Annotated in this window: 55 protein-coding genes and 1 riboswitch (1 of these 56 running past the window's edge); of the genes, 14 read left to right on the forward strand and 41 right to left on the reverse strand. The window is 67.4% G+C overall.

The window, feature by feature from the left end; genetic code table 11:
- Positions 1-439 precede the first annotated feature (439 nt).
- Positions 440-739 carry a nucleotidyltransferase domain-containing protein gene (locus H609_RS0100005; protein ID WP_018877441.1) on the forward strand — a complete coding sequence of 100 codons (300 nt, stop codon included), beginning with the start codon at positions 440-442 and terminating at the stop codon, positions 737-739.
- Positions 740-1,009: 270 nt separating this feature from the next.
- On the opposite strand, the gene H609_RS0100010 is transcribed toward H609_RS0100005, so the two are convergent.
- Complete coding sequence (locus H609_RS0100010) at positions 1,010-1,636, reverse strand: YIP1 family protein (protein ID WP_028483981.1); 627 nt, start codon at positions 1,634-1,636, stop codon at positions 1,010-1,012.
- Positions 1,637-1,751: 115 nt separating this feature from the next.
- Between H609_RS0100010 and H609_RS0100015 the strand changes: the two genes are divergently transcribed.
- Complete coding sequence (locus H609_RS0100015; RefSeq protein WP_018866950.1) at positions 1,752-1,961, forward strand: hypothetical protein; 210 nt, start codon at positions 1,752-1,754, stop codon at positions 1,959-1,961.
- 3 nt (positions 1,962-1,964) lie between these two features.
- On the opposite strand, the gene cobS is transcribed toward H609_RS0100015, so the two are convergent.
- The 8 genes from cobS to bluB all read right to left on the reverse strand — a co-directional run bounded on the left by cobS (position 1,965) and on the right by bluB (position 9,525).
- Entirely contained in the window at positions 1,965-2,738 is a 774-nt protein-coding gene (cobS, locus tag H609_RS0100020) for an adenosylcobinamide-GDP ribazoletransferase (protein ID WP_028483982.1), read from the reverse strand.
- Between the two features lie 348 nt (positions 2,739-3,086).
- The gene (locus H609_RS0100025; RefSeq protein ID WP_028483983.1) at positions 3,087-3,650 is read right to left on the reverse strand and encodes a histidine phosphatase family protein; all 564 of its coding nucleotides are present in this window, start codon (positions 3,648-3,650) and stop codon (positions 3,087-3,089) included.
- A complete protein-coding gene (gene cobT, locus H609_RS0100030) occupies positions 3,647-4,708 on the reverse strand; it encodes a nicotinate-nucleotide--dimethylbenzimidazole phosphoribosyltransferase (protein WP_028483984.1) in 1,062 nt (353 codons plus the stop codon). Before cobT ends, H609_RS0100025 begins: the two co-directional genes overlap by 4 nt.
- A gap of 145 nt (positions 4,709-4,853) precedes the next feature.
- Entirely contained in the window at positions 4,854-5,375 is a 522-nt protein-coding gene (gene cobU / locus H609_RS0100035; RefSeq protein WP_019583911.1) for a bifunctional adenosylcobinamide kinase/adenosylcobinamide-phosphate guanylyltransferase, read from the reverse strand.
- Positions 5,372-6,859, reverse strand: coding sequence for a cobyric acid synthase (locus tag H609_RS0100040; protein ID WP_028483985.1), 1,488 nt, complete (start codon positions 6,857-6,859; stop codon positions 5,372-5,374). The genes cobU and H609_RS0100040 overlap by 4 nt, the downstream gene beginning before the upstream one ends.
- Positions 6,856-7,857, reverse strand: a complete 1,002-nt coding sequence (gene cobD, locus H609_RS0100045) for a threonine-phosphate decarboxylase CobD (protein WP_038035962.1) — start codon at positions 7,855-7,857, stop codon at positions 6,856-6,858. The genes H609_RS0100040 and cobD overlap by 4 nt, the downstream gene beginning before the upstream one ends.
- A 16-nt stretch (positions 7,858-7,873) precedes the next feature.
- Positions 7,874-8,776 carry an adenosylcobinamide-phosphate synthase CbiB gene (cbiB, locus tag H609_RS0100050; RefSeq protein ID WP_028483987.1) on the reverse strand — a complete coding sequence of 301 codons (903 nt, stop codon included), beginning with the start codon at positions 8,774-8,776 and terminating at the stop codon, positions 7,874-7,876.
- The gene (gene bluB, locus H609_RS0100055; protein WP_028483988.1) at positions 8,773-9,525 is read right to left on the reverse strand and encodes a 5,6-dimethylbenzimidazole synthase; all 753 of its coding nucleotides are present in this window, start codon (positions 9,523-9,525) and stop codon (positions 8,773-8,775) included. The genes cbiB and bluB overlap by 4 nt, the downstream gene beginning before the upstream one ends.
- A gap of 94 nt (positions 9,526-9,619) precedes the next feature.
- A riboswitch (cobalamin riboswitch) is annotated at positions 9,620-9,828 on the reverse strand.
- Positions 9,829-9,974: 146 nt separating this feature from the next.
- On the opposite strand from bluB, the gene H609_RS0100060 reads away from it, so the two are divergent.
- From H609_RS0100060 to H609_RS0100080, 5 genes are all read left to right on the forward strand, one after another.
- Positions 9,975-10,877: a cobalamin-binding protein gene (locus tag H609_RS0100060; RefSeq protein ID WP_028483989.1), complete on the forward strand. Its 903-nt coding sequence runs from the start codon at positions 9,975-9,977 to the stop codon at positions 10,875-10,877.
- Positions 10,878-10,883: 6 nt separating this feature from the next.
- On the forward strand, positions 10,884-11,855 hold the full coding sequence (locus H609_RS0100065; RefSeq protein ID WP_018866960.1) for an iron ABC transporter permease: 972 nt from the start codon (positions 10,884-10,886) through the stop codon (positions 11,853-11,855).
- Positions 11,855-12,721 (forward strand): ABC transporter ATP-binding protein, encoded by an 867-nt coding sequence (locus H609_RS0100070; protein ID WP_028483990.1) that lies wholly within the window; start codon positions 11,855-11,857, stop codon positions 12,719-12,721. Before H609_RS0100065 ends, H609_RS0100070 begins: the two co-directional genes overlap by 1 nt.
- Positions 12,722-12,726: 5 nt before the next feature.
- Entirely contained in the window at positions 12,727-13,092 is a 366-nt protein-coding gene (locus tag H609_RS0100075; protein ID WP_018875541.1) for a hypothetical protein, read from the forward strand.
- An 85-nt stretch (positions 13,093-13,177) separates the two neighbouring features.
- Complete coding sequence (locus H609_RS0100080) at positions 13,178-14,026, forward strand: pirin family protein (protein ID WP_018866963.1); 849 nt, start codon at positions 13,178-13,180, stop codon at positions 14,024-14,026.
- A 169-nt stretch (positions 14,027-14,195) separates the two neighbouring features.
- On the opposite strand, the gene glpK is transcribed toward H609_RS0100080, so the two are convergent.
- The 17 genes from glpK to rnhB all read right to left on the reverse strand — a co-directional run bounded on the left by glpK (position 14,196) and on the right by rnhB (position 32,751).
- Positions 14,196-15,716: a glycerol kinase GlpK gene (glpK, locus tag H609_RS0100085; RefSeq protein ID WP_028483991.1), complete on the reverse strand. Its 1,521-nt coding sequence runs from the start codon at positions 15,714-15,716 to the stop codon at positions 14,196-14,198.
- A gap of 22 nt (positions 15,717-15,738) precedes the next feature.
- Positions 15,739-16,134, reverse strand: a complete 396-nt coding sequence (locus H609_RS0100090) for a VOC family protein (protein ID WP_018866965.1) — start codon at positions 16,132-16,134, stop codon at positions 15,739-15,741.
- Positions 16,131-16,631: a 2-C-methyl-D-erythritol 2,4-cyclodiphosphate synthase gene (gene ispF, locus H609_RS0100095; protein ID WP_018866966.1), complete on the reverse strand. Its 501-nt coding sequence runs from the start codon at positions 16,629-16,631 to the stop codon at positions 16,131-16,133. The genes H609_RS0100090 and ispF overlap by 4 nt, the downstream gene beginning before the upstream one ends.
- Positions 16,628-17,374: a 2-C-methyl-D-erythritol 4-phosphate cytidylyltransferase gene (ispD, locus tag H609_RS0100100; protein ID WP_018875544.1), complete on the reverse strand. Its 747-nt coding sequence runs from the start codon at positions 17,372-17,374 to the stop codon at positions 16,628-16,630. Before ispD ends, ispF begins: the two co-directional genes overlap by 4 nt.
- On the reverse strand, positions 17,367-17,774 hold the full coding sequence (ftsB, locus tag H609_RS0100105; RefSeq protein ID WP_018866968.1) for a cell division protein FtsB: 408 nt from the start codon (positions 17,772-17,774) through the stop codon (positions 17,367-17,369). Before ftsB ends, ispD begins: the two co-directional genes overlap by 8 nt.
- Before the next feature lie 193 nt (positions 17,775-17,967).
- Positions 17,968-19,245, reverse strand: a complete 1,278-nt coding sequence (gene eno / locus H609_RS0100110; RefSeq protein ID WP_028483992.1) for a phosphopyruvate hydratase — start codon at positions 19,243-19,245, stop codon at positions 17,968-17,970.
- Between the two features lie 66 nt (positions 19,246-19,311).
- The gene (gene kdsA / locus H609_RS0100115) at positions 19,312-20,154 is read right to left on the reverse strand and encodes a 3-deoxy-8-phosphooctulonate synthase (protein WP_018866970.1); all 843 of its coding nucleotides are present in this window, start codon (positions 20,152-20,154) and stop codon (positions 19,312-19,314) included.
- Between the two features lie 64 nt (positions 20,155-20,218).
- Entirely contained in the window at positions 20,219-21,886 is a 1,668-nt protein-coding gene (locus H609_RS0100120) for a CTP synthase (RefSeq protein ID WP_028483993.1), read from the reverse strand.
- A gap of 105 nt (positions 21,887-21,991) precedes the next feature.
- Positions 21,992-23,668, reverse strand: coding sequence for a SpoIIE family protein phosphatase (locus tag H609_RS0100125; protein WP_018875548.1), 1,677 nt, complete (start codon positions 23,666-23,668; stop codon positions 21,992-21,994).
- Positions 23,668-24,513, reverse strand: a complete 846-nt coding sequence (locus H609_RS0100130) for a GGDEF domain-containing protein (protein ID WP_018880579.1) — start codon at positions 24,511-24,513, stop codon at positions 23,668-23,670. The genes H609_RS0100125 and H609_RS0100130 overlap by 1 nt, the downstream gene beginning before the upstream one ends.
- A gap of 23 nt (positions 24,514-24,536) precedes the next feature.
- Positions 24,537-24,929, reverse strand: coding sequence for a DUF1987 domain-containing protein (locus H609_RS0100135; RefSeq protein ID WP_018866974.1), 393 nt, complete (start codon positions 24,927-24,929; stop codon positions 24,537-24,539).
- Entirely contained in the window at positions 24,929-25,519 is a 591-nt protein-coding gene (locus H609_RS0100140) for a SiaB family protein kinase (RefSeq protein ID WP_019583900.1), read from the reverse strand. Before H609_RS0100140 ends, H609_RS0100135 begins: the two co-directional genes overlap by 1 nt.
- Positions 25,512-26,231: an ABC transporter substrate-binding protein gene (locus H609_RS0100145; protein WP_028483994.1), complete on the reverse strand. Its 720-nt coding sequence runs from the start codon at positions 26,229-26,231 to the stop codon at positions 25,512-25,514. The genes H609_RS0100140 and H609_RS0100145 overlap by 8 nt, the downstream gene beginning before the upstream one ends.
- Positions 26,232-26,336: 105 nt before the next feature.
- Positions 26,337-27,542, reverse strand: a complete 1,206-nt coding sequence (gene tilS / locus H609_RS0100150) for a tRNA lysidine(34) synthetase TilS (protein WP_028483995.1) — start codon at positions 27,540-27,542, stop codon at positions 26,337-26,339.
- Between the two features lie 76 nt (positions 27,543-27,618).
- Positions 27,619-28,584 carry an acetyl-CoA carboxylase carboxyltransferase subunit alpha gene (locus tag H609_RS0100155; RefSeq protein WP_018866978.1) on the reverse strand — a complete coding sequence of 322 codons (966 nt, stop codon included), beginning with the start codon at positions 28,582-28,584 and terminating at the stop codon, positions 27,619-27,621.
- Positions 28,585-28,678: 94 nt separating this feature from the next.
- Positions 28,679-32,152, reverse strand: a complete 3,474-nt coding sequence (dnaE, locus tag H609_RS0100160; protein WP_028483996.1) for a DNA polymerase III subunit alpha — start codon at positions 32,150-32,152, stop codon at positions 28,679-28,681.
- Positions 32,149-32,751: a ribonuclease HII gene (gene rnhB / locus H609_RS0100165; protein WP_018866980.1), complete on the reverse strand. Its 603-nt coding sequence runs from the start codon at positions 32,749-32,751 to the stop codon at positions 32,149-32,151. The genes dnaE and rnhB overlap by 4 nt, the downstream gene beginning before the upstream one ends.
- A 119-nt stretch (positions 32,752-32,870) precedes the next feature.
- Here rnhB and H609_RS0100170 point away from each other — a divergent pair, with 119 nt between their 5' ends.
- From H609_RS0100170 to lpxB, 3 genes are read left to right on the forward strand one after another with little or no spacing between them, the layout of a single operon-like run.
- Positions 32,871-33,884, forward strand: coding sequence for a Gfo/Idh/MocA family protein (locus H609_RS0100170; RefSeq protein WP_018866981.1), 1,014 nt, complete (start codon positions 32,871-32,873; stop codon positions 33,882-33,884).
- A complete protein-coding gene (locus H609_RS0100175) occupies positions 33,881-34,978 on the forward strand; it encodes a DegT/DnrJ/EryC1/StrS aminotransferase family protein (RefSeq protein WP_028483997.1) in 1,098 nt (365 codons plus the stop codon). Before H609_RS0100170 ends, H609_RS0100175 begins: the two co-directional genes overlap by 4 nt.
- Before the next feature lie 40 nt (positions 34,979-35,018).
- Positions 35,019-36,191, forward strand: coding sequence for a lipid-A-disaccharide synthase (lpxB, locus tag H609_RS0100180; RefSeq protein WP_028483998.1), 1,173 nt, complete (start codon positions 35,019-35,021; stop codon positions 36,189-36,191).
- 437 nt (positions 36,192-36,628) lie between these two features.
- On the opposite strand, the gene lpxA is transcribed toward lpxB, so the two are convergent.
- From lpxA to rpsB, 13 genes are all read right to left on the reverse strand, one after another.
- The gene (lpxA, locus tag H609_RS0100185) at positions 36,629-37,411 is read right to left on the reverse strand and encodes an acyl-ACP--UDP-N-acetylglucosamine O-acyltransferase (RefSeq protein WP_018866984.1); all 783 of its coding nucleotides are present in this window, start codon (positions 37,409-37,411) and stop codon (positions 36,629-36,631) included.
- Positions 37,408-37,902, reverse strand: coding sequence for a 3-hydroxyacyl-ACP dehydratase FabZ (fabZ, locus tag H609_RS0100190; RefSeq protein ID WP_018866985.1), 495 nt, complete (start codon positions 37,900-37,902; stop codon positions 37,408-37,410). The genes lpxA and fabZ overlap by 4 nt, the downstream gene beginning before the upstream one ends.
- 95 nt (positions 37,903-37,997) lie before the next feature.
- Positions 37,998-39,011, reverse strand: a complete 1,014-nt coding sequence (gene lpxD / locus H609_RS0100195) for a UDP-3-O-(3-hydroxymyristoyl)glucosamine N-acyltransferase (protein WP_028483999.1) — start codon at positions 39,009-39,011, stop codon at positions 37,998-38,000.
- Positions 38,989-39,504 carry an OmpH family outer membrane protein gene (locus tag H609_RS0100200; protein ID WP_018866987.1) on the reverse strand — a complete coding sequence of 172 codons (516 nt, stop codon included), beginning with the start codon at positions 39,502-39,504 and terminating at the stop codon, positions 38,989-38,991. The genes lpxD and H609_RS0100200 overlap by 23 nt, the downstream gene beginning before the upstream one ends.
- A gap of 41 nt (positions 39,505-39,545) precedes the next feature.
- A complete protein-coding gene (gene bamA / locus H609_RS0100205) occupies positions 39,546-41,879 on the reverse strand; it encodes an outer membrane protein assembly factor BamA (protein ID WP_369772453.1) in 2,334 nt (777 codons plus the stop codon).
- A gap of 72 nt (positions 41,880-41,951) precedes the next feature.
- Positions 41,952-43,313, reverse strand: coding sequence for an RIP metalloprotease RseP (gene rseP / locus H609_RS0100210; protein ID WP_028484000.1), 1,362 nt, complete (start codon positions 43,311-43,313; stop codon positions 41,952-41,954).
- Positions 43,310-44,512 carry a 1-deoxy-D-xylulose-5-phosphate reductoisomerase gene (ispC, locus tag H609_RS0100215; RefSeq protein ID WP_018866990.1) on the reverse strand — a complete coding sequence of 401 codons (1,203 nt, stop codon included), beginning with the start codon at positions 44,510-44,512 and terminating at the stop codon, positions 43,310-43,312. The genes rseP and ispC overlap by 4 nt, the downstream gene beginning before the upstream one ends.
- 21 nt (positions 44,513-44,533) lie before the next feature.
- Positions 44,534-45,370, reverse strand: coding sequence for a phosphatidate cytidylyltransferase (locus tag H609_RS0100220; RefSeq protein ID WP_018866991.1), 837 nt, complete (start codon positions 45,368-45,370; stop codon positions 44,534-44,536).
- On the reverse strand, positions 45,363-46,115 hold the full coding sequence (gene uppS / locus H609_RS0100225; protein ID WP_028484001.1) for a polyprenyl diphosphate synthase: 753 nt from the start codon (positions 46,113-46,115) through the stop codon (positions 45,363-45,365). The genes H609_RS0100220 and uppS overlap by 8 nt, the downstream gene beginning before the upstream one ends.
- 12 nt (positions 46,116-46,127) lie before the next feature.
- Positions 46,128-46,685 (reverse strand): ribosome recycling factor, encoded by a 558-nt coding sequence (gene frr / locus H609_RS0100230; RefSeq protein ID WP_018866993.1) that lies wholly within the window; start codon positions 46,683-46,685, stop codon positions 46,128-46,130.
- Positions 46,678-47,415: a UMP kinase gene (pyrH, locus tag H609_RS0100235; RefSeq protein WP_018866994.1), complete on the reverse strand. Its 738-nt coding sequence runs from the start codon at positions 47,413-47,415 to the stop codon at positions 46,678-46,680. Before pyrH ends, frr begins: the two co-directional genes overlap by 8 nt.
- Before the next feature lie 102 nt (positions 47,416-47,517).
- On the reverse strand, positions 47,518-48,387 hold the full coding sequence (tsf, locus tag H609_RS0100245; protein WP_026280226.1) for a translation elongation factor Ts: 870 nt from the start codon (positions 48,385-48,387) through the stop codon (positions 47,518-47,520).
- A gap of 57 nt (positions 48,388-48,444) precedes the next feature.
- Complete coding sequence (gene rpsB, locus H609_RS0100250; protein WP_018866996.1) at positions 48,445-49,218, reverse strand: 30S ribosomal protein S2; 774 nt, start codon at positions 49,216-49,218, stop codon at positions 48,445-48,447.
- A gap of 245 nt (positions 49,219-49,463) precedes the next feature.
- Between rpsB and map the strand changes: the two genes are divergently transcribed.
- Both map and glnD read left to right on the forward strand, forming a co-directional pair.
- Positions 49,464-50,249 (forward strand): type I methionyl aminopeptidase, encoded by a 786-nt coding sequence (gene map, locus H609_RS0100255; protein WP_018866997.1) that lies wholly within the window; start codon positions 49,464-49,466, stop codon positions 50,247-50,249.
- A gap of 58 nt (positions 50,250-50,307) precedes the next feature.
- Positions 50,308-52,983: a [protein-PII] uridylyltransferase gene (glnD, locus tag H609_RS0100260; protein ID WP_018875566.1), complete on the forward strand. Its 2,676-nt coding sequence runs from the start codon at positions 50,308-50,310 to the stop codon at positions 52,981-52,983.
- Positions 52,984-53,020: 37 nt separating this feature from the next.
- Here the strand turns inward: glnD and H609_RS0100265 are convergent, their stop codons facing one another.
- Positions 53,021-53,782 (reverse strand): OmpA family protein, encoded by a 762-nt coding sequence (locus H609_RS0100265; protein WP_028484002.1) that lies wholly within the window; start codon positions 53,780-53,782, stop codon positions 53,021-53,023.
- A complete protein-coding gene (locus H609_RS0100270; protein WP_038035965.1) occupies positions 53,782-54,822 on the reverse strand; it encodes a hypothetical protein in 1,041 nt (346 codons plus the stop codon). The genes H609_RS0100265 and H609_RS0100270 overlap by 1 nt, the downstream gene beginning before the upstream one ends.
- 347 nt (positions 54,823-55,169) lie before the next feature.
- Here H609_RS0100270 and H609_RS0100275 point away from each other — a divergent pair, with 347 nt between their 5' ends.
- Both H609_RS0100275 and H609_RS0100280 read left to right on the forward strand, forming a co-directional pair.
- On the forward strand, positions 55,170-56,036 hold the full coding sequence (locus tag H609_RS0100275) for a PhnD/SsuA/transferrin family substrate-binding protein (protein ID WP_028484004.1): 867 nt from the start codon (positions 55,170-55,172) through the stop codon (positions 56,034-56,036).
- Positions 56,037-56,249: 213 nt separating this feature from the next.
- Positions 56,250-56,753, forward strand: the 5' end (the start) of a protein-coding gene (locus H609_RS0100280; protein WP_028484005.1) for an EAL domain-containing protein. Its footprint extends 2,289 nt past the window's final position; the window shows 504 of its 2,793 coding nt (coding positions 1-504); it begins with the start codon at positions 56,250-56,252; the stop codon falls past the right edge of the window.

The raw sequence follows: 56,753 nt of genomic DNA on the forward strand, positions 1-56,753 counted from the left end.
GGCCCTGATGGCCCATGACCGGACGTTCGACCCCGGCCTGCGCGGCGTCGCCGCGTAAGCCTACAAAAACGGAGAAGCGAACGCGTTATTACGTACCCAACCCTCGATTGCGCAAGCGATTGAGCATGATGGCAACGGGAGCGATCCCGGTGGGGGCCAGTCCGATCATTGCGAAGCACCTCGAGTGCGTGACCTCGCTGGGACCCTCCACCCGCGGAATCCATCCGGGACCGTGGCGAATGAAAGCCGCACACGCAGTCCGAATGTACGGGAGCAATCGTCGCCCCGAAACCATCACTCAAACGCTTGGCAAACCGGGGGCGTCCATGTACGCAATGACAGGGGTGTGGTGGATTCGCGGCGGGTTCGCAGGATGACGGTGGTGGTTGGAGGCGAGACGGTTCGGGTATGTGACCCAGGGCCTTGATATACTTGAGCGATGCGCCTGAGCGACGAACAACAGACGGTTATCCGCGAGGAAGTGGCCCGTGCATTCGGGCCGGATGCAAACGTGAAGCTATTCGGCTCGCGCGTGGACGATACCGCGCGCGGTGGCGACATCGACCTCTACATCGAGGCGGACGGCACCCCGGATGACCTGCTGGACCGGGAACTCAACCTGTACGTCGCACTGCAACGCCAGCTGGGCGAACGCCGTGTGGATATCGTCGTACACCCACGCGGCGCGCCGCACCGCCCCATCGATACGCATGCCGACCGCACGGGTGTCGCCCTGTGACCGTCACTACGCCACCGCAGCGGCTCGCGCGGCTGCTTGATCTGGTGGACCGTGAAGACGAGTACCTGCTCGGCGTTTCAGAGGCTTTGCACACAGGCCCCGGAACTCAACCTTGGCTCCGCACCACCCACGCAACGCGATAGCCCCCACCGCCGGTCCCGCTCCTGTAGGAGCCCAGCCCCCTGGGCGATTTCTTTCATCGATGCCAGATGTCCGACCCGATCGCCCAGAGCGCTGGCCTCCTACAAGTGTTACCCCGACAACGGGGGCTCAGATCAGCCAGGTGGTGCCGATGCGGTGCTCGGGGGTGGCGCCGGGGATCAGATCCATCAGGGCCCAGCCGAAGATGAGGGTGATGAAGGCGCCGCAGAAGACGGTGGCCACGAACAGGCCGATGCGGTTGCCGCGGCGCAGCCCGAGAATGCCGCGCAGCGACCAGTACAGCAGCCACAGCGAATACAGGATCAGCAGCAGGCCGATGCCGTTGCCCCACGGCCAGGGAAAGGCGGCGGCGACCTTGCCGACCCAGGCCGGCAGCAGGCCAATACTGACCGCCAGCATCGCCCGGTCCGGGTCCCCGCGCCCCTGGAAGAGTTCGGCCAGGTAGTGCGCGGACCACGCCAGGCCCAGCACACCGATACTCATGGCGAGCACGCTGTAGACGCCAAACCCCCATACCCCGGGCATCGCCTCGGCCGGCAGTCCGGTGGGAATGATCTGGTACAGGACCTGGCTGATCACCACGCTGAGCAGCAGCACCGGAAAAACAAGCCGCAGGAAGGTGTGCCACCAGGGCGGCGCCAGCTCGATCGCCTGCGCGTCACGCACGACCGCTAGCGGGTTCACGAGCGAGCGCAGCGTCATGCGGGCCGGATAAAATCTCACGGGAACAGTCATCGGCAAATTATGTGGCAGTTACATGACCTTTCGATGACAGGTTCTTGCTGGTTTCCGAGATGTACCATCTACTCCTGGGCTGGGAGACGCATCAGTGGCTTGGTTGACGATTCGTTTGCCTGACGAAAAGTACGAACGCCTGAAGGCGCTGGCACGCGAACGCGGGACCAGCGTGAACCGCCTAGTGGACGAGATGGCCACGTTGATGATTGCTGAACACGATGCGGAAACTCGTTTCCGAGTGCGCGCCCAGCGTGGTCAGGGCCGGGAACAGGAAGGTCTGGCACTGCTGGACAAGGCGATGGGAGGGCCCTCGCCGGATTGAGGGCTAATAAAGCCCGAGCGCCAGCACGAGGATGACCAGCACGGAGGTCTCCACCAGCTCCAGCGTGGCGCCGGCGGTGTCGCCGGTGAAGCCGCCCAGCCAGTGTTTCAGGAGGCGGGTGGCACCCCACAGCAGCGCCCCGGCGGCGAGGACGGCCACGATCACGCCCCACAGCCCCGACACCAGCCCCAGCACCAGTACCAGCAGGGCCGCGACACCGACCGTGCCCTTCGCGGCCCCGCGCGGCAGGTGTTGCGCCATCTCCGCGCCCAGGCCCACCGGGTTCACGTAGGGCGTAGTCAGAAACAGCACCGGCGGCACCAGGCGCGCCAGCACGATGGCGAGCAGGACGGCCATCCACGCGCCGGCTTCCACCACGGCCACCAGTGCCGTGCCCTTCAGCGCCAGCACCAGGATCATTGCCGCGACGGCCATGGGACCGCAGGCCGGGTCCTTCATGATCCCGCGGGCGCGCTCCGGATGGCGTTGCCCCCCGACCCAGGCATCCACCGTGTCCGCCAGCCCGTCCAGGTGCAGCGCGCCCGTCAGGGCCACCCAGAACGTCAGCACCAATGCCGCGACGAGGAGCGTCGGCGCGCCGGGAATGGCAGACAGCCCGATGCCGACGATCACCACGATCAGGCCCAGGATGAGCCCGACCAGCGGATAGGTCAGTACCGAACGCCCCAGATCCTCGGGGCGCGGCTCCAGCGCGGGGGTCGGCAGGCGTGTGAGGAACTGGATGGCCAGCCAGAGGGGCGTCATCACGGGGTTCATGCGACCCCTCCGCCATTCCTGCCGGTAGGCGGCCAGCCCCCTGGCCGATGGGGCGCTGGCATTTTCCCGATCGGCCAGAAGCGAGCCAATACCGAGTTCATACGGCCCCCTCCGTCACCCCTGCCTGTAGGAGGCCAGCCCCTGGCCGATGGGGCGCTGGCACGTTCCCGATCGGCCAGGGGGCTGGCCTCCTACATGTTTCGTACCCGATCACGCGGGCAGCGAAACGTCCGTCAGAGGCAGGCGCGGGCCGGGGCTTCGCGTGCAAGCACGCTCCCACAGAACCGCACGCAAGTGCCCGGGCGCGGGTTGGCTCGGGGTCCTGTTGCAGTGCGGGATGGGTAATCATCAGTAGGCCTGCCATGGCTCGACAATATGCAGGGACGCGAGCGGGACGTCGATACTCAGGAGTTTTTCCAGCGGCCAGACCTCGTGCAGGGCGCGGATCAGGCGGATGACACCGCCGTGGGCGATCACGAGGACCTGCTCCCCTTCGTCAGGCGCCAGGTCATTCCAGCCGGCGACCACACGCTCGCGAAACGCTCGAAGCGACTCGCCATTGGGCGGCGCATGATTCAGCGGATCTTCCCAGAAACGGCCCAGGGCATTAGCCTGCGTCTCCATCAGCGCTGCCGCCGTACGGCCTTCCCAGTCGCCGAAGTCGAGTTCGGCCAGGCGTTCGTCCACGGCGAGTGGCACGCCTGCCTGCCCGGCGAACGCCTCGGCAGGCCCGAGGCATCGCATCAACGGCGAGCAGACGATGCGATCCCAGTCGGCGTCACGCGCGAGTGTCTCGCGCATTGCGTGCCAGCCTGCTGCCGTCAGCGGGACATCGCTGCCACGCCCGCAGAAACCCTGCCCCGTGGTCTCGCCGTGCCGCAGCAGGCCGATGCGTGTGGCGTCCGTGCTCAACTACCCTCTCCGCTCACACCCGCCTCGGCGAAAGTCGCCATCCCCGAATGCAGCTCGCAGGCCAGGCGCAGCAGGGGCACGGCGGTGGCCGCCCCGCTCCCCTCGCCCAGGCGCATCCCGAGATCGAGCAACGGCTCGGCCGCCAAGGCTTCCAGCAGTCGCTGGTGGCCCGGCTCCGCCGAGCTGTGGGCGTAGAAGAACCACTCCGCGGTGCCCGGGCACAGGCGTTCCGCCACCAGCGCCGCCGAGGTGCTGATGAAGCCGTCCACCAGTACCGGCAACCCGATCTGTGCCGCGGCGATATAGGCGCCGGTCAGGCCCGCGATCTCGAAGCCACCCAGACAACGCAGGCTACCCAGTGCATCGCCGCGCACGTCGACGTGAGTGCTCAACGCCTGTTCGATCACCTCGGCCTTGTGGCGCACGCCATTGGCATCCAGACCCGTGCCGGGCCCGGCCAGATCGGCCGGCGGCAGATTCAGCAAGGAGCAGGCAAGTGCGGCGGCCGCCGTCGTATTGCCGATGCCCATCTCGCCACCGATGAACAGTTGCGCCCCGGCTCTTCGGGCGCGCTCGGCACATTGGCGGCCGACGTTCAGCGCGCGTTCCAGCTGCGCCGGCGTCATCGCCGGTTCGCGGGCCAGGTTCGCGGTGCCGGCGCCCAGGTTCAGCTGCTGCACTCCAGTCACGGCCGGAGGATCCGACACGGTGCCGAGGTTGATCACCTCGATGGACGCGCCCAGGTGCCGCGCCAGCACCGAGATCGCCGCACCGCCGTTCGCGAAGTTCGCGACCATCTGCGCCGTCACGGCCTGCGGGAAACGGGAAATACCCTCGGCCACAACGCCGTGGTCACCGGCGAACACGGCGATGTGCACCTGCTCCAGCGTCGGCTGGCCCACCCCCTGCATGGCGGCCAGGCGCTCGGCGATCGCCTCCAGCTGGCCGAGCGAACCCGGCGGCTTGGTCAGCTGGGCCTGCCGCTCGGCCGCTGTCTGGCGCGCCTCGGCGCTCAGGGGCGCCGGCGGCACCTGCAGCCAGTCACAGTCTTCGGTCACATGTTCTCCCTATTCGATCCGTCTTCGCGGGCAAGCCCGCTCCCACAAACAAACTCGCTCCCACAAAGGCATGTGCGGCAGCCCTGTGGGAGCGGGCTTGCCCGCGAATCCCCGCCACCCTGGCCACAGCAAAGCCCGCCCTGGATCACAGAAGTTGACCCTTGAGCACATGCGGGAGACCGGCGACGGTGAGGACCACGCGGTCCATCTCGGGTGCCAGGCGCTGGTGCAGCCAGCCGGCCTCGTCGGCGAAACGGCGGGACAGTTCATCCATGGGGGTAATGCCCATCCCCGTCTCGTTGGAGACGAAGACCAGCGTGCCCGGCAAGCACGGGATCGTCTCGATCAGGGCCTCGCGCTCGCGTTCGATCCAGGCCTCGTCCTCGGTGCACAGGAGCTGGGTCAGCCAAAGTGTCAGGCAATCGACCAGCAGGCACTGGCCCGGACCAGCGGCCTGTTCCAGTGCCCGGGCCAGTCCCGTGTCCGCCTCGACCAGGCCCCAGTCACCGGGGCGGTCGGCGCGGTGGCGTTCGATTCGGCGCGCCATCTCGGCATCGTCGGCCCGTGCCGTGGCGACATAGGTGACCGGCAGGCCGGATTCCGCCGCCAGGCGTTCGGCCAGTCGGCTCTTCCCGGAACGCACGCCGCCCAGGACCAGGGTCTTCATGCCACCGGCTCCGTGGATACAGCCCCCAGCAGGGCCAGTACACGCTTCATGTCCAGGTGTTCCTCCAGGGTATCCGCCAGGCGTGCAAGACCGCGTTCGCGCGCCGCGGCCAGGTCTTCTCCCTGTCCCGCACCGGGGCGCAGACCCGCCCAGTTCAGCAAGGCATCGGCGGCCTCCGAACGGTCGAATACGCCATGCACGTAGGTGCCGGCCACCGTACCGTCCTCGCTGCACGCGCCATCCGGCCCGTGCGCCAGATGCAGCAGCGGCCGCTCCAGTCCGGGCCCGGTCGTGATGCCCGCATGAATCTCGTAGCCTTCCACGCCTGCCTCCCGGCCCAGTACACGATCCCCGTGAACACGCTCCAGACGCTTTTCGGGGGCCAGGCGGGTCTCGATATCGAGCCAGCCAAGCCCCGGCGCGGAACCGGGCCGGCCCTCGACGCCGTCGGGGTCGTGCACGGCGCGCCCCAGCATCTGGAAGCCCCCACAGATGCCCAGCACCTTGCCACCGTAGCGCACATGCCGTTGCAGCGCGGCCTCCCAGCCCTGACCGCGCAGCCAGGCGAGGTCGTCGCGCACCGACTTGGAGCCCGGCAGGATCACCAGATCCGCCGGCTGCAACGACTCGCCGGGCCCGACAAAACGCAGATCCACCGCCGGGTGCAGGCGCAGCGGGTCGAAATCAGTGTGGTTGGAGATGCGCGGCAGGGCCGGCACGACCACCTTCAGCGCATCCGTAGCCTTCTCCGGCACCGCCTCGCGCGGCAGGGCGTCCTCGGCATCGAGATACAACCCCTGCAGGTACGGAATCACGCCGAGCACCGGCTTGCCGGTCTCCTGTTCCAGCCAGTCCAGCCCCGGCTGCAGCAGGCTGATATCGCCGCGAAAACGATTAATGACGAAGCCCTGAACCCGCGCACGCTCGGTCTCGCTCAGAAGCGCCAGCGTGCCCACCAGATGCGCGAACACCCCGCCCCGGTCGATATCCGCGACCAGGATCACCGGGCAGTCCACCGCCTCGGCGAAGCCCATGTTGGCGATATCGCCCGCGCGCAGGTTGATCTCCGCCGGCGAGCCCGCGCCTTCCACCAGCACGTGGTCGTACTGATCGGTCAGGCGCCCGTGCGACGCCAGTACCGCCTCGCGGGCCACCGGCTTGTAGTCGTGATAGGCCCGCGCATCCAGTTCCGCCGCGGGCCGCCCGTGGATGATCACCTGCGCGCCCTGGTCCGAGCTGGGCTTGAGCAGTACGGGATTCATGTCCGTATGCGGTTCCACGCCGCAGGCGGCGGCCTGCAGGGCCTGGGCCCGGCCAATCTCGCCGCCATCGGCGGTCACGGCGCTGTTCAGCGCCATGTTCTGCGGCTTGAACGGCACCACCGACAGTCCAAGGCGGTGCAGCACCCGCGCGAGCCCCGCGACCAGCACGCTCTTGCCGGCATCCGAGGTCGTCCCCTGCACCATCAGCGTCGTACCCGTCATGCCCGCTGCAGCCCCGCTTCGAGGCGCTGCCACTCGGCTGCGTCACCCGGCAGGCCAAACCGAAGACTCCCGGGCGCATCGAATCGACGCACCAGGATGCCCTGCCGGCCCAGATGGTCCTGCCAACCCGCGGGATCATCCACCCGGCACCACTGGAACAGCGCGGTGCCGCCGGTGGGCGCCAGCCCGTGCGCACGCAGCCGTTCCGCCAGGCGCTGACCGCGCGCCTGCAGCTGGCTCCGAGTCTCGGCCTGCCAGGCGCGGTCGGTCAGCGCCCGGGTAGCAATCCAGCGCGAAGGTCCGGCAAGACCCCACGGACCCAGCCGGGCGGCCAGCTGCGCGCGCATCGCGTCGTCGGCGATCACGAACCCGACCCGCGCGCCCGCCAGCCCGAAGAACTTGCCGAGAGAACGCAGCACCACCAGGCCTTCGCGCGGTGCGTCCTGCGCGAGACTGGCCCCCGGCGTCACATCCATGAAGGCCTCGTCCACGATCAGCCAGCCACCACGCGCCGCCAGTTCCGCATGCCAGGCCAGCAGGTCCGCACGCTCGAAGCACTGCCCGGTCGGGTTATTCGGGTGGACCAGCACCAGCACGTCCAGCTCGGGCAGCGCCGCGGCGATCGCCTCGCCGTTTAGCGGGCGTACCGTGTGTCCGGCCTCCCGCCAGGCCCGGGCGTGCTCGTTGTAGCTGGGTTCGAGGATGCCGACGCGCGCCGTACCCGAGCGCAGCGCCGGCAACAACTGGATCGCCGCCTGCGAGCCCGCGACGGGCAGAAGGGCCGCCGTGCCGTAATAGTCAGCGGCCGCGGCCTCGAGCCCGTCGTCCGGTTCCGGCAGCCGCGCCCAGACCCGCTGCGGGACCTCGCCCACGGGATAGCCATGCGGGTTGATGCCGGTGGAGAGATCCAGCCACTCGCTTGCCGGAATGCCGTAGCGCGCAGCTGCCTGGCGCACGCCACCCCCGTGCACCTGCATGAGCGCCCGGGATTCGGGCATGAGGGCCTTCTGCCGATCAGAACAGGACAACGACAATCACCCCCATCACGATGAACGCCATCCAGATCGCCAGCGCCCGGTCCACCAGCGCCACCGCCTGGCGAATGCCCGCGGCATCGGCCAGGCGGCCCATGCCCAGACGCGGACGCCACTCGCGCTGGCCGCCATAGGGCGCCGGGCCGCCCAGCACCACGCCCAGCGCACCGGCCCCAGCGGCCATCACCGGCCCGGCATTCGGGCTCTTCCATCCGGCGGCCTGTTCACGCCAGCACTGCAATGCGTCCCGCCCGCGCCCCGCCAGGGCATAGGCCAGGGCCGTCAGACGCGCCGGGATCAGGTTCATGGCGTCATCCAGCCGCGCGGCCGCCCAGCCGAACGTGGCATACCGCTCGTTACGGTACCCCCACATCGCATCCAGGGTATTGACCAGCCGGTAGGCCACCACGCCCGGTGCCCCGGCGACCAGGAACCAGAAGATCGTGGCAAACAGCGCATCGTTGCCGTTCTCCAGGACCGACTCGATGGTCGCCCCGCTCACCCCGCGCACGTCCAGGGCCTCCGTGTCCCGACTGACCAGCATCCCCACGCCCGTGCGGGCACCGTGCAAATCATCCGTCTCCAGGGCCCGCGCGACCACCTCGGCGTGTTCGTCCAGGCTGCGCCAGCCAATCGCCAGGGTCAGGATCGCCAGCGACAGCAGCCAGCCCCACGCCAGCGACGCCCCCAGAGCGGCCAGCGCCACCCATGGCAGGACCAGCGCCGCGAGCAGCAACGCCCCGCGCAGGCGACTGGGCGCATGCCAGCGCGCCTCGGCCCAGGCCGCCAGCCGACCGAACCCGGCCAGCGGGTGGAATCGCCGCGGATCGCCGAACAAGCGATCGAGGATCAGGGCGCCCATCAGGATCAGGAAGGCGCTCATGCGCTGTCGGATCCGGTCCGTTCGTCCGCCCCGTTTCCGGCGCCTGCCGCATCCGGGTCGGCTGCCAGCTCGCCGGGCACGCCCCAGCGATCCTGAAAGACCAGTTCTTCCAGGGGCCGCCGACGATCCCAGCCCGCGGTCTCCAGCATTGGCCGGTCGTAGAAACGCTCCACATGGCCGAGGCACAGCACCGCGATCGGATAGCCGCCCTCCGGCATGTCCAGCTGCCGCGCCAGCCAGTCCGGATCGAACAGCGAGACCCAGCCCATGCCCAGCCCCTCCGCGCGGGCCGCCAGCCACAGGTTCTGAATCGCGCAGGCCGCCGAGCACAGGTCCATCTCCGGTAGCGTACGGCGCCCCAGCACATAGCGTTCGCGGCCGTCGGTCAGGGCCACGACCAGCAACTCCCCCGCCTCGCGGATCCCTTCCAGCTTCAGGCGGTGCACCTCCACCGCGCGCTCCCCGCAGGCCTCGGCGGTGCGGGCCTGCTCGTCCGCGGCGTGGGCATGCAGGGCCTCGCGCAGCGCCGGATCGGTTACCCGCAGGAAGCGCCAGGGCTGCATGTACCCGACGCTGGGCGCGCGGTGGGCGGCCTCCAGCAGCCGGCGCAGCGTAGCGCCATCCACCGGATCCGGGCGGAAATGGCGCATGTCGCGGCGTTCCCCGATCACGCGATAAACCGCCTCGCGCTCGGCCGAGGCGAACGCGTTCGGATGCCCTTCTTTCGGTTTGGGGTCTGGGTTCGTCATGCGTTTCCGTCGGGGCGACGGCACGGCGAAACCACGAAGGAACGGGCACCGCAGATGGTGCCCGTGCCCTCGATCGTTGCCCGCCGCACGATCGCAGGATGCGTCATCACCAGGCCGGTCTCCGGGCTCGCGAGCGTCGGCGGCTGCCGATGCCACAGACGCCTTCCCGTGACCCGTGGGGGCACAGTGGCCAAGCCTGCGGTGTGGTTCGCCGCTCACTTACCGTTGCGGGGGCAGCGCCGGATTTGCACCGGCTTCCCGTTTCACCTGCGCATTGCAGGCACCTGATTCAAGCCGCCGTATGATACGCGTTCGGCGCGCCCCCGACCAATTTGGGCACCAAACCATCTTGCCCATGCTGCTATGATGAAACGCTTTTGCGGCTTGCGCGCACTACCGCAGACGTCCTCCATTCGACCTCGCAACAGCGCCACAACCACCGGATTTTTATGAATTTCAAGACCCTCGGACGCTCCTCCGCCCTGCTCGTCGCGACGTTGCTTTGCACGGCGCCGGCACTGGCCGACCCGGTCTCGGTGACCGACGATGACGGTCACGAGATCCGGCTGGAACAACCCGCCGAGCGTATCGTCAGCCTCGCCCCGCATATCACGGAGGTCCTGTTCGCCGTCGGGGCTGGCGACAAGCTGGTGGGCGCGACCCAGCACAGTGACTTCCCGCCGGAGGCGGAGATGCTTCCCCGGGTGGGCGGCTACAGCCGCATCGATATGGAGCGCGTCGTGCAGCTCGATCCGGACCTGGTCGTTGCCTGGCGCAGCGGAAACTCGCAATCCCAGATCGAACACCTGCGCGAGCTCGGCTTCCACGTCTACGTGTCGGAGCCCCGCAGCTTCGATGGCGTGTCCGCCAGCATGCGCCGCATGGCCCAGCTCGCCGGCACCGAGACGCAAGGCGACGAGGCCGTGCAGGCCTTCGAGGACACGATCGACACCCTGCGCCAGGACTACGCCGAGCGCGACCCGGTACGCCTGTTCTATCAGGTGTGGGAACAGCCCCTGATGACGGTGAACGACGACCACCTGATCAGCGAGGCCATCCGCCTGTGCGGCGGCGTGAACGTATTCGGCCACCTGGACCGGCTGGTCCCGCGCATGGACCGCGAGGCGGTCATCGAGGCCGATCCGGAGGTTATCATCGGCGGCGGCATGGGCGAGGATCGCCCCGACTGGGTCCTGGCCTGGACGCAATGGGAGGACATGACCGCGGTCCAGCGCGACAACCTGTTCTTCATCCCGCCGTCCCTGCTGCAGCGCCATACCCCGCGCATCGCCGAGGGCACCCGCCTGATGTGCGAGGAGCTCGAGCGGGCGCGCCTGCGCCGGGTGGACTGACCCCTCGTGACCCGCGCCTTCCTCCTTGCCGCCGCGGTCCTGCTGCCGGCGTCGCTGCTGGCGGTGCTGATCGCGCTGGCTTTCGGCAGTGTCGCGATCGCGCCCGGCGACCTGCTGGCGGTGATGCTCGGCGAGGGCAGCCGCCTGCACGACACGCTGGTGCTGGAGCTGCGCCTGCCGCGCGCCCTGGCGGCCTTCGCCGCAGGCGGGTTGCTGGGTCTGGCCGGCGCGCTGATGCAGGTGCTGCTGCGCAACCCGCTGGCCGACCCCTACGTGCTGGGCCTCTCCGGCGGCGCCTCCGTCGGCGCCCTGCTGGCGATGCTCGCGGGCCTGTCGATGTTCTCCGTCTCCCTGGCCGCGTTCGCCGGTGCCCTGCTGTCCACGGTGATCGTGTTCGGCCTGGCGCACGGTACCGGCAGCTGGACCCCCACGCGCCTGCTTCTGACGGGCGTGGTGGTCGCGGCGGGCTGGGGCGCCATGATCAGCTTCCTGCTCGCAGTCAGCCCCACGGCCGAGCTGCCCGGGATGCTCTACTGGCTGATGGGCGATGTGTCCCACGCGCGCAACCCCTATCCCGCCTGGATCCTGCTGGTGCTGGTCGTGTTCCTCGCCCTGCCGCTGGGCCGCACGCTGAACGTGCTCGCGCGCGGCCCGATGCAGGCCGCGGCACTCGGGGTGGCGGTGCGCCCGGTGGAATGGAGCATCTATGTCGCCGCCGCGCTGATCACCGCGACCGCAGTCATGCAGGTCGGCGCGGTCGGCTTTGTCGGGCTGATCGTGCCGCACATGCTGCGCCTGGTCTTCGGCAACGACCAGCGCGTGATCCTGCCGGCCTCCGCGCTGGGCGGCGGCATCCTGCTGACGCTGGCCGACACCCTCGCCCGCACCATGATCGCCCCGGAGCAGTTGCCGGTCGGCGTAATCACCGCGATGCTGGGGGTCCCCGTGTTCCTGTTCCTGCTGTACCGGAGCCGCTGATGGCACCCAGCTCTCCCACCGCACCCGCCCACAGCCGGCCGCATGAAGCCCCGGGCCTGGGCGCGCGCAGCGTCCACCAGAAGCCGGGCCCGGATACGCTACTCGCCACCCACGACCTGGTGATCGACATCCCGGGGCGCGCACCCGGCGCCCCGCTGGAACTGACCGTCGACCCCGGCCAGTGCTGGGGCATCCTCGGCCCCAACGGCGCGGGCAAGAGCACGCTGCTGCAAACGCTCGCCGGCCTGCGGACCGCACGCGCCGGCACCATCGAGGTCCGGGGCCAGGCCATCAACCACCTGCCCCGCGCGGAACTGGCGCGGCGCATCGGCCTGGTCTTCCAGACCCACTACGACGGCTTCCCCGCGACGGTGCTGGAGACCGCGCTGATCGGTCGGCACCCCTACCTGCGCCCCTGGGACATCGAGACCTCCGAGGATTACGCCCGCGCCCGGGCCGCCCTGGCGGAGATGGACCTCGCCGACCTGGAGCACCGCATGGTGGACACGCTCTCCGGGGGCGAGCGGCAGCGTCTGGCCATCGCCACCGTGCTGACCCAGGACCCCAGCCTGCTCCTGCTGGACGAGCCCACCAGTCAGCTGGACCTACATCACCAGGTCGCCGTGCTGAACCGCGTGCAGGGCATCGTTGCCCAGGCGCACCGGGCCGCCGTACTGGTCCTGCACGACGTCAACCTGGCCGCGCGCTACTGCGACCATCTGCTCCTGCTGTTCCCCGACGGCCAGGCATGCTGGGGCCCGACCGCCACCATGCTCGTGCCCAGTGCCCTGGAACGCCTCTACAACCAGCGCCTGAGCGTAGGCGAGGTCGACGGCCTGCCCGTGTTCCTGCCGCGCAACGAGTGACCGCCATGGAATTCTTCCGCAATCTGCCCGCGACCCTGGATGCCGAAACCTTGCAGCGGCGGCTGAACGTCCCCGCCCTGCCCGCTCACAGTGATGCCATCGACACGCTGATCCAGGACGACGGTCCCGATGCCGGCGTGGTCTACTGCCTGTGGGGCGAGTTCCGGGTGCACCGCGAGGTCATCAACGGTGGCGTGCGCCTGTCCCTGCCCGACTGCCCCAACGGCCTGGCCTGGACGCTGACCACCGGGCACCCGCCCGACCCGCAGGCCGTCGTCCTGCACCTGACCATCAACCGTCAGGAACACGATCCCGATTTCATCGAGAGCCTGGAGGCGTTTGCCGATTCCTGGGATCTGTCCACCGCCTGACAAAAGGCCCCATGACGGGAAACGATGCAATTTTCTTTTCGTTTCATGGTCGGTATGGTGCAGACCTGTTGCGAAGGAGAACGCCATGAACCCGACACCGCCGGACAGCGTGAAGACCTCCCATCCCACCCAGGACGGGGCCGGGGTGAAGATTCGGCGCATCCATGACTTTCGTGGCGGGCTGGACCCCTTCCTGATGCTGGACGAGCTCAAGGCAAGCGCGCGCGAGGACTACATCGGCGGCTTTCCCGCCCACCCGCATCGCGGCTTCGAGACCCTGACCTACCTGGTCCATGGCGGCCTGACGCACGAGGACTCCATGGGCAATCAGGGCCGCGTGGAGGCCGGCGAGGCCCAGTGGATGAGCGCCGGCCGCGGCGTGATCCACTCCGAGATGCCCCTGCTCGACAGCGAGGGCCTGCACGGCTTCCAGCTGTGGGTAAACCTGCCCGCCCGGCGCAAGATGGACCCGCCGCGTTATCGCGACGTGCACGCCGACGCAATGCGCCACCTGCCGGAAGACGACGACCCGCTGCGTTTCAAGGCCATTGCCGGGTCCTGGCAGACCAGTGCGGGGGATACCGAGGGCCCGCTGGCGCAGATTGGCGAAGGCGCCGCGATGGCCGACCTGACGCTGCCCGCCGGCTATCGCCTGTCACTTGCCGTGCAGCTCGAGGACCGCGTGCTGGCCTATGTGTTCGACGGCGAGCTCATCGGCCTGCAGACCGGGCAGATGGGTGTGTGGAGCGGCCAGACCCAGATCCACCTGATCGCCCAGCAGGATGCCCGCGTGCTGCTGTTCAAGGGGCGACCGCTGGGCGAACCGATCGCGCATTACGGCCCCTTCGTGATGAACACCTCCGACGAGATCGAACAGGCCATCAGCGACTACCAGTCCGGCCAGCTCGCCGCCGAGCCGGCCAGCATGGACTGAGCCCCGGGCCCAATCCGAGCCTGGCAGGGGCTTCGCGGGCAAGCCCGCTCCCACAGTGATCTGGGCCGGGCTGCCTGTCGAAGCCATCGCTCTACCTGCAGCCCCCTGTGGGAGCCGCCTTGGCGGCGAAGCCCCCGCCCGCGTCGGCAAGGCCCCAGACCATCACCCGCTACGGCGTCGAGTCGCTGTCGTCCTCGCGCGCCCAGCCCATGGTGCGCTTCACGGCCTTCTTCCAGCCGCGGTAGTACTCTTCCCGCGTGGCCGCGTCCATCTGCGGCTCGAACACCCGGTCCAGCCCACCCTTCTGCGCCAACTCGTCACGGGTCCAGAAGCCGACCGCCTGTCCCGCGAGCCAGGCGGCCCCCAACGCGGTGGACTCGGTCACCGCCGGGCGCTCGACCCGCACCCCGAGCATGTCGGCCTGAAACTGCATCATCACGTTGTTGGCCACGGCCCCGCCGTCGACCCGCAGGGCCTTCAGCCCGATCCCGGCGTCCTGCGCCATGGCATCGATCACATCGCGTGTCTGATAGGCCAGCGCATCCAGCGTGGCGCGGGTGATGTGCTCCTTGCGCGTTCCACGGGTCAGGCCGAAGATGGCGCCGCGCGCGTACATGTCCCAGTACGGCGCACCCAGCCCGGCGAAGGCGGGCACCACGTAGACCCCGTCGGCGTCCGCCACCTTGCCCGCGTAGTACTCGGAATCCTCGGCCGCGTCGATCAGGTGAAGCTCGTCGCGCAGCCACTGGATCGCGGCCCCGGCAATAAAGATCGAGCCCTCCAGCGCGTATTCCACCCGGCCGTCCAGCGACCACGCGAGGGTGGTGAGCAAGCCGGATCGGGACTCCACCGGCGTGCCACCCGTGTTCATCAGCAGAAAACAGCCGGTCCCGTAGGTGTTCTTGGCCATGCCGGGCTCGAAACAGGCCTGGCCGAACAGGGCCGCATGCTGGTCCCCCGCCACGCCGGCGATCGGGACCTCCGCGCCGCCGAACATCTCGGCGCCGGTCACGCCCAGCACGCCACTGGAGTCCACCACCTCGGGCAGCATCGCGCGCGGGACCCCGAACCGCTCCAGCAGCTCGGAATCCCATTCCAGGGTGTGAATGTTGAACAGCTGGGTGCGCGCGGCATTCGTCACATCGGTCACGTGACGTTCCCCGCGGGTGAGGTTCCAGATCAGCCAGCTGTCCACGGTGCCAAAGGCGAGTTCGCCCCGTTCCGCGCGCTCGCGCGCCCCGTCCACGTGATCCAGGAGCCAGCGCAGCTTGCTGGCCGAGAAATAGGCATCCACGACCAGACCGGTACGCTCGCGCAGCAGGCCCTCGAGGCCCTGCGCCTTCAGTCCGTCGCAGAACGCGGCGGTACGCCGGTCCTGCCACACGATCGCATTGGCGATCGGCTCCCCCGTGGCGCGGTCCCATACCACCGTGGTCTCGCGCTGATTGGTGATGCCGATCGCCGCCAGTCGGGAGGGCTTGATGCCGCGCGTCTCCAGTACTTCGCGCGCCACGCCGATCTGGGTACCCCAGATCTCCATCGGGTCGTGTTCCACCCAGCCGGGCTGCGGATAGATCTGGGCGAAATCCTTCTGCGCCACGCCGACGATCGTACCCGCGCGGTCGAACAGGATGGCCCGGCAACTGGTCGTGCCCTGGTCCAGGGCGAGGATGTAGCGCGCGTCGCTCATGAGGGGACTCTCTCTGGCCGATTCAGGCACCGTCCTCGATCAGCTCGATGGCGTTGCCGTCGGGATCCCGTACGAATGCCGCGGGGCGGCCGGAGCGACTGCGTTCCACCGCAAACCCCGCGGCCTCCAGCCGCGCGGCGAAGGTCTCCAGCTCATCCACGCGCAGCGCCAGGTGGCGGTCCTGCCCACACCGTACCGCACGCTCGGTCGGGTCCGGGTTCGGCACCCGCAGCAGGTGCAGGGCCTGGCCGTTGCCGAGGTCGTACCACAGCCCCGGAAATCCGAGTTCGGGCCGCTCCAGCGGCGCCAGCCCAAGGTGGTGCCCGTAGAACTCGCGCGCGGCCTGAACGTCCGCAATGACCAGGCTGGCGTGATGCAGGCCGAGGACTCCCGCATTCCCGCGCCCGGCCCCGGTCATACCCGCAGCATCCCCGAGGCCGGTTCCAGCAGCACGATTGCCTGCGCCGCCACGCCCTCCTTGCGCCCGGTGAACCCGAGATGTTCGGTCGTCGTGGCCTTCACGCTGACGGCCTCGGGCACCAGGCCGGTATCCGCGGCGATATGATCGCGCATGGCGGGGACGTGCGGCGCCAGCTTTGGCGCCTGCGCGATCACGGTGGAGTCGATGTTGACCGGGCGCCAGCCGGCCGCCGCAACACGCTGGAGGACCTCCCGCAGCAGGACGCGGCTGTCCGCGCCGCGAAATGCGGGATCGGTATCCGGAAAGTGTCGTCCAATGTCACCCAGGGCGGCGGCGCCGAGCAGGGCATCGCAGACGGCATGGAGCAGCACGTCGCCGTCCGAATGCGCGACGAAGCCACGCTCGAACGGTATATGCACGCCGCCGAGGACCAGATGATCCCCTTCACCGAAGGCGTGCACGTCGAAGCCCTGGCCGATGCGCAACCCGCTCATGCGCTGAACCGTCCTTCCAGCCGGCCCTGCTGCATCAGGTAGAGACGGGCCAGCTCCAGATCTTCCGCCCGCGTGATCTTGATATTCATCGCCGAACCCTCGATCAGCCGCGGGGCCTGCCCCAGAAACTCGATCGCGCTGGCCTCGTCAGTCACCGCATGACCCGCATCGCGTGCGCGCGCATTCGCTTCTCGCAGCATCCCCAGCCGGAACATCTGTGGGGTCAGGGCGCGCCAGACCCGCTCCCGGTCCAGCGTCCGCTCCACGCGGCCGCCGCCATCGCTCCACTTGATGGTGTCGGTACTGGGGCTGGCCAGCAACCCGCCCACCGCGTCATCCCGCAACTCACGCAGCAGGCGGTCCACATCCGCCTGCGGCAGACAGGGACGGGCTGCATCATGGACCAGCACCCAGTCGTCCTCGTGCGCCCGTTCGGCCAGGAAATCCAGGCCATTCTGCACGGAATCCACCCGCTCCGCTCCGCCGGCGGCACGGAACAGCCGCCCGCCCGCCAGCGGCAGATCCAGGGCGTCGGGATCCACGTCGGGTCCCAGCACCAGCACCACGCCGCGAATGCGCGGATGCTCGAGGAAGATCGAGAGGGTATGCGACAGGATCGTCCGCGAACCCAGCGTCAGGTACTGCTTGGGACGGTCGGACCCCATGCGCCGGCCAATGCCGGCCGCCGGGATCAGTGCCCAGAAGGCCGGTTCGCGCGCCGCTGCGCCCCCGGTGTCAGCCATCAAAGGGATCCTCCGGTGGCAGGGTGTCGGTGGCCGGCTCGGCCTCCTCGGGCACCCGCGAGTCGGGACCGGGCTCGGTCTGCCCGGCCGATCCGGGGAGCGGCTCGATGTCCAGCGTGGCGGGTTCGTCCTCGCCCACCACGAAGAAGAAGACCTCGTCCTCGCGGATCATCCCCAGGTCGCGCCGGGCCCGTTCTTCCACCGCCTCGGTTCCGCCGCGCAGGTCTCGCACCTCCGCCTCCAGGGCCTGATTGCGCTGCTCCAGTTCGGCGTTCGAGGCCCGCTGGCGCTCGACCTGCTCGCGCAGGTCGCGCACGTCGCGCCAGCTCCCCTCGCCCAGCCACAGGGGCCATTGCAGTGCCAGCAGCACAAGCGCCAGCCCGATCAGCAGGCCGCGCATCACCCGCACTCCATCGACTTGAACCCAAAGAAAAGCCCTCGCCCGCGCACCGCGCCGAGCGCGGGTACAACGGAACGAGGGCTTTTACGAGTGGCCGGCATGCCCGGCATTCTACGAGGCCCGGACGCCCCGGGACAGGAACCGCGCCGCAGGCTGCGGACTGCATCCTCGACACGGCCGCCCCGCAACCGCCTCAGCGCCCGAAGGTGAACGCCGACATACCCGGGTAGCTGGCCCGGCTCCCCAGGTGTTCCTCGATCCGGATCAGCTGGTTGTACTTTGCCACCCGGTCAGAACGCGACAGCGAACCGGTTTTGATCTGGCCGGCTCGAGTGGCGACCGCCAGGTCCGCGATCGTGACGTCCTCGGTCTCGCCCGAGCGGTGCGAGATCACCGCTGTGTAGTTGGCCTTGCGCGCCAGTTCGATCGCTTCCAGCGTCTCGGTGACGGTGCCGATCTGGTTGAGCTTGATCAGGATGGAGTTCGCGATGTCCTTGTCGATGCCTTCCTGCAGGATGCGCGTATTGGTGACGAACAGGTCGTCGCCCACCAGCTGCACGCGCTTGCCCAGGCGCTCGGTCAGGGTCTTCCAGCCATCCCAGTCATCCTCGGCCATCCCGTCCTCGATGGTCAGGATCGGGTACTGGTCCACCCAGTGCGCGAGATAGTCGGAGAATTCGTCCGCCGAGAAGGCCTTGCCCTCGGAGTCCAGGTGGTAGCGGCCGTCGCGGTAGAACTCGGAGCTGGCGCAGTCGAGGCCGATCCAGATGTCTTCGCCCGCCTTGAAGCCGGCATTGTGGATGGCCTCCAGGATCACCTCGATCGCCGCGGAATTGGACGGCAGATCGGGGGCGAAGCCACCCTCGTCGCCCACCGCCGTGGCCAGGCCGCGCTTGGCCAGGACCTTCTTCAGCGCATGGAAGACCTCGGCGCCGTAGCGCACCGCCTCGCGCACCGAGTCCGCGCCCACCGGCAGGATCATGAACTCCTGCATATCCACGCTGTTGTCCGCGTGGGCCCCGCCATTGATGATGTTCATCATCGGCACCGGCAGCAGCGTGGCGTCTTCCCCGCCCAGCGTCTCGAACAGCGGCTGCTCGCGATCGGCCGCGAGGGCATGCGAGGTCGCCATGGAGACGGCCAGCAGGGCGTTCGCCCCCAGGCGCGACTTGTTCTCGGTGCCGTCCAGTTCCAGCATGCGGCGATCCACCGCGGTCTGTTCGAGCTCCATGCCGCGCAGCGCGTCGCGGATCTCGCCGTTCACGTGGCTCACCGCCTTCAGTACGCCCTTGCCCCCGTAGCGCTTCTCGTCATCGCGCAGCTCCAGGGCCTCGCGGGCCCCCGTGGAGGCGCCGGACGGGACCGCCGCGCGCCCCATGGCGCCGGAATCCAGGACAACATCGGCCTCGACCGTCGGGTTGCCCCGGGAGTCGATGATCTCGCGGGCGTGAATCTCCGCAATCTGGGACATGCTCTCTCCTTGAAAAGTACCCGCCCGGACGGAGCCGCCCGGGACGCATTATCGAAAAATCGGGGGTCAGCCGAGGCCGTATTCCGCCTCCGCGAACGGCTGCGCCTTGGTCGCGGCGTCCAGCGCCTTCAGCGTCTGCAGCAGCTCGGCCATCTTTGGCAGCGGCCACGCATTGGGGCCATCCGACAGGGCCTTCTCGGGATCCGGGTGGGTCTCCATGAACAGCCCGGAGACCCCGGCCGCCACCGCGGCGCGCGCGAGCACCGGTACGAACTCGCGCTGGCCACCGGAGGACGCGCCCTGCCCACCCGGCTGCTGCACCGAATGGGTCGCGTCGAAGACTACCGGGCAGCCGGTCTGGCGCATCTGGGCCAGGCCGCGCATGTCGGAGATCAGGGTGTTGTAGCCGAACGAAACCCCGCGCTCGCAGACCATGATCTGGTCATTGCCCGCCTCGCGCGCCTTGTCGACGACATTGCCCATGTCCCAGGGTGCGAGGAACTGGCCCTTCTTGATATTCACCGGACGCCCCTGGCGCGCCACATTCTGGATGAAGTTGGTCTGACGGCAGAGGAACGCCGGCGTCTGCAATACATCCACTACGCTGGCGACCTCGTCCAGCGCCGTGTCCTCGTGCACGTCAGTCAGTACCGGCACGCCGATCTCCGATTTCACCTTGTCGAGGATGCGCAGACCCTCGGCCATGCCCAGGCCGCGGAAGCTCCGGGTGGACGACCGGTTGGCCTTGTCGAACGACGACTTGTAGATGAACGGGATGCCCAGGTCATCCGCCATCGCCTTCAGGGCCCCGGCCGTCTCCAGCGCCATGGCCTCGGACTCGATGACGCAGGGTCCGGCAATCAGAAAAAAGGGCCGGTCGAGGCCGACTTCAAAACCACAAAGCTGCATGTCCTGTCCTGTACGGCGGCCGCCACCCTCCGGGCACGGCCGCGAAAAATCGTGTATCGGCGCCCTATTCCGTCAGCGCCGTGGTGGTTTCGGGTTCGCGCGCTTCCTGGTAGTCCCGGGCGGCACGCACAAAACCGGTGAACAGCGGGTGGCCATCGCGCGGCGTGGAGGTGAACTCCGGGTGGAACTGGCAGCCGACAAACCACGGATGCCCCTGGAGTTCCACGGCCTCCACCAGTTCGCCGGATTCCGACACGCCCGAGATGCGCAGCCCGGCCGCCTCCAGCCGTTCGCGGTAGGCGTTGTTGAACTCGAAGCGATGGCGGTGGCGTTCTTCCACCTTTTCGCGACCATAGGCCTCGGCAATGCGCGAACCGGACGACAGCCGCGCACTCTGGGCCCCCAGGCGCATGGTGCCGCCCAGGTCGCTGTCGGCATCGCGCCGCTCGATACGGCCTTCCTGATCCTGCCACTCGGTAATGAGCGCGATCACCGGATGCGGGGTATCGGGCGCGAATTCGGTGCTGTGCGCGCCTTCCAGGCCCGCGACATCGCGCGCGAACTCGATCACCGCGACCTGCATGCCGAGGCAGATCCCGAGATAGGGCACGTCGTGTTCGCGTGCGTAGCGCACCGCGGCGATCTTGCCCTCCACGCCGCGCTCGCCAAAGCCGCCCGGCACCAGGATGGCATCCAGGCCCTCGAGTTCCCGTGCGGCCTCGTTCTCGGCGCCTTCCAGTTTCTCCGAGTCGAGATAGCGGATCCGGACCCGAGTGCCGACCTGGACGCCGGCATGGGTCAAGGCCTCGTTGACGGATTTGTAGGATTCGGTCAGGTCCACGTACTTGCCGATCATGCCGACGGTGATCTCCGACTCCGGGAACTCCATGGCATTGACCACGTGTTTCCAGTCCGAGAGGTCCGCCTGCGGCGCCTCGATATGCAGCTTGCGCAGCACGATCTCGTCGAGCTTCTGCGAATGCAGCCAGAGCGGGATCTTGTAGATGTTGTCCACGTCCACCGCCGAGATGACCGCCTTCTCCTCGACGTTGGTGAACAGCGCGATCTTGCGCCGCTCGCCGTCCGGGATTGCCTGGGTCGAGCGGCACAGCAGGATATCCGGCTGGATCCCGATGGAACGCAGTTCCTTGACCGAGTGCTGGGTCGGCTTGGTCTTGATCTCGCCCGCGGCCTCGATATACGGGACCAGCGTCAGGTGCATGAACAGGGCGTTCTCGTGGCCGAGTTCCACGCCCATCTGGCGGATCGCCTCGAGAAACGGCAGGGACTCGATGTCGCCCACGGTACCGCCGATCTCGATCAGCGCGATGTCGGCATCGCCCGCCCCTTCGTGGATGGAGCGCTTGATCTCGTCGGTGATATGCGGGATCACCTGTACGGTGCCGCCGAGGTAGTCCCCGCGGCGTTCCTTGCGGATCACGTTCTCGTAGATCTGGCCGGTGGTGAAGTTGTTGCGCCGCGAGGTACGGATGCGCACGAAGCGCTCGTAATGCCCCAGGTCCAGGTCGGTCTCGGCGCCGTCGTCGGTGACGAATACCTCGCCGTGCTGAAACGGGCTCATGGTGCCTGGATCGACGTTGATATACGGATCCAGCTTGAGCAGGGTCACCTTGAGCCCGCGGGCCTCGAGGATCGCCCCCAGCGAGGCGGATGCAATACCTTTGCCCAGAGACGAGACCACGCCTCCGGTGATGAAAACAAAACGCGTCATGCGGGAAACCTGGCTGGGAGCTGACAAGCGCCCCGTCCCGGCGCGAACCTGGCACGCGGGGTGGGCGGAAAACGCCTGAAAGAGTACCAGAGCACCCGCCCCTGCTCAATCGGAAGGCGGGGGCAACACCTCGTTTCGGGAACCCCGTGCCAGCGGGCGGAAGGCCACCAGGGTCATGTCGTCGCGCCGGGGTTCTCCATCGCGATAATCCTCCAGCACGCGCACGACAGCGTCGATCTTGGCGGACAGATCGCGGCCACTCTTCTCGGCCAGGACCTGGCGCAGCCGACGGCGCCCGAACAAGCGTGGCGGCTCACCCCCGACATGATCATGCGCACCGTCCGTGATCAGGAAGAATTCGGTTCCCGGCTCCACCGGCACCTCGTGGTCGACCGGCTGCGCGGGCTCCAGGCTGCGGTAGCCGAGCCCCCCGCGCACGCCGCGGATCTCCTCGATCTCGCCGCCGCGTTCGATCATCAGGGGCAGCCCGACCCCGGCGAAGGCCAGCATCCGGTCTTCCGGCCGATAGACGCATACCGCGGCCTCCAGCCCGTCATCCGAATCCGAATCCTGACCGTCCTGACGCAGCCGCGAACGCACCAGCCGGTCCATCTCGCGCAGGATCGCGGAGGGTTCCAGCAGACGGTGTTCGTGCAGGATCCGGTCCAGCGCCGACGCCACCACCAGCGTGATGAACGCCCCCGGGACGCCATGCCCGGTACAGTCCGCCACCACCAGGATGCTGTGGCCGTCGATGGCCTCGACCCAGAAATAGTCCCCGCCGACCAGGTGCAGCGGCTCCCAGTAGATCTGCACCTCGTCCAGATGTCCGTCCAGGGCGTGCTTGTCCGGCAGCATCGCGGTCTGGATGCGCCGGGCATAGCGAATGCTCTCCACCACCAGGCGGTTACTGCGTTCCAGTTCCCGGTTGGCCTCGTCCACCTGGGCCATCGCCCGTTCGGTCTCGGCCTTTTCGTCTTCCAGCTGTCGGGTGCGCTCCTCCACACGGCGCTCCAGATCGGCGTTCAGCGCCTTCAGCTCTCCGCGGGCCCCGTCGCGCGCATCCAGCCCCTCCTGGAAGGCGCGCAGCAAGCGGTCCAGCGAGCGCCCCAGGGCCCCCAGCTCGTCATTCTCGTGATGCCCCAGGCGGGGCATGGGCCAATGGGCTGGCTGGTCCGGATCAGTATCCGCCACGGCGCGGGAGATCTTCAGCATCGGACGCAGCATGAGGAAGTAGAACAGCACCACGACGACCAGCGAGACGATCACGGCCTGGGTCACGCTGGTCACGACCCCGGTCTGCAGGCGCGCCACGAAGATCCGCCCCAGGACACCGGGGTCCAGCTCCATGCGCAGCTGCCCCACGCCCTGAACGTTGCCCCGGGTTCCCGGATGCGTTAGTTCAAGCTCGTGTGCCCGCAGGTCGCCAAAAAGCCACTGCGCCCAGTCCCCGGACGCGGCCTCCGCCGCCCGTTCGTCCTCGGCCAGCGTATTGCCAAAATCGTCGAGGATCTCCACCCGCCGGATCTCGTCGAAGACGAGCAGGCCCTGGACCAGCGAATCGGCCTGACCGGCGCTCAGTTGGAAGGCGGCCTCCGCCGCGGGCGGCTCGACCAGACGCTGCAGACGATCCACCTGGGCCTGGGTTTCGGCCCGGAAGGCATTCCAGTCGGAGGCAATGACGTAGGCACTACTGAGGAGGCTGAGCGCAAGCGCAGCAAGCAGCGTGGCGACCGCCAGCTTGGCAACGAGACTCCGGTTGCGGCGCCGGGTCTCCGGCATCATCCGTGGTCGCCGTGCGTCTGCACGATGACACGGTTGCGCCCCTCGTTCTTGGCGCGATAAAGCAGGTCGTCAGCGAGCGCGACCAGTTCGCCGGCATCCGGCCAGGGGTTCGTGGTCACCACCAGCCCGATCGACACCGCCAGGGACAGCGGCTCGTCCTTCCAGTGCAGGCGGGCGTTCTCCACCGCCGAGCGGATCCGTTCCGCCAGGGCCAGGGCGGCCTCGACGTCCAGGTCCGCGGCCACGACGAGGAATTCCTCCCCGCCCATCCGCCCGGCGTACTGTTCGGCCCCCAGTTCGCCGCGCAGGATCTCGGCGAAGCTTTCCAGCGCGAAGTCCCCGGCGGCATGGCCATGGGTATCGTTGAGGGTCTTGAAGTCGTCGAGATCCAGCATCATCACCGCGAGCGAGTGCGACGCGTCACCCACGCTGTCGGCCATGCCCTCGACACAGTCGATCACGCGGCGGCGCGAGAACAGGCCGGTCAGGGCGTCCTCCAGCGCCAGGCGCTCCAGCTCGGCCGTCAGGCGCTCGCGTTCGCGGACCTCGTCAGACAGGGCGTTGTTGAGCTGGGCCAGGTGTTCGGCCTGTTCGCGCAGCTGCCGGTTGGCATCCTGGAGATCCGCCTGCATGCGATCACTCATACGCATCATGCGCCGCTGCGCGCGGTAGCTCTCGGAATAGGCCTTGGCGAGCACCTTCACCCCGTCGGCCACTGCGTCCAGCGCCTCCAGCATCTGCTCGGAGCGCTGCATGATGGCCTTTTCCTGCTCGAACAGGGAAAAGTCGGCCAGGCCCTCGTCCAGCTCCTGCCCGTCGCGGGGCCGGCTAGAGGGGTTCATGGAGTCGTCACGAGAGGGGGCGGTCATGTCAGCGGACACATGCGGTAGTCGGCGTGCTGGAAGTCCTCGGAGAAATCCTCGCCGAACTCCTCCATGGTTTCGTCATCCTCGTGATAGCACCAGTTGATACGGACCTTCAGCCCGGCCTCCGCCCCGTCTTCCAGGATCTGGAACATGTTCATCAGGGCCTTCGCGGTGGACGAATTGAAATAGATCATTTCCACCGTGAATTCCACCTCGTCGCTGGCGCGGTCCTCGATTGCCTGGCGCAGCCCCTGGGTCAGGGGGCCGTAGAAGTTCGCCGCATCCTCCGGATACGACTCCCCCGACAGTCGGTACTGCCCGGCCGCGAAATCGAACTGCACCGCGGGGGTCCGGTCGGTTGCCTCGTGCTCAATGGTCTCGACGACTGCCATCAGATGTAGGCCTTCAGGACAAAGTAGGATTGGGCATCGGAAATATGCTGAAAATCGAACTGGATCGGCTCGCTCGCCCTCCGTGCGATCTCGATCAGACCGATACTGCCGCCCTTGCTGCCCTCGTCCGGCGGCTCGCGCAGTTTTTCCTTGTAGAAGCGGCGCAACTCGTCGCTGTCCATCGCGGCCAGTTCACGCAGGCGCGCCGCCAGGGTGTCGGCATCCTTGCGCCCGATGACATTGCCGCAGATGACGAAGAAGCGCCCGTTCTCCGAACCGACCGTGATCATCCCGGAACTCAGCTCGACGGGGGGCTCGTCATCGTGCTCGATGCGTTCGGCCGAATACCGGATGATGTTCTGCACCTGCTCGACAAAGACCGAAAAGACCCGGTTCACGGTCTTCGTGTCGGTGGATTCGAGCCGGATCTTCTGGCGCAGCGCATCGCCCAGGGCCTTCAGGATGCCCTCGGAGATGTAACCGGTGAACGAAAAGATGATGCCACGCCGGGTCATGTTGCGCTGAAACCCCAGCACCTCTTCGGCAATCAGGGTCGATGACGCCGCCTGCGCCTCGGCTGCCTCACTCATCTCGCTCTCCATTGCTGTTCAGTACGGCCTCGACGATCGCCGCGTAGCGTCCGTCGGCGCGCATCGCATCCAGTTCTTCCTGCATGCGGTCCAGCGGTCCGCGCTCGGTCTCCGGGTGGCAGGCGAGCGACATCACCGTATCGTTGAACGCGAACAGGGATTCGAGTTCCCCGATCCCTTCCAGGCGCGCATACCATGGCGCCAGGTGCTCACCGCTTACCCAGACATCGATCCGGTTGGCCGCCAGCTTGCGCGCGTTCAGCCGATCGTTAGGCGCGGTATCCACCGGAATCCCCTGACGTTCGACATGCAGGGCCACGGCATCGTCGCGATAGCCGCCGACGCGGTAGTGTTCCAGGTCCTCCAGGGACGCCGCCTGCACCTCCGCACCCTTCAGCACGAACGCATGCCACTGGTTCTCGACCAGAGGCCCGACCCAGGTAAAAAGATCCTCGCGCTCCTGCGTGCGCGTCGTTGAAAAGACGCAGGTACCGGGGACCGACTGGGCCTCGGCATAGGCGCGGCTCCAGGGCAGCAGCCGGATCTCCGCGTCCACTCCCGCGGCCTCCAGGAGCTGATCCATCACGCGGATGGAGATCCCGTCCAGCTCCCCGGATTCGGTCTCGAAATTGAAGGGGGGATAGCTCTCGGTGGTCAGCGTTAACGTGTCGGCTGCCAGCGGCGCCGCCAGAAACGCCGCGGCCGCCAGCAAGGCCGTGCCCGTACGTCGCCCGCACTGTGCCGCGAAACCTGTCACGTGCCGCTCACCCGAAACCCATGAAGACGGCCCAAGAATTGTCCGATTCGGCCGGCTCCGTCAACTCCGCGCGTTAGCTCGGTCCGGCCAGAGGACTGCGACAATTACGCCATCCGCCTGACGCAACAACGGAATCCGCTGACGCGCCCAGGGCGGGATCCCGCGCTCCTGCATCAGCTTCTTCAGCGGGCGGTGGCCGGCCGGCGTCGCGACCCGCTCGCCCCCACGGCGATAGCTAACGGTCAGGGGGGCATCGGGCGCGACGCCGAGCTCCCGCAGGCCCGAACGCGTCAGGCGCCGCCCGTCCGCGAGCCGCAGTTCCGGCTGGTCCGCGGGCCACTCCTGATCGGGCGGAGGCTTCTGCCCTTCGCGCCCCTCCTGCCGCGGCCCGGCCCATAGCTGATCGCGGTAGCGGCGCATCCAGCCGTCTTCCCATTCCACCCGCGGGCTGGCGTCGGGGTTGTCCGCCACCACCTGGCGCAGGAATTCCCCCAGGCGTGCGTGACCCGGCGGCCGCAGCCCCTGTGCCTGCAGCCAGTGCCGCACCAGCCCGCGGGCGGCGGCGTTATCCAGCCTGCTCACATGAGCAAGGTCCAGCCCACCGGACTCCGGGTCCCGTGCCGCCTCCATGTGATCGGCGAAATGCATCCGCAGCTGACCGGCGACCTCCCGCTGCCAGCCGGCGGCCCGCGCCAGGCCGGTCACAGCCCCGAAGCGTTCGCGCAACAGCGGCAGGACCGACTGGCGAAGGAAATTGCGATCAAAGCGCGCATCGCGATTGCTCGGATCGTCGTACCAGTCGAGACCCTCGCGCCGGGCATACTCGACCAGCGCCGCCCGGGGAAGGTCCAGCAGCGGCCGGCCCAGCCAGGTGGCCCCTTCCCGTCGCAGTGGGCGCATCCCCCGCAACCCGTCGGGTCCACTGCCGCGCAGGGCCGCCAACAGGAAGGTCTCGGCCTGATCGTCCGCGTGCTGCGCGGCGAGGAGGATATCCGTCTCCTCCAGCCCGTCGCGCAATGCTATGTAGCGCGCCTCGCGCGCGGCGGCCTCCAGCCCCGACGGGCGCGGATCAAGCGGTTCCAGCCTGCAGGTCCGGAACGGGCAGTTCAGCGCCCGGGCCACCGCACGGCAATGCTCGGCCTGGCGCCCGGAATCGGCCCGCAGACCGTGGTCCACGTGCATGGCTTCGAGACCGGGAATGCCCAGACGCACCGCCGCGTGCAGCAGGACGGTGGAGTCCAGGCCGCCACTGAAGGCAATGCGCACCCGCCGGCGGGCAGGAGGGGGTTCGAGAAATGCCCGCAGCGCGGTGGCTACGGGATCGGGCGCCGGGGCGCCCCGCTCAGGAAGCGGCTTCCTGGAAGGCACCGTAGTCCATCAGGCGGCGATAGCGCCGCTCGAGACGCTTGCCCGGATCCAGTCCCTCGAGGCCGTCCAGGGTCTCCAGGAGCGCGGTACGCAGGCGCGTCGACATCGCCTCCGGGTCGCGATGGGCACCGCCCAGAGGTTCCGGCACGATCCGGTCCACCAGCCCCAGCTCCTTCAGGCGCTCGGAGGTGATTCCCAGCGCCTCGGCCGCTTCCGAGGCCTTCTCCGCGCTCTTCCAGAGGATGGAGGCACAGCCCTCGGGCGAGATGACCGAATACGTCGAATACTGCAGCATCAGCGTGGCGTCCCCGACGCCGATGGCCAGCGCCCCGCCGGATCCGCCCTCGCCGATCACCGTGGCGATGATGGGCGTATCCAGGCGCGCCATCACCCGCAGGTTGCGCGCGATGGCCTCGCTCTGCCCGCGCTCTTCCGCACCGACGCCCGGATAGGCGCCGGGGGTATCGATGAAGGTCAGCACCGGCATGCGGAAGCGCTCCGCCATCTCCATCAGACGCAGGGCCTTGCGATACCCCTCCGGCCGCGGCATGCCGAAGTTGCGGTACACCTTGTCCCGCGTCTGGCGCCCCTTCTGATGTCCGATGAGCATCACCGGGCGGCCATCCAGACGCGCCACCCCGCCCACGATCGCCGGGTCGTCGCCAAATGCGCGGTCCCCGTGCAGCTCCTCGAACTCGTCGAACAGATCGGGGATGTAGTCCAGCGTGTAGGGACGCCGCGGATGCCGCGACATCTGCGCGACCTGCCACGGCGTGAGCTTGGCGAAGATGCTCTCGGTCAGCGACCGGCACTTGTCCTCCAGGCGCTGGATCTCTTCCTGGATGTTGACCTCGGCGTCGTCGCCGACATAGCGCAAATCGCCGATCTTCGCCTCCAGTTCGGCAATGGGCTGTTCGAAGTCGAGAAAGTCCGGATTCATGCAGAGTCCCGAAGGCTTGTTGGTGGAGGCCAGCGAAAGACGCGAATTGTAACCAATCGCGGCGCGCGCCGCTCCCGTGCCGATGCGCAGCGGTCTATCGACCGTACAGCACCTGCGCCTCGCAGTCCGGCCCCAGCGACTGCTGGATGCCGCGCAACAGGCGTTCGTCCGGCCGGATCGTCCAGCCCTCCGGCAGGCTGATATCGGCCTCCAGCCCGTCCCGGCGGTAGCACATGTGCACACGGCAGGGCCCCTCGCGATGCGCCTCCATCAGCCCTCGCAGGTGGGCGACCTGTTCCGGCACCACGCCCTCCAGGCACAGGTGCAGCGCCCGCGCCCACTGCGCGCGCGCCTCGTCCAGGCTGTAGACGGCCCGCGCCCGCATGCGGGTACCCCCGGCATAGTCGTCCAGCGTGACGGTGCCTTCCGCGACCAGCAGCGCGTCCGGCTCCAGGCGATCCTTGTACTGGGTGAAGTCGTCGTTGAACAGCACCACCTCGGCCCGCCCGCTGCGGTCGTCCAGGGTAACGATCCCCATGCGCCCGCTCTGCGTGTTGCGCACGCGCACGCCGACAATCAGGCCCGCGATGCGCACGGTCTCCTGCTTACCGCGCCATTTCTGGCCCTGCGTCTCGTCGGGGCGATCCTCCAGTTTGGCCTCCAGGGCCTGCAGGGTGGTCCCGGTCAGGCGCAGCAGCTCCGCCCGATAGCGCTCCACCGGGTGACCGGTCAGATAAAGCCCCAGGGTGTCCTTCTCGCCCCGCAGGCGTTCGTCATCGTCCATCTCCTCGAGGGTGGCGCTCTCCGGGATGACAGCCGCGGCCGGGTCGCCGAACAGATCGACTACCCCCAGGCTGGCGTTGCGCTCCGTTTGCTCCGCGGCCGCCACAGCCATGGGGATATCGTTCAGCAGCGTCGCGCGATTCGCGCCCAGACCGTCCATGGCCCCGGCACGCACCAGCGTCTCCAGCGCGCGCTTGTTCAGCTTGCCCAGATCCACCCGCTGACACAGGTCCACCAGCCCGTGGAAGTCGCCGCCCTGCCCGCGCGCCTTCAGCAGCGTATCAATCGCGGACTCGCCCACACCCTTGATCGCCCCCAGGCCGTAGACGACGGTCTGCGCGTCGCGACAGGTAAAGCGGTAGTCGGACTGGTTCACGTCCGGCGGCAGGACTTCCAGCCCCATGTTGCGGCATTCCTCGATCAGCCCGACGACCTTGTCGGTGTTGTCCATGTCCGCGGACAGCACCGCCGCCATGAAGGGCGCCGCATAATGCGCCTTGAGCCACGCCGTCTGGTAGGCGACCAGGGCATACGCCGCCGAGTGCGACTTGTTGAAGCCGTAGCCCGCGAACTTCTCCATCAGATCGAAGATATAGGTCGCGACCCCTTCGTCGACCCCGCGCCCGAGTGCGCCCTCGAGGAAGATCTCGCGCTGCTTGGCCATCTCCTCGGGCTTTTTCTTGCCCATCGCGCGCCGCAGCAGGTCCGCGCCACCCAGGGTGTAGTTGCCCAGCACCTGGGCAATCTGCATCACCTGCTCCTGGTACAGGATGACGCCGTAGGTCGGCTTCAGGATCGGTTCCAGATCCGGATGCGGGTACTCGACCTGGGCACGACCGTGCTTGCGGTCGATGAAGTCGTCCACCATGCCCGACTGCAGCGGCCCCGGCCGGTAGAGCGCCACCAGCGCGATGATCTCCTCGAAGCTGTCGGGCTGCAGACGCTTGATCAGATCCTTCATCCCGCCGGATTCCAGCTGGAACACCGCGGTGGTCTGGTAATCCTTCAGCAGGCGGAAGGTGTCCGGATCATCCAGCGGGATCGCGTCCAGGTCGACCCGCTCCTCGGCATCCATCTTGCGGACGTTCTCGACCGCCCAGTCGATGATGGTGAGCGTACGCAGGCCGAGGAAGTCGAACTTGACCAGGCCGACCGCCTCGACATCGTCCTTGTCGAAGTGGGTCACCAGCGATGCGCCATCGTCTTCGCAGTACAGTGGCGAGAAATCAGTCAGCGCGGAGGGTGCGATCACCACCCCGCCCGCATGCTTGCCGGCGTTGCGGGTCAGGCCCTCGAGCTTCTGCGCGAGGTCGATGATCGCGCGGACCTCCTCGTCCTCGTCGTACAGCGCCTTCAGGTCCTCGCTCTCGGTCAGGGCCTTTTGCAGGGTCATGCCCAGTTCGAACGGGATCAGCTTGGCGATCCGGTCGACGAAGCCATAGCCATGGCCCAGCACGCGCCCGACATCGCGCACCACGGCCTTCGCGGCCATGGTCCCGTGGGTGATGATCTGCGACACCTTGTCGCGACCGTAGCGTTCGGCGACGTAGTCGATCACGTCGTCGCGCTTCTCCATGCAGAAATCGACATCGAAGTCGGGCATGGAGACGCGTTCGGGATTCAGAAACCGCTCGAAGAGAAGCTCGTAACGCAATGGATCCAGGTCGGTAATACCCAGCGCATAGGCCACCAGCGAGCCGGCGCCCGAGCCACGCCCCGGGCCCACCGGGATGCCGTTGTCCTTGGCCCACTGGATGAAATCCGCCACGATCAGGAAGTACCCGGGGAACCCCATCTGGCAGATCACGTCCAGTTCCCGCTGCAGCCGCGCCTCGTAGTCCTCCTGCGGCGCGAAGCAGAAGCGCTCCAGGCGGGCGGCCAGACCCTTCGCCGAGGTCTCGCGCAGGTGATCCTCCACCGTGTACCCCTCGGGCACCGGGAAGTCCGGCAGCACCGATTCGCCCAGCGTCAGACTGACCGAACAGCGCCGCGCGATCGCGACGCTGTTGGCCAGGGCCTCGGGAATATCCGCGAACCGCTCCGCCATCTCCTCCGGCGAACGCAGGTACTGCGCCTCCGAATAGCGCCGCGGCCGCCGCGGATCATCGAGGGTCACGCCGTCGTGAATGCAGACCCGGGCCTCGTGGGCCTCGAAATCTTCCGGACGCAGGAAGCGGACATCGTTGGTCGCCACCACCGGCAGGTCGAAGGCCTCGGCCGCGGCCAGGGCCTGCTCGATCCAGGCCTCCTCGCCCGGCCGGTCCGAGCGCACCAGTTCGAGATAGAAGCGCCCCGGGAAGCGCCGCATCCAGGGTTCCAGATCCTCGGCCAGCAGGGCGCGGGCGGTCCCTGAACCGTTCACGAACAGCCCGTCAATGCCCCCCGACAGCGCGATCAGGCCCTCGGCCGCCGCGTCCAGCCAGGCACAGTCCACCCGCGGGATCCCCTTCTCCTGGCCTTCCTGCCAGGCCCGCGAGATCAGCCGCGTCAGGTTGCGGTAGCCGGGATCGTTCTGCGCCAGCAGCGTCATCCGTGCCAGACTGCCGTCGGCGCGCGCATCGCGTACCAGCACGTCCGCCCCGATAATCGGCTGCACGCCCTGTGCGATCGCGGCGCGGTAGAACTTCACCAGCCCGAACAGGTTGCAATGATCGGTGACCGCGACGGCCGGCATGCCGCCATCGACGACCGCCTTCACCAGCGGCTTCAGCCGCACCAGGCCGTCGACCAGGGAGTACTCCGAATGCACCCGCAGGTGCACGAAGCCGGGATGGGCTTCGCTCATGCCCCGGCCTCCTGCTCCCGCGCGGCGATGGCACGCGCGACGGGCCCGAAGCTGCGCCGGTGCTGGGGACACGGACCCAGGCGCTCCAGGGCCTCGCGATGGGCCACCGTCGGATAGCCCGAGTGCCGATCAAAACCGTACTCGGGGTAGTCGCCGTGGAGTTCACGCAACCAGCCGTCGCGGGCCACCTTCGCGATGATCGAGGCTGCACTGATGGCCGCCACCGAACCGTCCCCGCCGACGATGGCCTCGGCCGTCCAGGGCCCCTCGGGGGTAAAGCGCCCATCGACCAGCAGGTGCGCGGGTGCCAGGGCCAGACCGGCCACGGCTCGCTGCATCGCCAACAGAGTGGCGCGGTGGATATTCAGTGTGTCGATCTCCGCGGCCTCGGCCCGCCCCAACGACCACGCCAGTGCATCCGCGCGGATCTGTACGTCCAGCGCCTCCCGGCGCCGGGCACTCAGCTTTTTGGAGTCGGTCAGGCCGGGACAGGCGTAGTCCTGCGGCAGAATCACGGCCGCCGCGACCACCGGCCCGGCCAGCGGCCCGCGCCCGACCTCGTCCACGCCGGCGACGTGGCGCTGCGCTGCCTCTGTCATGGAGTCTCCACCACGGTGAACTGCGGGCAATCATCCGAACACGACCATGCGCCGCGCCGGGGATCCGTTACAATAGCGCCGAAAATCCTAGCACACCCCCTCCGGATCCGAGCCTACCCATGTCCCAATCCCCGTTACGCTGCGCCGCCATCGGCGTGGGCCACCTCGGCAGATGGCATGCCGCCAAGTACGCTGCGCTGCCGGATACCGAGCTGGTGGCCGTGGTCGACGCCGACCCCGAAACCGCCCAACGCGTGGCGGCCGACAACGACTGCCGCGCGGAGACCGATCATCGCGCCCTGATCGGGCAGGTCGATGCGGTCTCCATCGCCGCCCCCACCACCCTTCACTACGACATCGCCCGCGATTTCCTCGAGGCCGGCTGCCACGTACTCGTGGAGAAGCCCATCACTGCGACCCTGGAGCAGGCCGAGGCCCTGAACCGGATCGCCGAGAAGCAGGGCGTGGTACTCCAGGTCGGGCATCTGGAACGCTTCAATGCCGCCCTGCGCCGACTGACCGAGAGCCCGCTGCATCCCCGATTCATCGAGTCCCATCGCCTGGCGCCCTACAAGCCTCGCGCCACCGATGTCTCGGTCGTCCTGGACCTGATGATCCACGACATCGACATCATCCTGTCGCTGGTGGACGCGCCGCTGACCGAGATCCGCGCCTCCGGTGCCCGGGTGCTGACCGGCGACATCGACATCGCCAACGCCCGCCTGGAGTTCGCGAACGGCTGCGTCGCCAATGTCACCTCCAGCCGCATCAGCACCAAGTCCGAGCGCCGCATGCGCATCTTTCAGTCGCATGCCTACGCATCCGTCGACTTCCAGAATCGCATCCTGTCGCTGAACCATATCGGTGACCCCGATCCGGAGACCGGTGCCCCGGCCATCCATCGCGAGGAGAGCGTGTTCGACGAGGCCGATGCCCTGCTCGCCGAGATCCAGGCCTTCGTGGCCGCGGTCCGCGGCCAGGGTCCGGTCGTCGTCAGCGGCCGAGACGGCCAGCGCGCGCTGGAGACGGCCAGCCGCATCACCGACCTGGTCTATGAAAACCTGAACATCATGAGCCGGGCCGACGGCCCGCACAGCCACCTCGATGCGAACCCCACAGGAGTCAAGCCGTGATCCCGATGGTCGACCTGCAGCGCCAGTACCAGAGCCTGCGCCCCGAAATCGATGCCGCCCTTCAGGACGTGCTGGCCGGCGCCCGTTTCATCCTGGGCCCCAATGTGCAGACCCTGGAACAGGAACTGGCCGACTACCTCGGCGTCGAGCACGCGATCACCTGCGCGTCGGGCACCGATGCCCTGCATCTGGCCCTGGCCGCGGCCGGGATCGGCCCGGGTGACGAGGTCATCACCACCCCGTTCACCTTCATCGCCACGGCCGAGGCCATCCGCTACGTCGGGGCCGACCCGATCTTCGTGGACATCGACCCGCGCACCTTCAACATCGATCCGGATCAGGTAGAGGCTGCGATCACCGAACGCACCCGGGCGATCCTGCCGGTGCACCTTTTCGGCCAGCCAGCCGACATGCCACGCCTGCAGGCCATCGCCGAGAAGCACAAGGTGATGATCGTGGAGGACTGTGCGCAGTCCTTTGGCGCGACGGTCGACGGCGTGCAGACCGGTGCAGGCAATGCCTTCGGCTGCTTCTCGTTCTTCCCCAGCAAGAACCTCGGGGCCTTCGGCGACGGCGGTCTGGTCACCACCAGCTGCCCGTCGTCCGCCGAGGCCCTGCGCCGTCTGCGCAATCACGGTTCCAGCGAGCGCTACTACCACGACGAGATCGGCTACAACAGCCGGCTGGACGAGATGCAGGCCGCGATCCTTCGGGTGAAGCTGCCGCACATCGATACCTACAACGCGGAGCGCCGCCGGGTCGCCGCGCGCTACCGCGACGGCCTGGCCGGCCTGCCCGTGGAGGTGCCGTTCGAGGACGGTATCGGGACCCACGTCTACCATCAGTACACGCTGCTGACCGATCACCGCGATACCATCATGGGGGCCCTCAAGGCCGCCGAGGTCGCCTGCGCGATCTACTACCCAGTGCCCCTGCACCAGCAGAAGGCCTTCGCCGACCTGAAGAATCGCCCGGAATCGCTGCCCGTCACCGAAGACATCGCCGCGCGCTGCCTGTCGCTGCCCGTGTTCCCGGAACTCGAGGACGCGACCATCTACATGATCTGCGGGAAGATCCGCGAAGCCCTCGCATGACGCCACCCCGCCCCGCGCCGACTGGAGCCCCGCTCCGGCAATGACGCAGCATGTGGTGATCTGCGCCGGGGAAAGCTCGGGAGACGCCCTCGGGGCGGGGCTGGTCCACGAGCTCTCCGCGCTCGAGCCCGGACTGCGCTACTCGGGCATGGGCGGGACACAGATGCGGGCCGCCGGCGTCGACACGCTGATCGACGTCTCCGAGCTCGCGGTGGTCGGCCTGGTCGATGTGCTGGTGAACTACCCGCGCCTGCGCCGGCTGTTCCGGCGCATGAGCCGCCATCTCGAAACCGAGCGTCCGGACCTGCTGGTCCTGGTCGACTACGTGGAGTTCAACCTGCGCCTCGCGGCACATGCCCGCCGCCTCGGGATTCGCGTGCTGTTCTACGTCAGCCCGCAGCTTTGGGCCTGGCGCTCCGGGCGCATCAAGCGCATTCGCCGCTGCGTCGACGCCATGGCGGTCCTGTTCCCGTTCGAGACCGAGGTCTACGAGACCGCCGGCGTACCGGTGCGCTATGTCGGCAACCCGTTGGTGGACCGGGTGCAACCGCCGCAAACACCGATTCGGGAAACGCTGGACCTGCTGCCCGAGACGCGACTGGTTGGCCTGTTGCCCGGCAGCCGGAGCGGCGAACTGAAGCGCCACTGGCCCATGCTCGTAGACACGGTCCGGCGCATCCATGCCGCGCATCCGGATGTACGGTTCGTGGTTTCGATGGCACCCGGGGTAACGACCGATCGCTTGACCGAGCTCGCGGCCTGGGACGACCTGCCCCTGCAGTTCGTGGGAGGTGATGCGCAAACCCATTCCCTGATGGCCGGGGCGGATCTCCTGCTGATTGCCTCCGGCACAGCCACGCTCGAGGCCGGACTGCTCCAGGCCCCGATGCTGGTCTTCTACCGGATGGGGGCCGTGAGCCATGCTGTGTTCTCGCGCCTCGTTCGCCTCGAGAACATCGCCCTGGTCAATATCGTCGGGGGCGAGCGCCTGGTACCCGAGTACCTGCAAGAAGATGCCAGCCCCGAGCGCCTCGCGCGGGATGCCATGAGCCTGCTCACACACCCCGAGGAACGGTTGGCCATGCGTGAACGGCTGGCCCGCGTGCGAGAACGCCTGGGGGATGGTGGGGCCGACCGCCGCGTCGCCGAAATGGCGCAGGAACTCCTCCAGCACGGCCATCTGTTGACCAGCCGCCACCCAGGCACCACTTAACGCTGTCCTGATTGCACCACAGAGGACACAGAGTGCACGGAGAAGGTCAAAGCGCTTCACAGGAAGATGGGAAGGCAGGAAGGGGTAACAGGGGCGAGTCGCCGGCTGGCTCGGGGGCACCTGGAAGCTTCTGAGGGGGCGTGGCTGCGAATGTAGCGCGACTATGTTCCGTGAGACAGGGCGCCCTCGCCGTTCGCCACATCGCTTTGCGACCCGCGATGGCGAATTGGTCGATCCCCCGGATTACATACCGGTAGTGGCCAATTCACTTTGCGGTTGGAACATCCGCCCACCTGAAGGGCCGGTTTCCTGAAAGCATCCAACCCTGAATTTCTTCGCCCCTTCCAATCTTCCTGTGAACCGCCCTTGACCTTGCCATTCTCCGTGCACTCCGTGTCCTCTGTGGTTCAATGACCGAGGGAGTTGGAGCGCAAAGATCAGTGGGGGCGGCCGCCGCGCAGGATGCCGCGCCGGCTGCCACGGACAAACCCGATCAGGTTGCGCACCTCGGGGACGTCGGTCTCCTCGAACATCGTGTCGAGGTGGCTCTCGCGGCCGGCCCGGCCGCGCATGCCCTGAATGAATACCCGATGGAGCGCCTGGATGGCCTCGTTGGAAAAGCCATTGCGCTTGAGCCCCACCTTGTTGATCCCGATCAGACGCGCGTAGTTTCCGCTCGCCAGGCAGTACGGCGGCAGGTCGCGGTTCAGGGCGGCCCCCATGCTGGTAAAGGCATAGGTCCCCACCCGGCAGAACTGATGCACCAGGGTGAACCCCCCCAGTGTTGCGTGATCCTGGATCTCCACATGCCCGGCCAGCGAAGTGGCGTTGGAGAAGATGATGCTGTTGCCAATGGTGCAGTCGTGGGCGATGTGCACGTACGCCATGATCAGGTTGTCGTGCCCGATCACCGTTTCGCCCAGCCCCTTCTCGGTGCCCCGGTGCAGCGTCACCGATTCGCGGATCACGTTGCGGTCACCGATCACCAGCCGGGTCGGCTCGCCGCGATAGCTGGTGTCCTGCGGCTCCTCCCCGAGCGAGGAGAACTGGAAAATCCGGTTGTCGCGCCCGATCTCCGTGGGCCCGTTAATCACCACGTGCGGCCCGACCCGGGTCCCGGCGCCGATCTTCACGTTGGCACCGATCACCGAGAACGGTCCGATCTCCACCGAGGAGTCGATCTCGGCACTGGGATGGACGTCGGCCCGCGGATCAATCACGCCGGAATTTCCTGGCCGGAACACATCAGTTGTGCGGTGGCGCAGACATCCTCGCCGACCTTCGCTACCGCATCGAAGCGCCAGATCCCGCGCACCGTACGCTTGAGATCAACCCGCAGGTGAAGCTGATCGCCGGGCACCACCTGACGCCGAAAACGCGCCTCGTCGATGCCGACGAACAGGTAGAGCTGCTGCTTGTCCTGATTCTCGTTGCGCGCCTCTTCCGTCTTGAATGCCAGGAGCCCGGTCGCCTGGGCCAGGGCCTCGAGGATCAGGACCCCCGGCATCACCGGCTTGATCGGGAAATGGCCCTGAAAATACGGCTCGTTGATGCTGACATTCTTGATCCCCGTGAGATAGCTGCCCGCCTCCCACTCCAGCACCCGATCCACCATGAGGAACGGGTAGCGATGCGGCAGGTAGCGCATGATCTCCTGGACGTTAAAGTCATCCACGCCGGTGTCCTTTTTCTGATTCTTGAGATGCCGCATACGGACCGCTGCGCGGACGTGCGATACGACGTTCGATCGGTTCTTCGCCCGTACATGGGCCAGAACCGGCTGTTCCCGGGACGGGATCGTCCCCCCTAACGTGCCAGGCGTCGCAGCCGTGCCAGCATGCGATTCCACAGCCGCGCCTCCTGATGCGGCACCCCGGACGCGTAGTGACCCGCCCGGTCGATGGAGCGCGTAACCAGCGTCATCGCGTGGATCGTCACGTGATCCGCAATGGAAAGATGCCCCAGGATCCCGGCGCCGCCCCCGATCGCGCAATGGGCCCCGATACGGGCACTCCCCGCAATGCCCACACAGCCGGCAATGGCAGTATGGTCGCCAATCTCGACGTTATGGGCAACATGAACGAGGTTGTCGATCTTCACACCGGTGCCGATGCGCGTCGCCTGCAGCGCCCCGCGATCAAGGGTGGTATTAGCCCCGATTTCCACATTCGAGCCGATCACGACGCGGCCCAGCTGCTCGATCTTCTCCCAGCCGTTGCCGCCGGCCGATGCGAAGCCGAAGCCGTCGGCGCCGATCACGCAGCCGCTGTGCAGGATGCACCGTTCCCCGACCTCCACCCCATCGAGCAGCGTCACGCGCGGGTGCAGGAAGGTGCCGGCCCCGATGGTGACGCCCTCACCGACCACACAATGCGCGGACACCACGGCCCCCGCGCCGATCACCGTCCCGGCACCAATCACGGCGCCAACCGCGACGCTTGCATCGGCCGCCACCGAAGCACCGGGATCGACGAACGCACCCGGATGTACGCCCGCGGGCCGCAAGCGGCGGCGAGCGCCGAGGCACTGACTCGCACGCGCATAGCCCAGGTAGACATCCTGCAGCACAATCAGGGACCGCCCGGGAAACACAGGCAGGTCCGCGGTTGCGGGCACCAGGATCACGCCCGCGGCACAGTTCTCGATTTCTTCGGCATGCCGGTCGGGGTCGGTGACGAAACTCAGATCCCCGGGTCCGGCTGCGGCCAGCGGGGCCAGCCCCGCAACCCGCCGCTCACCCTCGCCGACGAGCCGCCCGCCCAGGGTTTCCGCCAGCTCGCGGGCGGTATACCCGCCGTCAGTCGCGCTGCATTGCGGCAAGGATGTCGTCCGTAATATCGATGCGATCGCTGGCGTAGAGCACGTTACGCTCGGTGAGGATCAGGTCGATGTCGCGTTCGCGGGCGAGGTCGACAATGGCATCGTTGATGCGCCGCTGGAGCTTGGCCAGCTCCTCGTTGCGGCGCACGTTCAGATCCTCGCTGAAGCTTTCCTGGGCCCGCCGGAACTCGCGCGAGCGCTGCGAGAACTCGCGCTCCAGATCTGCCCGTTCCGACGGATTCATCAGGTCCCCGTCGCGCTCCAGCCGGTCCCGCAGGCGCTGCAGCTCCTCGCGCTCCGCCACCAGCTCGGAATCGCGCGGCGAGAATTCGCGCTCCAGTTCGCGCATCGCCTCCTCGGCCTGCGGCGAATCCTCGAGGATCCGGTTCATGGTGACGAAAGCCACGTTCTGCGCGCCCGCCGCCGCCGGCAGCACCAGCCACCCGCTGACGACCATCATCACGATCACCCACCAGGCGAGCCCGGATCTCATACCGCCTCCCGATGCCCTGGCATCGTTTGCATCGACCATCTTCAGAAACTGGCCCCCAGCAGGAACTGGAAGCGCTGCAGATCATCACCCGGCTGGTCGTTGAACGGCTCGGCCACACTGAAGCTCAACGGCCCCACCGGGGAGAACCAGGTGACCGCGACCCCGGCCGACGCGCGCAACTCGCTACTATCGAAATCCGACACCTGATCGAACACGTTCCCGGCATCCACGAAAGTACTCATGCGCACCGCGTCGTTGTCGGCGGCAAACGGCATCGGGAAGAACAGCTCCGCGGACAGCGTGGTCCGGAAGCGACCCCCGTAGGGGTCGTCGTTCGAATCACGCGTCGCGGGCTGGCCATCCCGCAGCGGGCGCAGGTCGCCCAGGCGGTTGTCCTCATACCCGCGCACGGAGCGAATGCCGCCGGCGAACAGCCGTTCGTAGAACGGCACCTCGTCGCCCCCGTAGCCATCCGCATAGGCCAGCCCGGCCGACAGACTGAAGGAATAGCGATCGGACAGCCGGAAGATCTCCTGGCCCGAGTACGTCAGCTTGTAGAACTCGCGGTCACTGCCCGGAATCGCCACTTCCAGTCCGACCCGGTGCCGCCGACCTTCCGAGGCGAAGGTCGTGCTGTCCCGCGTGTCATGGACGTAGCTGGTCTCCAGCTTGTAGAGATTCGCCGAGTCACCGAACTCGTCCAGCTCGTCAATGATCTCGTCCGGCGTCCCGATGCGCGTCTCCGACGCCTCGACCGTCTCGATTTCGATGTTCTCGAAACCGGGCCGGACCTGGATGCGGTCGAATTCCGACAGCGGGATGCCGTAGGTCACGTCGAAGCCAAAGCGATTCGACGAGTACCGCGAGATGTTCGCCTCCTCGGCATCGATCTTCCGGTAGAACACGGAGAATCCGCGGCTCGCGCCGGACGGCGTGAAGTGCGGATTGGTCACGCTCATCCGGAACAGCTGGTTGACCTTGCTGGTACTGACCTCGGTCGAGAAGCGGTTCCCGGTCCCGAGAAAGTTGTCCTGGGTCAGACTGGCGGTCAGCAACAGGCCCTGGTTCTGCGAGAACCCGGCCCCCAGGGACAGGGCCCCGGACTGCTGCTCGGTCACGGTGATGTTCAGGTCCACCTCGTCATCCGTACCGGCGACCCGCTCGGTCTCCACGTTCACGCTCTGCACGAACGGCAAGCGCTGGATGCGCACCCGCGAGCGCTCGATCAGCGCGCCGTTGTACCAGGCGCTCTCCATCTGGCGCAGTTCGCGGCGATAGACCCGCTCCTCGGTGTTCTGGTTGCCGGTAATGCGGATGTTGCGCACATACACGCGCGGCCCCGGGTCAACGAAGAAGGTAATCGCGACCTCACGGTTGTCCTCGTCCACATCGGGGACCGGGTTCACGTTGGCGAAGGCATAACCCTCGCGTGTCAGCCGCTCGCTGATGCGTTCCGCCGACTCGGTGATCTGGCTGCGCGAGAACGGCGCGTCGATATCCACCTCGATCAGGTCTTCCAGCTCCTCGCGCGGGATCACGAACTCGCCAGCCAGATCCACGCCAGTCACCGTGTAGCGCTCGCCCTCGTCCACGTTGATGGTGATGAACAGGTCCTTGCGGTCGGGCGTCAGGGTGACCTGCGTGGAGTCGATGTCGAACTCCAGGAACCCCTGGTCGAGGTAATGCGAACGCAACTGCTCCAGGTCTCCGGAGAGCTTTTCGCGGGAGTAATTGTCACGGCGACTGAAGAACGCCCACCAGCGGGGCACCCCGGATTCAAAACCGCGGGTCAGCTCGCGCGTGCTGTAGCTCTCGTTGCCGACCACGTTGACCTGGCGGATCTTCGCCACCGGCCCTTCCGCGATATCGATCTCTACGTCCACGCGGTTGCGCGGCAGCTCGACGATCTCGACGTCTATCTGGACGTTGTAGCGGCCACGGGCGAAGTATTGCTGGCGCAGTTCGCTCTCGATACGGTCCAGCATAGTCCGGTTAAACACTCGCCCCGAGCGCAGGCCCGCGGAGTTCAGGGCCTCCCGCAGCCCGTCGTCCGGGATGTCGCGGTTGCCGGAGAAGTTGATTTCGTTGATGGCGGGGCGTTCCGAGACGATCACCACCAGCACGTCACCGCGTCGCGCGATCTCGACGTCGTCAAAGAAACCGGTCTGGAACAGCTCGCGGATCACCTCCGGACTGCGACTGTCGTCGAAGGTATCGCCCACCTGCACGGGCAGATAGCTGAGCGCGGTGCCGGCGGTGATCCGCTCGAGCCCCTCGATCTCGATGTCCTCGATCTCGTAGGCCTGCCCCCAGGCCGTCCCCGCCAGGCCCAGCAAGCCGATCAGGGCCATTCCTCTCAAGCTGTTTCGCGCCATGCTCTCCGCCAGAAAAAGGCCGCTCGGCAGACCCGTCGAAGACCCCCGATCCGGAGGGGCCCGTCGCCACGCCTAGCCAAACAGTCGTGTCAAATCATTGTACAGGGCCAGTGTCATCAGGCCCGCGATCGCCAGGAGCCCCACCTGCTGTCCGATGATCTGGGTACGCTCCGACACCGGGCTGCCCTTGACCGCCTCGGCGGCGTAATACAGCAGATGTCCGCCATCCAGCATCGGGATCGGCAGCAGGTTGATGATCCCGAGGGACACGCTCACCAGCCCCAGGAAACCCAGAAACGCCGAGACCCCGATCAGCGCCGAGACCCCCGCGAACTCGGCTATGGTAACCGGTCCGCTGATATTTTTAACCGACGCATCCCCGGTGATCATTCGCCACAGGATGCCGAGCGTCAGGACCGAGACATCCCACGTGCGCTGGACACCGGAAACAAAGGCCGACACCGGGCCCTGACGCACCAGGACCGCCATCTCCCGCGCCGCCGGCTGATCCGGGTCCACCCCGGCACCGATACGGCCGATGCGCGTGCCCTCATGATCCACAGCCTCCGGCGTCATGCGCAGCTCCAGGGTTCGGCCATCCCGCTCGACCGTCACCTGCAAGTCCGTCTCCGGACGGGCACGCACGCGCTCGACCCAGTCGTTCCAGTCGGTCACCGCGTCGCCATCCACGGCCAGCACGCGATCACTCGGCTCCAGCCCCGCCGCCGCGGCGGGGCTCCCGGCCTCGACCGCGCCGATACGCGGTTCCAGCGCGGGGCGATACGGCTGCAAGCCCAGCTTGTCGAGGAACTGCCCCTCGCCCAGCAGCGCCTGGCGATCGCGCAGATCCACCTCGCGCTCGAACTCGCGACCCTCCACATCCCGCACCAGCAGGGTCACGGCCTCGCCGCGCACGGCATGATCCAGCAGCCGCAGGTTGGCCTGTTCCCAGTCCACGACCGCGCGATCCCCCACCCGCAGGATCTCCTGCCCGCGCTCGAGCCCGGCCTCGGCGGCCGGCGTCTCCGGCGCCACCTCGCCCAGAATCGGCTTGACCCCTCCCACGCCCACCATGAACATCACGGCGTACACCACGATGGCCAGGAGGAAATTCGCCGCGGGTCCCGCCGACACCACAAAGGTACGGGCCCCGAGACCCTTCTGGTTGAAGGCGCGCGGGACCTCCTCCGGCGCGACGGCCCCCTCGCGCTCGTCCAGCATCTTCACGTAGCCGCCCAGGGGCAGCGCGGCGATCACGAACTCCGTCCGATCCCGTCCGAAGTAGCGCTTGTACAACGGGCGCCCGAAACCGACCGAAAACCGCAGCACCTTGACACCCATCAGGCGCGCGGCCAGGTAATGTCCATACTCGTGCACGGTCACGAGCACGCCGATCGCCACCGCAAATGCCAGCAGGCTCGTCAGAAAGGTCATGACACCACTTGCCGTGCGTTCGCCACCTGCTCCCCGGCGATCGCGCGTGCCTTCCGGTCAGCGCTCAACACCCGCTCCAGCGAGTCCACCGGCTCGGCCTCGATGGCATCGAGAGTGGCGGCGATCACCACGGGGATCTCGCTGAACGCCAGGCGTTCGGCGAGAAACGCCTCCACCGCCACCTCGTTCGCCGCGTTCAGCACCGCCGTCGCCGTCCCCCCGCGCTCCAGGGCCTGATAGGCCAGCCCCAGCGCAGGGAAGCGCGCCGCTTCCGGTTCGGAGAACTCCAGCCGGCCCATGGTCAGAAGGTCCAGGGGCTCGACCCCGGATTCCATGCGCTCGGGCCAGGCCAGGGCATGGGCAATCGGTGTTCGCATATCGGGATTCCCGAGTTGCGCGAGCACAGAGCCGTCGTCATAGGCCACCATCGAGTGCACGATACTCTGCGGATGCAGCACGACCTGGATCGTCGACGGCGGTACCGCAAACAGCCAGCAGGCCTCGATCACCTCCAAGCCCTTGTTCATCATCGTCGCGGAGTCCACCGAGATCTTGCGCCCCATCTCCCAGTTGGGATGAGCACAGGCCTCGTCCGGGGTGATGCCGGCAAAGCTATCCAGCGGACGATCGCGAAACGGCCCGCCCGACGCGGTCAGCCAGATCCGGCGGGCGCCGTGCGGTGTCACCGGCTCCGCACAGACATACCCGTTCGGCAGGCACTGGAAGATCGCGTTGTGCTCGGAATCGATGGGCAGCAGGCACGCCCCGGAGCGCCGCACGGCATCCATCAGCAAGGCGCCGGACATCACCAGCGCCTCCTTGTTCGCCAGCAACACCCGCTTGCCCGCCTCCGCCGCGGCCAGCGTGGGCAACAGTCCGGCGCCCCCCACGATCGCGGCCATCACCGCATCCACCTGCGGCGCGCGAGCCACCTCGGCCAGGGCCTCCGCGCCCGCGCGCACCTGCGTGCGCGAACCGGACGCCGCCAGGGCCGTGCGCAGGGCATCCGCAGCATCCGCATCGACCATCACCGCGATTTCCGGCGCGTGCCGGAGGCACTGCTCGCGCATGCGTTCCACGTTGCGATGGGCCGTCAGGGCATGGACGCGGAACCGTGCCGGCTGACGCGCCACCACGTCCAGCGTGCTCAGCCCGATACTGCCGGTCGATCCGAGAATGGTGAGCTGCGTCGTCTTCATGAGTACCTGCGCCTGCGCGCGCTATCCCGTCACCGGCGAGGCCGGTATCAGCGCCAGCCACAACAGCCCGGCCAGGAACACCGGGGCGGCTGCAACCATACTGTCGAACCGGTCCAGAATACCCCCGTGACCCGGCAGCAAGGAACCACTGTCCTTGGACCCGGCCTCGCGCTTCAGGATGCTCTCGAACAGGTCCCCGACCACCGACACCAGACCGATCAGTACCGACAGCAGAAGGAAGACCAGCGCGTCCATCGGGGCAAGCCCCCACCCGATCGCCACCACGGTCGCGAAGGCCAGTACCGTGAGCAGGCCGCCGAATAACCCCTCGCGGGTCTTTCCGGGGCTGATATGGGGCGCCAGCGGGTTGCGGCCGAAGGCCTTGCCGGCGAAGTAGGCGCCCGTATCCGCGAGCCCCACCAGCACCACCAGATACACCACCAGCAACGGGGCCAGTGCGTGCAGCCAGACGAGGCCCATTCCGGCCGGCACCAGCGTGAGGATCGCCGCAACCGCAAACAGCGGTCCATGTCGGCCGCGCGCGCCCTCCTCGTGTTCCCGGTAGAACGGCAGCACCAGCAGGATCACCAGCCACCACAGCAGGGCCAGGCCCAGAATCAGGTAGTGCAGCGCCCCTGCGGGGGCAGTTCCAAGCGCCAGCACGGGGGCGCCCACGGCCGCGACCAGCGCGGCGCGGGCACCGTGGCCCACCAGTCCCGCCAGGCCGCCCCATTCCCAGGTGGCCAGCCCGAGCACCAGCACCACCAGGAGCAGCACGGCCCAGTTGGGGCCCCAGGCCACCAGGGCCAGGGCCGGCAGGCCCAGGGCCGACGCCGTCAGGATCCGTTGCCTAAGCACCGGTCGCCTCCCCCGGCGCGGCCGCGTCGCCCGCGGCCGGCACGCGCCCGAAGCGGCGCTGGCGGCTTGCGTACCAGGTCAGCCCTTCCTCCAGCTCCGTATTCGTCACATCCGGCCAGAAGGTCTCGATGAACAGCAGTTCGGCGTAGGCCACCTGCCACAAGAGGAAATTGCTGACCCGGTGTTCACCCCCGGTGCGGATCAGCAGATCCACGTCCGGCAGGCCGGCCGTACTCAGATATCCGGAGAAGGCGGCCTCGGGGTCCGCTCCGCGATCGCTGTCGGCCACCCAGCGGCGGGCCGCCTGCAGGATGTCCCAGCGCCCGCCATAGCCCAGTGCGACCACCAGGCACATCCGATCATTGCCGGCGGTGGCGTGCTCGGCCTCGGTCATGCGTGCCTGAAGATCGGACGGGAACGTCGCGCGATCCCCGATAAAGCGCAGCGCGATACCCCGCTCGACGAGCTCCGGAAGCTCCGCCTCGATGGCGGAAACAAACAGGTCGAACAGGGCCTCGACCTCTTCCCGGGGGCGGCCCCAGTTCTCGCTGCTAAAGGCAAACAGGGTGAGGGTGCCAACGCCCTGTTCGGCAAAGAAGCGCACGGCGTTGCGCGTCGCCTCCAGCCCGGCGCGGTGGCCTTCGGATCGGCTCAGACCGCGCGCCTCGGCCCAGCGGCCGTTGCCATCCATGATGATGGCCACATGCGCGGGAAGCCCATCGCGGGGTTTGGGGATAACCGGCATCGTGCGCGCCGGTCAGACTTCCATCAACTCGGCTTCCTTGTCCGCCAGCATCGCGTCGATCTTGGCGATGTGGTCGTCGGTCAGCTTCTGGACCTGCTCCTGGGCCTTGTGCTCGTCGTCCTCGGACATCTCCTTGTCCTTGACCAGCTGCTTGAAGGCATTGTTGGCGTCACGCCGGATATTGCGCACGGCGACCCGTGCGTGCTCGGCCTCCGCCTTCACCACCTTCACCAGCTCGCGGCGGCGCTCTTCCGTCAGCGCCGGCAGCGGCACCCGGATCACGGTCCCCATGCTCGCCGGGTTCAGCCCCAGATCGGAGGTCATGATGGCCTTCTCGACCTTACCCACCATGTCCTTCTCGTACGGCACCACGGCCAGGGTGCGCGCATCCTCGGCCGTGATGTTCGCGACCTGGTTGATCGGCACTTCCATGCCGTAGTACTCCACGTGCACGTGCTCGAGCAGCGTGGGGTGCGCCCGCCCCGTGCGGATCTTCGACAGTTCGTTGCGCAGCGCTTCCAGGCTCTTGTCCATGCGCTCGCGCGCGTCCTTGATGGTGGCGTCACTCATTGCGGGATCCCTCGACCAGGGTACCCACCGCCTCGCCCATCACGAGCCGCTGCAGGTCGCCCCTGGCAAACATGTTCATTACACGAATCGGCAGGCCGTTGTCGCGGCACATCACCAGGGCCGTGGTATCCATCACGCCCAGGCGCCTTTCCAGCGCATCATCGAACGTCAGGCGTTCAAAGCGTCGGGCATCCTTGCTCTTGACCGGGTCGGCATCGTAGACACCGTCGACCTTGGTCGCCTTGATCATGATATCGGCGTTGATCTCGATCGCCCGCAGGCTGGCCGCGGAGTCCGTCGTAAAGAACGGATTACCGGTCCCGGCCGCGAACACCACGATCCGCCCCTTCTCGAGATGGCGCACCGCACGGCGCCGGATGTAGTCCTCGCAGACCTGGTTGATCCGGATCGCCGACATTACTCGAGAGAAACGCCCGGCCCGCTCGATCGCATCCTGCAGCGCCAGCGCGTTGATCACCGTCGCCAGCATGCCCATGTGATCACCGGTCACCCGGTCCATACCGCCCTGCGCCAGACCCGCACCGCGGAAGATATTACCGCCACCGATCACGATGCCGACCTCTACCCCCATGCGGGAGAGCTCCGAGACCTCTTCGGCCACCTGCGCCAGGACATCCGGGTCCACCCCGTAGGATTGCTGGCCCATCAGGGCCTCCCCGCTCAACTTCAGAAGGATGCGCCGGTACGCGGGCTGGCTGTCCTGACTCATGGAGTTCCTTATCTCGGGCTCGTTATTCTCGCTTGCCAGTTTTTTCTGGCCCTCTTATCCGGAAACGGCCGCTTCAAGCGGCCGCCCCGGGATCCTGCTGGATCAGGCGCCGCGCGCCTGAGCCATGACCTCTTCGGCGAAGTTCTCGGTCTTCTTCTCGATGCCCTCGCCCACTTCATAGCGGATGAATCCGGACACCGACGCACCCTTGCTCTCCAGCAACTGGCCGACGGTCTGATCGGGGTCCTTCACGAACGGCTGGCCGACCAGGGTAATCTCGCCCAGGTACTTGCGGATCCGGCCCTCGATCATCTTCTCGATGATGTTCTCGGGCTTGCCGGACTCCTCGGCCTGCGCCTTGAAGATCGCGCGTTCCTTGTCGAGCAGCTCGGTCGGCACCTGGCTTTCGTCCACGCACACCGGGTGGCTGGCCGCGATATGCATGGCGATGTCCTTCGCCAGCGCCTCGTCGCCGCCGTTCAGGCCGACCAGCACGCCAATGCGGGCGCCATGCTGGTAGAAGCCCAGGGCCCCTTCCGCGCTCATTCGTTCGAAGCGACGCACCTGGACGTTCTCGCCCACCTTGGCGATCAGCTGGGTGCGCTGCTCTTCCAGGGTCTGGCCATCCACGGTCTCGGCCATCAGACCCTCGACGGAATCGGCTGCGGTGTTCAGCGCCACCTTGGCGCAGGTGCCGGTGAAGGCACGGAAGTTGTCGTCATTGCCAACGAAGTCGGTTTCGCAGTTGATCTCGACGATCACGGCCTGCGAACCCTCGCAGGCGATCTCGACCCGGCCCTCGGCCGCAACCCGATCCGCCTTCTTGTCGGCCTTGGCCATGCCGGACTTGCGCATGGCTTCCACGGCCGCTTCCAGGTCTCCCCCGGTCTCGGTCAGGGCCTTCTTGCATTCCATCATGCCGGCGCCAGTGCGCTCGCGCAGTTCTTTCACTTGTGCAGCAGTAATCTGCATCGTTGGTGCTCCTGAATCATGCTCGGACCGGCCGCCTCGGGCGGCCGGTCCCGGTTATCAAGCGGGGTTGGCGGGCGACGCGGTGTCGTCGGAACCTTCGGCCGCGGCCGGCTCGGCGAACTCTTCTTCGCTCACGCCACCGGTGCTCACGGCGCCCTTGGCCTCGATGATCGTGTCGGCGATCGCGGCCACGTAGAGCTGGATGGCACGCATCGCGTCATCATTGCCCGGGATCACGTAGTCCACGCCTTCCGGGGAATGGTTGGAATCGACCACTGCCACCACCGGGATGCCGCGCTTCTTCGCCTCGGCCACGGCAATCTTTTCGTAGCCCACGTCGATCACGAACATGGCGTCGGGCATGCGGTTCATGTCCTTGATACCGCCCAGGCTGCGATCCAGCTTTTCCTTCTCGCGGCGACGGCTCAGGGCCTCGCGCTTGTTCAGGACCTGGAAGCTGCCGTCGGCGTCCATCGTCTCGAGATCCTTCAGGCGCTTGATCGACTGCTTGACCGTGTTGAAGTTGGTCAGCATCCCGCCCAGCCAGCGGTGGCTCACGTGCGGCATGCCGCAGCGACGTGCCTCTTCCGCGACCACGTCGCGCGCCGAGCGCTTGGTGCCGACGAACAGGATCTGGCCGCCGTCGGCGGCGAGCTTGCCGAGGAAGTTCAACGCGTCGTTGAACATCGGCAGGGACTTCTCGAGGTTGATGATATGAATCTTGTTGCGTTCCCCGAAGATGTACGGGGCCATCTTGGGATGCCAGTAACGCGTCTGGTGGCCGAAGTGCACGCCGGCCTCCAGCATCTGTCGCATAGTCACGAGGGACATGAGGTTTCTCCTGTAACGGGTTGAGCCTCCACGTATCCCGATCTGAAACCCGAACCGAATCTTCTTCGCGAGCGGGCACCCGACAGACCGTGCCGATACGTGTGTGGATTAAGGTTTCGAACACCGGCCCCGCAAAGGGCGGCATCCGGCCCCGCCGAATTGCCAGCGAGGCGCGCGCTTTATAGCATAGGACGCTTACCCGAACCAAACGCCGAGCCCCTCCGGGCGCCGCGGCGGGAGCCCCCATGTCCGTTTCCATCAAGACCCCCGAAGAGATCGAACACATGCGCGTCGCCGGCCGCCTGGCCGCCGAAGTCCTCGAGATGATCGAGCCCCATGTGCAGGCCGGCGTGACCACCGGGGAGCTGGACCGGATCTGCCACGACTACATCGTGAACACCCAGGACGCGATCCCGGCCCCGCTCAACTACCGGGGCTTTCCCAAGTCGATCTGCACCTCGGTGAACCACCAGGTCTGCCACGGCATCCCGGGCGACCGGAAGCTGAAGAACGGCGACATCCTCAACATTGACATCACCGTCATCAAGAACGGCTTTCACGGCGATACCAGCCGCATGTTCGTGATCGGCAAGGCCGGCATCCAGGCCCAGCGGGTGATCGACGTGGCGCGCACCAGCATGTACCTCGGCATCCAGCAGGTCCGCCCCGGGGCGACGCTGGGCGACATCGGACACGCCATCCAGGAATACGCCGAGGCCCGGCGCTGCTCCGTGGTGCGGGAATTCTGCGGTCACGGGATCGGGCGCGGCTTTCACGAGGACCCACAGGTCCTGCACTACGGCAAGCCCGGCACCGGCATGACGCTGGAGGAAGGCATGTGCTTCACCATCGAACCCATGATCAATGCCGGACGCCGGCATACGCGCATCCTCGCCGACGGCTGGACCGCCGTGACCAAGGATCACAGCCCCTCGGCCCAGTGGGAGCACACCATCCTGGTGACCGCGGATGGCTACGAGATCCTGACCCTGCGCAAGGACGAAACCCCGCCCCAGGAGATCGCGGCCTGATCCGGGCTTTTCGCCTCCCTTACCCGCCGATTCGCACCAACAACGCCACGGAGTTGCAATGAATCCTGCGGGCAGCACCCCCGGCGAACTCGATACCCCGGCCTTCACGGCCGACTGGGGCGAGGACTATCAGCGCCTGAGCCGCAACCCGGGGAACATCGCCCTGTTCCGGGACCGCCGCCGCGCCATCCTGGAGCAGCAGTACCAGGGCTTTCGTGACGGCATGCCCATCGCCGAACTGATCCATGGCCATGCCCGGCGCATCGACGAGCTGCTCAAGCTGATCTGGGCGCAGAAGGGCCTGGCCGACGACGACCGGCTGTGCCTGATCGCAGTCGGGGGCTACGGGCGCGGCGAACTGCATCCCGCCTCCGACATCGATATCCAGATCATCCTCGAGGGCGAGCACGACCGTGCCCGCTTCGACCGCATCAGCGATTTCGTCACCTTCCTCTGGGATATCGGCATCGAAGTCGGACACAGCGTGCGCAGCATCGAAGACTGCACCCGCGAGGCGCGCGACGACATCACCGTTGCGACCAACCTGATCGAGGCCCGCTACCTGGCCGGTCATCTGGGTCTGTTCAACGACTTCCGCCAGGCCATCGAACCCGATCGCATCTGGGACTCGCGCAGTTTCTACGCCGCCAAGCTGGCGGAACAGCAGGCCCGGCATCGCCGCTTCGGCGAGACCGCCTACCGCCTGGAGCCAAACGTCAAGGAAGGCCCTGGCGGGCTGCGCGACATCCAGATGATCGGATGGGTCACCAAGCGCCACTACGGCGCCGAGCGCATCGAGGAACTGGTCTCGCTGGGCTTCCTGCGCGAGGGCGAATTCCGCGAGATGATGGAGGGCCAGAACTTCCTCTGGCGCGTGCGCTTCGCCCTGCACATGCTGGCCGGCCGCCGCGAGGACCGCCTGCTGTTCGACCTGCAGCGCCAGCTGGCCAACACCTTCGGCTTCGTCGACCAGAACCACAACCGGGCGGTCGAGCAGTTCATGCAGCGCTACTTCCGCACCATCAACGACCTCGAGCGCCTGAACGAGCTGCTCCTGCAGCACTTCAACGAGGCCATCCTCGACAATCCCGAAGACCTGCAGGACCCGGTCCGCATCCATCAGCGCTTTCAGGTTCGCGGCGGCTACCTGGAGGCCGCCCACGACCAGGTCTTCATGATCTACCCCCCGGCGCTGCTGGAAGTCTTCCGCCTGCTGCAGGAGCACCCCGAGATCCAGGGCATACGGGCCTCCACCATCCGCCTGATCCGGGCGCATCGCCACCTGATCGACGGTCATTTCCGGCGCAACCCGGTCTGCCGGGAGCTGTTCATGGACATCCTGCGGGCCCCGCGCGGCATCACCAGCCAGCTCCGCCGGATGAACCGCTATGGCGTGCTGGGCAACTATCTTCCGGCCTTCGGCCGCATCATCGGGCGCATGCAGTATGACCTCTTCCACGCCTACACCGTGGACGAACACACCCTGAACGTGGTGCGCAACGCGCGCCGGCTCGCCCTGCCCGAGTTCGCCCACGAACAACCCCTGGCGCACCGCATCCACGCGAGCCTGGAACGGCCGGAACGCCTGGTCCTGGCCGCGCTGTTTCACGACATCGCCAAGGGTCGCGGCGGCGACCACTCCGAGCTGGGCGCCCACGACGCCCTGCACTTCTGCCAGCAACACGGGCTCTCGGACGCCGATGCCGGGCTGGTCGCCTGGCTGGTGCGCTCGCACCTGCTGATGTCCCTCACGGCCCAGCGCAAGGACATCTCGGACCCCGAGGTGGTCCTCGGCTTCGCACGGGAGGTCGCCACCGGCGAACGCCTGGACTTTCTCTATCTGCTCACGATTGCCGATATCCGCGGCACCAACCCGGAGCTATGGAACAGCTGGAAGGATGCCTTGCTCCAGACCCTCTACCACGCCACGCGCAACGTCCTCGATCGTGGCCTGGACACCCCGCCGGACATGGACGAGCAGATCCGCCAGACGCGCGTCGAGGCGCTCGAGCGGCTGCAGCAACAGGGTTTCGATCCGGAACAGGCGCGTCGGCTGTGGGATGAACTCGACGACGAGTATTTCCTCCGCCATTCCGCCGACGAGATCGCCTGGCATGCCCAGGCCCTGCTCCCGCTGGAACCGGACGCGCTCCCGCTGATCCTGGTACGCCCCAAGACCTCGCGCGGCAGCACCGAGATCTTCGTCTATGCCGAGGATCACCCGCAGATCTTCGCCCGCATCACCAGCGCATTGACCCAGCTCGGGCTCGACATCGTAGACGCCCGCATCATCACCACGGCGGGTGGCCGCACCCTGGATACCTTCCTGGTCCTGGAGAGCGGCGGCGGCCAGACCGTCGATGCCGGCTATCGCGCCGACGAGATCCGCCACGCTCTGGAGCAGGAACTCGCCCGCCAGGGCCGCACCCCCAACCCCGCCACGCGTCAGCTACCGCGACGCCTCAAGCACTTCGACGTGGACACCCGCATCGAATTCGAGCCGGCGCCCGGGGGCCACGCCACGCGCATGCGCCTGCGGGCCCTGGATCGACCGGGCCTGCTGTCCACCATCGGGCATATCCTTGGCGAGCAGGGTATCGACGTCCGCACCGCCCGCATCGCCACGGCCGGCGAACAGGTCGAAGACAGCTTCCTGCTGAGCCGACCCGGGCGCACCCCGCTGGACGCCGAGGCACAGACCCGACTGCGCGAGGCCCTGCTTCAGGCCCTCTGACGCCGAGGGAAACACTGATTAAGTGTTCCCCTTACGATCAGCGCCCGCGCGCCTCCAGCGGCAAGGGTTCCGGCGCCGCCGGCGAGGCCTCGCCCAGCAGGCGCGTTTCAAAGTCCGTCAGCACGCTGAATTCGACCCGTCGGGAGGCCCGGCGGTCCTCCTCGCCCTGTGCATCCAGCACCCGCCGCGAAGATGACAGGCCCACGGCGGCGACCCGCGAGCGAAACCAGTCTGCCTCCTGCAGGGGTTCCAGCTGGTAGGCATATTCCAGCACCGCCCGCGTGCGCCGCTGGCTAAGATCCATGTTGCCGAAATAAGCCTCCAGGGGATCGTCGCTCCCGGCCCACTCACTCGACGTGTGGCCTTCGATCCGCACCTCCCGGATCACCTCGGCGAACGGGCGCAGCTGTTCGGCATAGCGCGGCATGAAATCCGCCAGAATGGCCTCGAATCGCGGCCGGATGGAGGATGAACTGCGCTCGAACAGGACCTCCGGCTCACGGAAACGCAGCGTCAGGCTGTCGCGATCCAGCTCCGCGTTCCAGCGCGGCAGATCCTCCCGGAACTCCTCCTCGAGCACCGAATAGATCGCCGCGCGCAGCGCGGCCGCCTCGTTGCGGACCTCCGTGTGCGCGGCACTCTCGCGCTCCACCTGCACCATATGCAGCAGGGCGAGAAACAAGAAGATCATCATCAGCGCCGCCATCAGATCCGCCACGGCGAGCCAGTGCGAGCCCTGGTCCGCCTCGCTGCCGGGGCCCTCGGCCCGGCGTCCGCGCCGCGCCATCCACGCAAACATCAGTTACGCCCGCCCGCTGATGCCACCGGCCGGCTCCAGCGCTGCTCGGCCGCGTGTCCGGCCTGAACGGCGTTCTCGATGCTCTCGAGCATCGCCTCCAGGCGGGCATCCATGGCGGGGAAGGCCTCGGTTGCGCGATCGCGCAGGGCCGCGATGCTGCCCAGCAGCGCCTCCAGTTCGACCGTCTCGCGGCGCAGGCTGGAGAGCGTCGACTCCTGATCCTCCACGTGACGCGTGATCTGCAGGGCCTGGCCCGTCATGCGCTCCAGCGTTTGCTCGGTCTGCTCGACCCCGCTGCGCGCCTGATCAAAGGCACGCTGCAGGGTTTCCATCTGCTGACGGTACTGATCCTGCCACTCCAGCAGTCTCGCGACCGAGTTATCCAGGCGGCGGAAGTTCGCCCCGAACTGCTCGCCAAGACGATGGTTGAAATCGTGGATCACCCGCTCCAGCGCCTCGACGAGATGCGTGCTGCTCATTTCGGTGATGCGCTCGGCCATGCCGTCCAGCGCCCCGGTCAGTTCCCGGTGCTGCCGCTCCAGCCGGGCATCGAGGCGCTGGTCCAGAGTCCGCACGGCCTCGACCATCGCCAGTGCGGCATCGCGCTGCTGTGCGGCCAGTTGCGCCGGATCTTTGGTGCCGTTTGTCGCCTCGGCGGGAACCTCGCGCTCCGCGAGAGCCGCGGTGGGCGTCAACACCTGCACCATGCGCAGCACCGCCGACAGGAGGATGCCCACGATACTGGTCACAAAGGCCAGCTTGAGCCCCTCCAGCAACGCGGGGATGCTCGCCTCCACACGTCCCGCATCGAAGTCCAGCAGGCCAATCGCCACCCCCAGGAACGTCCCGAGGATCCCGAGCGTGGTCAGCAACGCGGGCGCGGCCCCCTGCAGGGCCTTCGCGCGCCGCAGCGCCGTCGCGCCCAGGGCCACCAGGAACAACGCGAACAACACCAGCGCGAACAGGCCAATCACCGTCAGCGGGCTGAGCCCCTGTAGTGTCGCCAGCAAGGCCTCTGCGATCCTGTCCAATACTCCCATCCTGAATTCTCCTGCCGCACCCCGGGCACGCTTGTGTACTGCCGGTTCAAACAAGCAAGAAAAGCGCCAGTTTCGCCGAAGGCGCGGCAAGGCCGCTTGGACACCCACCAGAACCGACGAGTTATTGACGAATACCAGGCGGGTCACACAACTCTTCGCTCAAATCGTCAGCTTGCCGGCACCGCCATCCCCAACCGTTTCACGACGGGTCGTTCCGGTCGCGTTGGGCTTTACTCAATATTCGGAATGCCGTATGAACGAGAGAGGGGCGCAATGACATGACCAGAACACGCTCAAACCCCGCACGTGTTCCTGCCGCGCACTGGATCACGCGGCCGGCCAGTGCGGTGCTCATCCCGGTTCTGCTGATGCTCGGCGGTTTGCCAGCACTGGCAAACGATGCCCAGACCCGGTCCCTGGGCATCCAGCCCTTTCTCAGCCCCCCAGCCCTCTTCGAGCGATACGCACCGTTGCGCGACTGGCTGAGCGAGCAGCTCGAGGTTCCGGTTCGAATCGAATCTGCGCGAACCCGTGACGTCTTCCACCAAAGACTCGCTGCCGAACGCTACGACCTGGTGTTCACCTCGCCGCATGTGGTGCCATTCCTTGAAACGGAGACGCGCTACCAGGCGATAGCGGCCACCCGGGACCGGCTGGCGATTCTGATTGCGGTGCTACCCGAAACGCCATTCGACAGTGTCGAGGACCTGGCGAATGCACGCATTGCCGCACCCTTCGAGGAAAGCCTGGCATCGGCCTACCTGGATCACGCCCTCTCCAGGCAACTATGGACAGACGGAGCATCCCGGCCGATCATCCAGCACCACCACCATCACAGCGCCGCCGTGACCACCTTCGTGCGCGGCGAAACAGAGGCCCTGGTTCTGGTCACGGATGGTGACGTGGTGGAATCTCTCACCCGTCTGGGTGCTACGACCATGCTGATGTCACTCGGGGATGGGACTCTCGTGCGTGTCATCGAGGCATCACCCACTTTCCCCGGCATGACGCTATTGGCACGCAACGCCGTCGTCGCGGAAGCCGGTGATTTGACCCGCTCGCTCATCAGCCTTGAAGACACCGCCCAGGGGCAGCACCTCCTGCGCGCGATACGCCACCGAGGTTTCGTTGCCGTTCAGGACACCGACTTCCTGCCTTTTCGCCAGGAGGCGTTCGAAAATGCATTCGATTCGTTCGAACCCAAGGAGGAATGAGGTGGGCTCCAGGAGCCTGTGTGGCGACGTTGCCACGATGGGCATCTACGGAACAGTCCCGTAGAATATGCGCGACAATTTCGGCTTTTGACCAATCATCCCTACTGGCAAGCCCCCGACTCGGAACCCTTCCATGAACCGCTCCGGCCTGGCTCCAACCAGCTTCGGCCCCAGCCTTCTGGTGGCGCCGCGAACACGCGAGCCAAGCCCCGCATGCGCCTGAATTTCGCCTGGCAGATCATCATTGGCACCGTCGCGATCCAGGTCGCGATGGTCGCAGTACTGATGTTCAGTGGCATCTCCCAGGTGCAGCAGAACCAGTCGCAGATGCTGGAGCGCTTTGCCGAGCAGCAGGGGCGCCTCCTGTCCAGCGCGCTGACTCCGGGGCTGGCCTACGCCGATCCGGCGATGCTGCAGGACCTGCTGGACCTGGTCGCGGACGACTCCCACGTGCTCTACGCGGTAGTGCTCGATGCCCAGGACCAGCCCATGGCCTCCGTGGGCATCTCGCCGGAGGCAATCCCCGAATCCGGCGACCGCATTCGCACTGCCCCCGGACAGATCGAGATCCTCCGGGACATCGAACTGGCCGGACAACCCCTGGGCACCCTCGCGGTCGGGTACTCGACGGACGCCATCGATGCCCTGTCCGCCGACCTCCTGCAGCGCAACGTCCTGCTGGCCATGGGGGTTCTGGTACTGTCGATGGTCGCCGCG

Source organism: Thioalkalivibrio sp. ALE17, assembly GCF_000425605.1.
Classification (GTDB): Bacteria; Pseudomonadota; Gammaproteobacteria; order Ectothiorhodospirales; family Ectothiorhodospiraceae; genus Thioalkalivibrio.

What these genes read in the sequence shown, in the direction of transcription:
- H609_RS0100125 (WP_018875548.1), bottom strand. Translation starts at nt 23,668, where the DNA reads ATGCCGGAGACCCGGCGCCGCAACCGGAGTCTCGTTGCCAAGCTGGCG.
- map (WP_018866997.1), top strand. Translation starts at nt 49,464, where the DNA reads ATGTCCGTTTCCATCAAGACCCCCGAAGAGATCGAACACATGCGCGTC.
- H609_RS0100010 (WP_028483981.1), bottom strand. Translation starts at nt 1,636, where the DNA reads ATGACTGTTCCCGTGAGATTTTATCCGGCCCGCATGACGCTGCGCTCG.
- H609_RS0100155 (WP_018866978.1), bottom strand. Translation starts at nt 28,584, where the DNA reads ATGAATCCGGACTTTCTCGACTTCGAACAGCCCATTGCCGAACTGGAG.
- H609_RS0100200 (WP_018866987.1), bottom strand. Translation starts at nt 39,504, where the DNA reads ATGAGATCCGGGCTCGCCTGGTGGGTGATCGTGATGATGGTCGTCAGC.
- fabZ (WP_018866985.1), bottom strand. Translation starts at nt 37,902, where the DNA reads ATGCGGCATCTCAAGAATCAGAAAAAGGACACCGGCGTGGATGACTTT.
- H609_RS0100070 (WP_028483990.1), top strand. Translation starts at nt 11,855, where the DNA reads ATGGCACCCAGCTCTCCCACCGCACCCGCCCACAGCCGGCCGCATGAA.
- ispD (WP_018875544.1), bottom strand. Translation starts at nt 17,374, where the DNA reads ATGGCTGACACCGGGGGCGCAGCGGCGCGCGAACCGGCCTTCTGGGCA.
- cobU (WP_019583911.1), bottom strand. Translation starts at nt 5,375, where the DNA reads ATGAAGACCCTGGTCCTGGGCGGCGTGCGTTCCGGGAAGAGCCGACTG.
- pyrH (WP_018866994.1), bottom strand. Translation starts at nt 47,415, where the DNA reads ATGAGTCAGGACAGCCAGCCCGCGTACCGGCGCATCCTTCTGAAGTTG.
- cobS (WP_028483982.1), bottom strand. Translation starts at nt 2,738, where the DNA reads ATGAACCCCGTGATGACGCCCCTCTGGCTGGCCATCCAGTTCCTCACA.
- H609_RS0100075 (WP_018875541.1), top strand. Translation starts at nt 12,727, where the DNA reads ATGGAATTCTTCCGCAATCTGCCCGCGACCCTGGATGCCGAAACCTTG.
- frr (WP_018866993.1), bottom strand. Translation starts at nt 46,685, where the DNA reads ATGAGTGACGCCACCATCAAGGACGCGCGCGAGCGCATGGACAAGAGC.
- cobD (WP_038035962.1), bottom strand. Translation starts at nt 7,857, where the DNA reads ATGCCCGAATCCCGGGCGCTCATGCAGGTGCACGGGGGTGGCGTGCGC.
- kdsA (WP_018866970.1), bottom strand. Translation starts at nt 20,154, where the DNA reads ATGCAGCTTTGTGGTTTTGAAGTCGGCCTCGACCGGCCCTTTTTTCTG.
- eno (WP_028483992.1), bottom strand. Translation starts at nt 19,245, where the DNA reads ATGTCCCAGATTGCGGAGATTCACGCCCGCGAGATCATCGACTCCCGG.
- H609_RS0100090 (WP_018866965.1), bottom strand. Translation starts at nt 16,134, where the DNA reads ATGACCGGGGCCGGGCGCGGGAATGCGGGAGTCCTCGGCCTGCATCAC.
- tsf (WP_026280226.1), bottom strand. Translation starts at nt 48,387, where the DNA reads ATGCAGATTACTGCTGCACAAGTGAAAGAACTGCGCGAGCGCACTGGC.
- H609_RS0100270 (WP_038035965.1), bottom strand. Translation starts at nt 54,822, where the DNA reads ATGGGAGTATTGGACAGGATCGCAGAGGCCTTGCTGGCGACACTACAG.
- ispC (WP_018866990.1), bottom strand. Translation starts at nt 44,512, where the DNA reads ATGAAGACGACGCAGCTCACCATTCTCGGATCGACCGGCAGTATCGGG.
- H609_RS0100265 (WP_028484002.1), bottom strand. Translation starts at nt 53,782, where the DNA reads ATGTTTGCGTGGATGGCGCGGCGCGGACGCCGGGCCGAGGGCCCCGGC.
- H609_RS0100005 (WP_018877441.1), top strand. Translation starts at nt 440, where the DNA reads ATGCGCCTGAGCGACGAACAACAGACGGTTATCCGCGAGGAAGTGGCC.
- cbiB (WP_028483987.1), bottom strand. Translation starts at nt 8,776, where the DNA reads ATGAGCGCCTTCCTGATCCTGATGGGCGCCCTGATCCTCGATCGCTTG.
- bamA (WP_369772453.1), bottom strand. Translation starts at nt 41,879, where the DNA reads ATGGCGCGAAACAGCTTGAGAGGAATGGCCCTGATCGGCTTGCTGGGC.
- rpsB (WP_018866996.1), bottom strand. Translation starts at nt 49,218, where the DNA reads ATGTCCCTCGTGACTATGCGACAGATGCTGGAGGCCGGCGTGCACTTC.
- glnD (WP_018875566.1), top strand. Translation starts at nt 50,308, where the DNA reads ATGAATCCTGCGGGCAGCACCCCCGGCGAACTCGATACCCCGGCCTTC.
- rnhB (WP_018866980.1), bottom strand. Translation starts at nt 32,751, where the DNA reads ATGACAGAGGCAGCGCAGCGCCACGTCGCCGGCGTGGACGAGGTCGGG.
- H609_RS0100170 (WP_018866981.1), top strand. Translation starts at nt 32,871, where the DNA reads ATGTCCCAATCCCCGTTACGCTGCGCCGCCATCGGCGTGGGCCACCTC.
- rseP (WP_028484000.1), bottom strand. Translation starts at nt 43,313, where the DNA reads ATGACCTTTCTGACGAGCCTGCTGGCATTTGCGGTGGCGATCGGCGTG.
- uppS (WP_028484001.1), bottom strand. Translation starts at nt 46,115, where the DNA reads ATGCCGGTTATCCCCAAACCCCGCGATGGGCTTCCCGCGCATGTGGCC.
- H609_RS0100140 (WP_019583900.1), bottom strand. Translation starts at nt 25,519, where the DNA reads ATGAGTGAGGCAGCCGAGGCGCAGGCGGCGTCATCGACCCTGATTGCC.
- H609_RS0100080 (WP_018866963.1), top strand. Translation starts at nt 13,178, where the DNA reads ATGAACCCGACACCGCCGGACAGCGTGAAGACCTCCCATCCCACCCAG.
- glpK (WP_028483991.1), bottom strand. Translation starts at nt 15,716, where the DNA reads ATGAGCGACGCGCGCTACATCCTCGCCCTGGACCAGGGCACGACCAGT.
- H609_RS0100120 (WP_028483993.1), bottom strand. Translation starts at nt 21,886, where the DNA reads ATGACGCGTTTTGTTTTCATCACCGGAGGCGTGGTCTCGTCTCTGGGC.
- lpxB (WP_028483998.1), top strand. Translation starts at nt 35,019, where the DNA reads ATGACGCAGCATGTGGTGATCTGCGCCGGGGAAAGCTCGGGAGACGCC.
- ispF (WP_018866966.1), bottom strand. Translation starts at nt 16,631, where the DNA reads ATGAGCGGGTTGCGCATCGGCCAGGGCTTCGACGTGCACGCCTTCGGT.
- dnaE (WP_028483996.1), bottom strand. Translation starts at nt 32,152, where the DNA reads ATGAGCGAAGCCCATCCCGGCTTCGTGCACCTGCGGGTGCATTCGGAG.
- ftsB (WP_018866968.1), bottom strand. Translation starts at nt 17,774, where the DNA reads ATGCGCGGCCTGCTGATCGGGCTGGCGCTTGTGCTGCTGGCACTGCAA.
- H609_RS0100130 (WP_018880579.1), bottom strand. Translation starts at nt 24,513, where the DNA reads ATGAACCCCTCTAGCCGGCCCCGCGACGGGCAGGAGCTGGACGAGGGC.
- bluB (WP_028483988.1), bottom strand. Translation starts at nt 9,525, where the DNA reads ATGACGAACCCAGACCCCAAACCGAAAGAAGGGCATCCGAACGCGTTC.
- H609_RS0100040 (WP_028483985.1), bottom strand. Translation starts at nt 6,859, where the DNA reads ATGACGGGTACGACGCTGATGGTGCAGGGGACGACCTCGGATGCCGGC.
- H609_RS0100135 (WP_018866974.1), bottom strand. Translation starts at nt 24,929, where the DNA reads ATGGCAGTCGTCGAGACCATTGAGCACGAGGCAACCGACCGGACCCCC.
- H609_RS0100060 (WP_028483989.1), top strand. Translation starts at nt 9,975, where the DNA reads ATGAATTTCAAGACCCTCGGACGCTCCTCCGCCCTGCTCGTCGCGACG.